Below are 47,701 nucleotides of genomic sequence, written 5' to 3'. Positions count from 1 at the left end.
ACTCAACGGCGTCGACCCGTACGCCTACCTTGCCGACGTCATCACCCGCATCGTCGCAGGCCATCCGCAAAGCCAGCTCGACGACCTGCTGCCCTGGGCCTATGCCACCGCGCCACTCAAGGCCGTGGCCTGAGAACAGCGGTTACGGTTTAGCTGGCTAACGCCGATCTCGGCAACCTGGTTCGGCTGGCTTTTCGTGCTGGCGATGCTGCCGGGCTTCGTCCAGATTTTGGCCGGTTCGCATGCCGCTTGCCGTGCGCTGGACACTGATGAAGCGCGAACTCAGCTCCCGCTACATTGCCGGCATCACGTGCGTCTTTTGGTCGTGTCGAGGGCTTGTCTCGGAAGATCGCTGTCGGGGTGGCAGCGATCGGTAGTGGGGTCAGTTTGAAATTTGAGGGCTGGAAATCAAAGGCGCACAGACCAATCCGGCGCATCCGCCGCCAGAAACAGATAGATGCAGACCAAAAGCAGCACCGCCAGTACGATCCAGATTGTGAGCTTCGTTTTGTTCATAGGCGGTAGGTAAGCAAGCAGCGCCAGAAGCGCAATTCACGTGGTTGTGGGTTTGGTAGCGGCCAAGGAACCCTTGTCGCTTGCCGTGAGGGCAACCTGGAAGGGAAATCGATAATGATTGATGATGTAGGCAAGCCGCCGACCGATGGCAGTGGCCTGATGGCCTGCCGTCTGGCCAGAAAACCGGGATCACCGAAGATCAGGCCCGCGCGTTGTCTGGATTAAAAGGATGCCTGGGAGGCCCTTGTCACCTTCGACCGTACTGACGTGAATCTCGGTCGGCACTAGGGCAGAGCCTATGTCGGACGGCGCATGATAACATATCTCCCCCAAGTGAGCGACAATCGGGCACCAAGGCTACGAGTTCAAGCGGACTGAAGGCTACTGGCGGCGGGAAACGACAAGCGCCGAATTTCAAACTGAGACACCGCCCTCGATTTATGTGGGTGGATTTATTGAACTCGCACGAGCATACTGTCCCCAGCGTTCCTATAAGTAGGAATAGGCCGATGCGGCTCCATGCAAGAAGCGTCCCGGTCGAATACTATATCCTGAGGATCACCGCCGCCAGGCGGCCGGGTGAAAGCCAAGTGGTTGGCTACCTCGCCGACCGGCCGATTTTTTCGCCTGTCATGGACTCTTTCGGCGATCGCTATGACTATGTCGGGCTCGCGCCGCGCCTCGATGATGGCCGCTTCGATATCGGAGCGCTTTCTCCCGGTGAATGGATCGTCGAGCCAGGATTGATTTACACATCAGAGAACGGGGCGCGTTGAACCAATGACCGACGCAACGTCGAACCCACGAACGGACATCCCGTTGTTACCCGATGCTGATCCATTTTCGGACTCGGCCCTGTTGGAGGGTCCGGCTCTGGGGCGCTACGTTGCTTCGTTTGCAATGACCGCTGTCGCGGCGGCGGTGGCTGTCGGTGTCGACAGCCAGGTGGCGATCCCGAACATCTCCCTTGTGTTTGTGGTGCCGGTGGTCATGGCAGCCATTGGCTTGGGCTTAGGCCCCTCCCTCTGTTCGGCGATACTCGGTGCCCTTGCCTACAATTTCTTTCTGACGGAGCCACGCTACACGCTGATCGTCGACGACCCTGCGAACGTCTGGGCCATTGGGCTGCTTTTCTTCGTCGGACTGGTCGTCAGTGGCGTTGCGTTCACCTCCCATCGCAGGGCAGCCGAGGCGGCGCTCTTAAGAAGGCAGGTAACAGTGCTCCAAGACTATAGCCGCGACGTCGTGGCCGCCGACAATCCGAAAGCGAACATCTCGATTACGACCCGTGCTCTTGCGGCGCTCTTCCAAGTCCCGGCCGTGGTCATTCTTGTTGCGGAAGGAAAAGTGGTTTTCGTCGAGAGGGATGGCGACATAGAGCCCCAGGAGGCAGAAATCGAAGTGGCACTGTCATCATTGGCCACCGGACGCTTTTCGCCCGCCGGTGTCTACCCGGCGTTGGCCTCGCGCTTTGACTTTTGGCCAGTTGAAATCGCGCGGGGCCAAGGCGCAGTCATTGGGCTAGCCTTCCGTCGTCATGAACGTCCATCCGCGCCTTCCACGTTGGTCGACATGGTTGGCCGTCTTTTGTGGATGGCCCTCGAACGTCATCGGCTCGCGGACTGAAGCGCCATGCCGGAGCCTTCTCGCTGGCCGTCATCTGGGGTGTTTTCGATTGAACCTTGGTTTCGCCGTCGCCGTCGCGGCGGCATGAATTATGTCACGCAGGCCCCGGTTTTTTGAACCGTTGCAGCCAAAGTGCAACGACGGCTCAGTGAGCCGCGTCCGCCATCTCCGCCCGCCGCCGCCTTATGGCCTCGGCGATGAAGACGCGCGACAGTGCGTGATACAGCGGCTCGTGCGAAATCATGCGCGCGGTGCCGTAGCCCAGCATCGAGGCGCACATCAGTGCTATTACATTGTCGTGATTGCCTGTCATCTCGAGGATGATCACGAAGGCAGTCATCGGCGCCTGAACCACGCCAGCGAAATAGCCCGCCATGCCAAGCAAGGCCGCAATGCCAGTGCTGGCGCCGAACATGAGCCCGAGTGAACTGCCGACGCCGGCGCCTACTGCCAGCGACGGCGCGAAAATGCCACCGGGAATGCCCGAAATCATCGACAGCAGACCTGATGTCAACTTTGCTGCAAAGAAGAACCATGGCAGCGGGGTTCCCTCCACGGCACTACGTGCTTGGGCATAGCCGGTGCCGAAGGTCAGCCCGCCTGAGGCAACGCCGATCACCGCGACCAGCAGCCCGCAGACCGCCGCCACAATCAACACTCGCCGCAACGGCTGATGCGCGCTCCAGCGGCGAATCCGCCGTGTCGCCTTCAACGCCAGCAAGGAGAACAGCGCGCCAAAACCGCCGCCGACAACGCCGCAGAGAAGCACCAGCGGCCAGTCGGCCGCAAACGAAATCGTCTCCTTCGAGACTCCGAAATAGGTGTAGTTGCCGAGCACGCTGAGTGACGCGAGACCGGCCAGGATGACGGCCGTAAGCACCAACCCGTTGGTGCGCGCTTCGTAGGTGCGGCCCATCTCTTCGATGGCGAAGACGATGCCAGCGAGTGGCGTGTTGAAGGCGGCCGCAATGCCGGCCGCCGAACCGGCGAGGATCAGGCCGCGAGCCTGCGCCATGCCGCCCCAGCGGGCCACCTGGAGCATCAAGGACGCCCCGACCTGCACGGTCGGGCCCTCACGGCCGATAGAGGCGCCGCAAAACAGGCCGACGATGGTCAGCGCGATCTTTCCAACGATCAGTCTAAGCGACAGAATATGGCTGCGGTCCTCATCATCGCGCAGGTGCCTGGCGGCAATGGCCTGCGGAATGCCGCTGCCTTGCGAACCGGGAAAGAAAGCGGAGGCAAGCCACGCGCACAACACGAAACCGAGTGGCGTAATGGCGAGAGGCAGGAAACGGCGCCAACCGCCACCATCGCCGGTGATCTGATGAAACAGGCCTTGCGCCTTGTCAGCCAGAACCGCGAACAGGACGCTGATCAGGCCAATGGCAATGGCGCCTGCCCAGAACACCAGGCGTGGCTGCCAGACGCGTCGCGAACCCCACATCGCACGCGAACGCCGTAGCATGGGATATTTTCGCGATTTGCCAGCCATGTCAGCTCCAATAATGGGAGAGCCCTAGCATAGCGACTTTGCGGATCAAATGCGCTCATTCGCCCCGGCCTTGTCTAAATCGTTGCGCTGCTGTCGTACGAGCGGCAACCCAATTCTCGTGCCCCCGGCATAGCCGGACGCTGAACGATTTGCTGACATTGCGCCACGACTCGCATCGCCATGGACAAACTGCATGTGGCAATCTGGGTCCTGTTGACAGCGATTGTGGCAGTCGGGATCTATCTCTGGTTCTTCTCGACGCCGAAGCGCGGCTTGAACGTCAGGATTCAAAGGTCATATTCAATCGCCAGCGGTGTTCGTCGACCGCCGGATGTCTGTGCCTAGGAACTTGCTTAGAAGTCCCTCGGCACCGCAGGTCGCTTCGCCGGAGCGTTTCCATCTGCTGTCAAAATCCGCCATACCCCGCCGATAGTATCCGACAAGGGGATCAGTTTGATCAAGGCGTTCGTATTTGTTGGCCTGGCGCAGGTACTCAACGGGATTTGTCACCCACAGGCTGCGGCACTTGGCTAACGCGGCCGACTGGGAGCCAAATTGAAAGGCGTTATATTGTTCGATGGTTGTAACCTGGGTCCCGGCTACCAACCAACATGAGATGGCGACTACTGCTTCGCGGACCATGACCGAAACCTTTCCGACACATAGATAGGGCGGCGCGCCAACGCCTGCCAACCCGTAATCTTGTCCGATTGCATGAGGCCATATGTTCGAAATCCAATTTCGGTGCTGGCAAGGTGTCGCGAGCCCTTCTGGGACGGCGGCAGGCACTCGTCAGTTACGCCCCCAAGGGCTCCGCCCCGCTTGAACGTTGCAGGCCGGCGCATCATCGTTCCCAAAAAAAATGGCGGTTATGGTGGAATAGTTTCCGGCTGGCATCAGTAATCTGAGTACGAGCGTGGACTACGACGTGGCGGCCACCGGCCGCTCTTGGGAGCGCCAGCATAGTACTGACGATTTGCGCCGGCGTCAGCGCTTGCATTCGGGAGGAGCGCGCTCCCATTAGGCCCAGCGGTTATTCCCTGTCCGTGACCGCTGGGCCGTTCCACCTCGCGAGGACGCCGGAAATGGCCCAGGCCACGCCAACGAGCACTGCAGGTCAGTGCCTCGGCTCAGTGATTGTCCATCACGCATTATTGCGGAAGGGAACAATTTCGTGATCGAAGATCGTCGTATCAGAATTGCCCAACTCGCGCCACAAAACGGGTAGTCCATTCCAGCGTGCGAAACGCCACCAAGGCTTTGTACCACAACGATTAATTCCAACCTCAAGCGGGAGGCATCCATGATTCCTGCAGGCATTCGTGCGCCTTTTTCAAACCCGATGACGATCCTCGCCATAGCCCTGATTGCGGTCAGTCTCGTCGCCGCCGCGCCGGAGGCGCATGCACAGAGCGCGGCCGCGGGTGCCGCCAGCCAGGCGCCGACCGGCTTATGGCTGACCACGCCTTATCCGGAATTCTCGGCCCAGGCCGGCAAGGATGTGAGCGTGCCTTTAAGTCTGGCCAACCGGGGACTACCGCCCCAACGCGTCGAACTCGGAGTCGACGGGCTGCCCGACGGATGGAAGTGGGAGATCGACGGCGGCGGCAAACCAGTCACCGCCGCAATCGCGGGATCGGACGGCACGGTCGGCCTGACGCTGAAATTGACTCCGAAGGGAGGTGACGTCGGCAAGGCTCTGAACTTTGCAGTGTCCGGCAAGGCAGGCAGCGAAGTGTTGAAACTGCCGATGGAGATGACGCTTGCCAAAACCGAGCCGGCGAAGCTGACGCTGGAACCCAAGCTTCCCGCACTGCGCGGCACGGCCAAATCAGCCTTCGATTTCCAGGTCGACATCAAGAACGAAGGCCAGGTGGATTCGACCGTCAACCTGCTCTCGAAGGCGCCGTCCGGCTTCCAGGTTACCTTCAAGCAGGGCTACGGGTCGCAGGAACTGACCAGCCTGCCGTTGAAGGCCGGGGAATCAAAAACACTCTCCATCAGCGTCCAGCCGCCGGACAACGCCGAGGCCGGTCAGTATCCCGTGGACGTCGCCGCCAGCGGCGATAATGTCAGCGCCGACACCAAGCTGCTGCTTGATATCACCGGCAGGCCATCCGTTTCTCTGTCAGGTCCCCAGGGCAGGCTTTCCGGCGACGCCACGGCGGGCCAGGAGCGCACCTTCACCTTCACGCTGTCGAACAACGGCTCGGCGCCGGCTCGCGACGTGAAGCTGACGGCGAGCCCGCCCTCAGGCTGGAAGGTGACCTTCAACCCTGAAAAAGTCGACGAGATCGCGCCAAGCGGGACATCCGATGTCGGCGTCTCGATGACGCCTTCGACACAAGCTATCGCGGGCGACTACATGGTCTCGGTCCATGCGAATGGCGATGGCGCGTCCGACAGTGCGAATTTCCGGGTCACGGTGCGCACATCGACGCTGTGGGGGGTCACCGGCCTCGGTGTCATCGGCGCTTCCGCGTTGATGCTTGCCTTCGCCGTTACGCGGTATGGACGGCGATGAGCCCGGTCATAGAGGCGCGCGGCCTGATCAAGCGCTACGGTCGGTTTCCGGCGGTTGACGGCATCGACCTCACGGTCGAGAAAGGCGAGGTCTTCGGACTGCTTGGCCCGAATGGGTCGGGGAAGACCACGACGATCCTCCTGCTTCTCGGCCTCACCGAACCGACAGCGGGCTCGATCCGCGTTCTGGGCCTCGACCCGCTGCGCCAGCCGCTGTCTGTCAAGCGGCGGGTCGGCTACCTGCCGGACCAGATCGGCTTCTACGATCACCTGACCGCACACGAAAATCTTGTCTATTCGGCGCGGCTCGGTGGCCTCGTTTCCGACGAGGCGAACAGGCGCATCGGCAGGTCTTTGGAGCGGGTCCGGCTTGCCGATGTTGCGAACCGCCGCGTCGCCACCTTCTCGCGGGGCATGCGCCAGCGGCTGGGGCTTGCCGAAGTGCTGGTCAAACAGGCCGAGATCGCCATTCTAGACGAGCCGACATCGGGCCTCGATCCGCAGTCGACTCAGGAACTGCTGGATCTGATCCGCGAACTCGCGGGCGAAGGCGTGACGTTCGTGCTTTCCTCGCACCTGCTGGCGATGATGCAGACGATCTGCAGCCGGGTAGCACTTTTCCGCAAGGGCCGCATCGGCCTTATCGGCAGGGTTGAAGACCTCACCTCGGACGTCCTCGGCGGCTCACATAGCGTCGAGGTCGAGGCTGAAAGGGCCGATTTAAAAAAGGTGCTCGCCGGCGCACCGCACGTATCCGGCCTGACGCCGTTGGGGGCGGGACGCTGGCGCATCGATGCCGACGCGGATGTCAGGGCCGACATTGCCCGGCGCATCGTCGGCGCGGGCGGCGCGCTTCATTCCATGACCATCCGCCAGTCGACGCTCGACGAGGTCTATGTCCGCTTTTTCGAGGGAGAGAACCATGACGTCGCAGCGTGAAGGGTCGCCGTTTGCCGGCCTGTCCACAATCGCGCTTAAGGAAGCAGCCGATCATATGAACAGCATCCGCATCCATCTGGTGATGCTTCTGGTTCTGCTCACGGCGATCGGCTCTGTCTATGCCGCAATCGGTCAGATAAAGGCTACGCTAGGCGAGGACCAGTTCCTGTTCCTGCGCCTGTTCACCACGGCGCAGCAGCCGCTGCCGTCCTTCGTCTCCTTTCTCGGCTTCCTCGTGCCGCTCGTGGCGATCGCGTTGGGCTTCGACGCCATCAACGGCGAATACAGTCGCCGCACGCTGTCGCGCATCCTGTCGCAGCCGATATACCGTGACGCGCTTCTTACCGGCAAATTCCTGGGCGGGCTGCTGGTCATCGCCATCTGTCTGCTGGCCTTGTGGCTGCTGGTCACCGGCCTTGGCATGCTTCTGCTGGGGCTGCCGCCGAGCGGCGAGGAGATCGCCCGTGGCCTTGCCTTCCTGTTCGCGTCCTTCGTCTATGCCGGCGTCTGGCTGGCGGTGGCCATGGCCTTCTCGACGATCGTCAAATCGCCGGCGACATCGGCGCTGTGCGCACTCACCGCATGGCTGCTGTTCACCGTGTTCTGGCCGATGCTGGCGCCGCTGATCGCCGGCGCGCTCGCGCCGATCGACCCTCTCGATCCGATGACCGCGGTTCATCAGATCGATCTCCAGCAGGCCATTGCCCGCATCTCGCCCAACACGCTCTACGGGGAGACCACGCTTGCGCTGCTCAATCCGGCAACGCGCTCGCTCGGCCTGCTGTTCACCGACCAGTTGAGCGGGGCACTGATGGGAGCGCCCCTGCCCTTCTCGCTGAGCGTGGCCCTGATCTGGCCGCAGCTCGCCGGCATGATCGCGGCTCTTCTGGTGTTGTTCACCATCGCCTACGTGTCGTTCCAGCGACAAGAAATACGGGCGTAAGCGGTGTCGCTTGCCGCCCAAACAGATGTCGGACGCGCGAGTATCGCGCAAGAGAATTCAGCCCCCGGCGTGATGCAACTGGATGTTCCGCGACTGGGAGGCCAATCCGGTGCCAGGGCACGCCGGCTGGCGCTTTCCGCAATCGTTTTTACAGCCTTGACCCTTCTTGTTCTGGCATTCGGCAGCACGATCCAGGGCATCGACTATCACGCCCTCGTGCACGCGTTCAGCCATTTCCCGGCTGCAGCGGTTGGCTGGTCGATCCTTGCAACGGCGGTTAGTTTCGCGGCCGTCATCGGGCGCGACATCTGTGCGGTGTATTATGTCGGCGCCCGCAAACTCCGTCTGGCACCCGTGGTGGCCGGATTTTGCGGAACCGCTCTCGGCAACGCCGTTGGATTTGGCACTTTCACGGGCGCTGCTGTCCGATACCGCATCTACCGCGCTGCCGGGATTCGGTCCGACGATATTGCCCGCCTCCTGTTGTTCGTCGCTGGCGGATTCGGCCTCGGCCTTGCCGGCTTCGGGGGCTTGACCACCCTGATCGAAGCGGGGCCGGTCTCCCATCTTTTGGAGTGGCCGACAACCCTTTTGCAAGTCGCGGCTGCAAGTGCACTCTCCGGCTCGATCATACTGCTGTTGTTTGGCTTGCGCGGACCGGTCCGCATCGGCGGCTTTTGTCTTGCCCCACCCAGCAAGGCGATTGCCGCCATGCAGCTTGGACTGACCGGTATCCGGCTCTTCGCAGCCGCGACCGCCCTGTGGGTACTGCTGCCACCGGGATCAATCGATTTCCTCAGCTTTGCCGCGATTTTCTCCGCTGCCACGGCTTTGGGCGTGGTCAGCAGCTTGCCAGGTGGTATTGGGATATTTGAGGCGGCAGTCTTCTGGGCCTTTGCGGGACATGCCTCCGTCGACCAGATCGCCGCGGCACTGCTGGCATATCGAGGGATATACTTCGCGATGCCGGTGGTGCTCTCTGCGGCTCTGCTCGCAATATTCGAGGCCCGGCTTGCAATTGCAACGAAGAACCCCGCCGCGGGCGATCCTCTCATCGAGGCTGCAGCGCGTCTCACACCGCGCTTCATGGGGGTCATCGCGTTTGCGACCGGAGTGATGCTTCTCGTGTCCGGGGCAACGCCGATTTTCGGACACAGGCTGGCCATCCTCTCGATGCGACTGCCTCTGTGGGTGGTGGAAACCTCTCATTTCATGGGCAGCCTGTCAGGCGTTGTATTTCTTTTTGTCGCCCGCGGATTGTTCGAGCGACGTGACGGCGCCTGGTGGCTTGCGCTGTTGATGGCCATAGCGAGCCTCGGTTTGTCGCTGTCTAAAGGACTTGCCTATGGCGAGGCAGGATTCCTCGCCATTTTGATCTGCCTCCTGCTCGCCACCAAGCGTCAGTTCGACCGGCCAGCGTCGATGCTGGACCAGCCCTTCACCCTGGGATGGGTMGCTGCCGCAGGCCTGATCGTCCTGGCGACAAGCGCAATCTTCTTTGTTGCGTTTCGGAATGCCGATTACACAGCACGCGATCTGTGGTGGCAGTTCGAGTTCGACGCGCAAGCTCCCAGGGCGCTGCGTGCCTTGCTCGGCGCGGCCGTTCTTGCCGTCGCAATCGGCCTTTGGCAGTTGCTTCGCCCACCAAAGGGTCTCGCGACGCGCCCGGACCTGATGGCACTTGGGCAGGCCTCTCAGATCATTCGTGAGCAGGACAGGAGCCAGGCAATGCTAGCCCTCATGGGTGACAAGAGCCTGATGTTCTCCGAAACGGGAGACTCGTTCATAATGTATGGAAAGCGCGGCCGCAGCTGGATTGCGCTTTTCGACCCCGTAGGTCCAGTCAAGGAATGGCCGAAGCTCATCAAGGGCTTCGTCGCACTGGCCGCCGGTCATGGGGGCCGCGCCGCGTTCTACCAGATCCGCCCCGAAAACCTGCCGTTCTACCTGGACGCGGGCTTGTCGGTCATGAAACTTGGCGAGGAGGCATGCGTGGACCTTGCGGCCTTCGAACTGAGAGGCGGGGCGAGTGCTCACCTTCGCTATGCGCTTAAACGAGGCGAGCGCGAAGGATTGACGTTCGACCTGGTGCCGCCTCACCAGACTGCCCGGATCATGGATGCCCTGACCGACGTTTCGGTCGAGTGGCTGCGTTCGCGCAAGACCAGGGAAAAAGGCTTCTCGATCGCTGCCTTCGAGCCGGCCTATCTAGGCTGTCAGTGGATCGCCGTCGTCCGCCAGGGTGATGTACCCGTCGCTTTCGCGACCGTCATGACGACGGACACCCTTCAGGACGCTTCGGTTGGCCTGATGCGGCACACGGGTATGGCATCGCCCTACGCCATGGAATTCCTGTTCACAAAATTGATCCTTCAGCTCAAGGACATGCGCTACCGCAGTTTGAGCCTCGGCATGGCTCCGCTGAGCGGTGTGCTGGCAGCTCCGCTATCGTCGCGATGGCACAGGCTGGGTGAAATGATCTGGCGATATGGCACGCGCCTCTACAATTTCCAGGGCCTGAGAGCTTTCAAAAACAAGTTCAATCCAGCGTGGGAGCCACGCTACCTGGCGGCTTCGGGTACGTTGAGCCCATTTGTCATCCTCGCGGATGCCACCGCACTGATCGGTGGCCGGTTCAAGGGTTTAGGAGCACGAACGCAGAATGAATAGGCTAGCCTTTCTCCTGTCAGCAGCAGTTGCAATCCTGGCGGCGACACCATCACTGGCGATCGAGGGTGGCCGCTATGGGGATGTCCACCTTGTGGTGCCGGTCGGCCAGATCCAGGGATACGTCGTCTTGTTTTCGGATCCAAGCGGATGGAGCGACGCGAACCAGGCGGCGCTGGCGGCACTTGGGAGGCAGGGGGCGCTCGCGGTGGGCGTGGACACCAAAACCTATCTGGCCAGGCTCTCGGCAGAAAAGGAGCCCTGCCATAACCTCGTCGGCGATGTGGAGATACTGAGCCGCCGGCTGCAGCGTGAGCACAGTGGCCTGCAGTACCATTTTCCCATCCTGGCTGGCGTCGGTGCCGGCGGAACACTTGCAGGGGCCATTCTGGCGCAGGCTCCCGTCAACACGGTGGCTGGGGCGGTCTCGGTGGATCCGAGTGTGGTTCTTCCCAGCGAGCGCCCGCTTTGCGCGGGCGCGCCCTCGTCTCCTCGGGTCGGCGGTTTCGCGTACGGGCCGTCAAAGACCTTGCAGGGGTTTTGGAGCCTTGGTTTCACAGCAGCCGAGCCGAAACAAGCGCGCGCTTATTTTGCCTCGCTCCAAAGCGCTGACATGCCGATGAGCATTCAGTCTGTCCCCGGGATCGCGAGCGATGCAGCGACCTCTCTTGTGCAGCCGCATTTCAAAGCGGGCGACACTAGTGGTCTCTCGGCGCTCCCCTTGATCGAACTGCCAGCGCCAAACCCGAACGGGCTGATGGCGATCGTGCTGTCAGGCGATGGCGGCTGGCGCGACTTGGACAAGACAATCGCCGAAGAGCTGCAATCACGTGGGGTATCCGTAGTTGGTTGGGACAGCGTCCGCTATTTCTGGGAGAAGAAGACGCCGGAACAAACAGCAGCGGACCTGACCGCAGTCATTCAGACGTATGGCGAAAAATGGCACGCCAAAAGCGTCGCCCTGGTCGGTTACTCGTTTGGCGCCGACGTGCTGCCTTTCGTCTACAACGACCTCGCCACGAGCATCAAACAACGTATCGCGCAAATCTCACTGCTTGGGTTCGCGAATGCGGCCGACTGGGAGATTCAGGTCGCAGGGTGGCTTGGCGCCGCGCCCAGCTCGGAGGCCGTTCCGGTCGCAACAGCGATCGAGCAGGTGCCTACAAAGTTGGTCCAGTGTTTCTACGGTGATGAGGAGACAGACACATTCTGCAACACGCTCTCCGCGAGAGGTGTCGAGGTGATCAAGACAGCCGGCGGCCATCATTTTGATGGCAACTATGCCCGTTTGGCCGAGCAGATCCTGGATGGCTTCAACAGGAGGGTCGCCGCCAAGATGTAGCGCTCATTGACAGCGCACGGTCTGGAGTCCGACGCAGCCATGCTGCAAACGCGGTCACGGCATGATGACAGCAGCTTTGTTGCTGTTCAGATTCGAGCAAAGGAAGTCGCTGACCATTTGGCTTTGGCCAGGACTGGAACTTCTGACCATGCAAGCAATGATCAGCGCGATATCATCTCAAGGGGTGCCTCGGTAGATTATTCGCCAACATTACTAAAAGTTCATGCAATGGAAATGACATCGTAATGTGCGCTTCTCTATTCTTATCATCACGACGCCCATCGGGGCGAAATTCTAGAAAGAGGACACGAAATCATGAAAACTTTCACCAGTGGATCTTCCAGCACGCACAAGCGAATCATGGCTACGGCTGCGTCCTTGGCTATCGCCGGGGCGATCGGCTTCGGGGCCTACGGCACCGGCACAACACCCGTTCTGGCCGATGCCGTGCGCGTTCAAACAGCGCAGATGCCGGGCTTCGCCGATCTCGTTGAACGAGTCACGCCCGCGGTCGTCAGCGTCAAGGTCAAGGCCAAGGTCCAGTCGACAGCCGACGATGGCTCTGACGCTCAGAACGGTTTCGATAACTTGCCAGACAATCCGCAGTTGCGCCGCTTCTTCAAGGAATTCCGCGGCTTTGGCGACCAGGGCGGTCAGTTCGGCATGCGCCGTTTCGATCACCGGGACCACAACCACGACCGGCCGCGTCCGGTGGCGCAGGGCTCCGGCTTCTTCATCTCCGATGACGGCTATCTCGTCACCAACAATCACGTCGTCTCGGAAGGCTCGGACTTCACTGTGGTGACCAATGACGGCAAGGAGTTCGACGCCAAACTGGTCGGCACCGACCCGCGTACCGACCTCGCCGTTCTGAAGGTCGACGGCGGCGGCAACAAGTTCACCTATGTCGACTTCGCCGACGACTCCAAGGTCCGTATCGGCGACTGGGTCGTGGCCGTCGGCAATCCGTTCGGTCTCGGCGGCACCGTTACCGCCGGCATCGTCTCGGCGCGCGGCCGTGACATCGGCGCGGGTCCGTATGACGATTTCATCCAGATCGACGCTCCGGTCAATCGGGGCAATTCGGGTGGCCCGACCTTCGACCTCAACGGTCAGGTGGTCGGCATCAACACCGCGATCTTCTCGCCTTCGGGCGGCAGCGTCGGCATCGCCTTCGACATTCCGGCCTCGACCGCCAAGCAGGTCGTCGCGGATCTGATGAAGAGCGGCGCCGTGCAGCGCGGCTGGCTCGGCGTCGAGATCCAGCCCGTCACCTCCGATATCGCTGAATCACTCGGGTTAAAGTCCGACAAGGGCGCGCTGGTCTCCAGCGCCCAGGACGCCAGTCCCGGCAAGAAGGCAGGCATCACCGCCGGTGACGTCATCACCCAGGTCGACGGCAAGAATGTTGCTTCGCCCAAGGAACTGGCCCGCATGATCGGCGCCTATTCGCCTGGCAAGTCTGTGGACGTTACTCTCTGGCGCGACGGCAAGAGCCAGACGGTCAAGGTCGATCTCGGCAAACTGCCTGCCAGCGACAAGCAGGCATCAGTCGACCAGCAGCCCACGGCTCCGTCAAAGCCCGATACACTGGCCGCGCTCGGCCTCACCGTCACCAAGTCCGAAAACGGCAAGGGGCTGGTGGTGACCGATGTCGATCCCGACAGCGATGCCGCCGACCGCGGCATTCAGGCTGGCGACGTCATCACCGCAGTCAACTCGACCGAGGTCAACAGCAGCGGTGACGCCAACAAGGCGATGGCCGATGCGGTGGAGTCCGGCCGCAAGGCGGTGCTGATGCAGATCACCCGCGACGACAATAACCGCTTCGTCGCATTGCCCGTCGCCAAGGGCTGACCCTCTCTCGACCTTCCCCGCGGTGTTTCAGACATCCTCAAGCCGCCGCGGGGAAGCATGATCTGCGGAAGTGGGGATGCTCGCGCGACGCGGACCGATCGAGGGCATCAGATGCGATCCACATGAAGGGCGCGAAGATCTATCTGCGGTAAAGTTCTCTTTTGCCATTTTACGTCCTCGACGCTCTCCGCCGCGTTCACGCACGCGTGGAGCCGCTATGTCTGTCAGAGTGCGCCTTTCCCCTCGGATTTCCGAACTTCTGCTTGAGTGACGGGCAACTGAATCCGAGTTTTTGCGTTGAGAACCATGGATGAGTTAGCCCCGGCAGCAAGTGCGAAACGCGAAAGTAAGACGCGCTATACGCGTGACAGGGATCTCCTGTCCGGAAGCGAGCCTTACGTGGTTGAGTGTTTCGCACGACAAAGCGGGATTACACCCGCTCAGGTGCATGCCCTGATGAGACGGTATGGGAGCCGGCGTTCTGTGCTTGAGGCTGCCGTGAGACAGATCGGAAGTGGCAAGCTCCGCAAACCCTGAACTGGAAGCCTTAGAGTGCTGCTTTTGAAACGCCTTCAGGCCAGGTTGTGAGCAGTTGAACGAGCGCCCGGAAAACCGAGCCGAACCCGAATGTCATGAAATCGGCGGGCGCACTGAGTTAGACGCTGCTGCTCCCCAGCCAAAGACGAGACCTATCCGACATGAGCCTTGAGATTGCGATCGGACCGCCGCGATTGGCAATCAACGAGGGTCTCAGCTTCTTGGTTACAGGTCAGGATGGTCAGATTATATGGCCAACACACCAAGGTTTATATGCCCGCGATACGCGGCTTGTGTCGAGTTGGCAGCTCTATGCGAACGGAGAGCCTTGGGATCTGCTTAACTCCGGGAATATTGCTCACTTCGCCGCCAAGATTTATCTCGTGAATCGGCGTTTCGCGACCGAAACTGGTCTGGTCGAGGCCGGCGATCTCGGGCTGATTGTCGGTCGCGCCTTGGGTCACGGGGGCCTTCACGAGGATTTCGACCTGGTGAACCACGGGTCCGAGGCGGTGCGGTTCAATCTCGAGGTTGGCATCCGTTGTGACTTCGCCGACCTCTTCGAAGTCAAGGCTGACGCCGTGGTTCGCCGAGGTCGGATCACCACGCAGTGGACACCTCGAAGCACGCGCCTTCGGACGTCCTATGTTAATCAGGATTTCAGGCGGGCTATCACAATCACGGTGCACAGAACGCCCACAAACCCTGTCTATGCCAACGGAAGGATTTCCTTCGACATCAGGCTCGAACCCGGAGCGACCTGGCATGCTTGCCTTCTCTACGACTTTGAACAGGGCCAGAAGACGTCGCGCGCTCCGCGCGCTTGCGTCGACAAATGCCTCAGTTCGAAAACCGCAAAGCGGATCTCTGGATGGCGCAAGACTGCATGCAAACTCAGCACCCCGAACAGCGAATTCCAACAGCTCTATGATCAGGCGATTGAAGATATGGCGGCACTTCGCCTGCCGATCGAAGGTACGGACGAACTTGAATATGTCCCGGCTGCCGGCCTGCCCTGGTTCATAGGGCTGTTCGGTCGCGACAGCCTGATTGTCTCGCTCCAGAATGCCTTGGTCTATCCTGATTTCGCGCGGGGTGCTTTGGATGTTCTCGGTCGGTTTCAGGCCACTTCACGTGACGACTATCGGGATGCGGAGCCTGGAAAGATCATGCACGAGCTTCGTACCGGCGAACTCGCGCATTTCAATCTCATTCCCCATACGCCCTACTATGGCACTGCCGATGCAACGCCCCTCTATTTGATCGTGCTTCACGACGCCTGGCGCCGTACAGGCGATGCCGGTTTGATAGAACGGCACATGCATACCGCCGAGAAGTGCCTTGGCTGGATCGACCACCATGGCGATCGTGACGGTGACGGTTTCCAGGAATATGAGACCCGCTCGAAGGCGGGCTACGAGAACCAGGGTTGGAAGGACGCCGACGATGCCGTCGTCAATCCCGACGGCACATGGGTCAAGGGACCAAAGGCTCTTTGCGAGCTGCAGGGCTATGTCTACGACGCCTGGCAGCGCATGGCTGAAATCTACGTTGCAAGGGGCGAAAACAATCGTGCCGGGCAACTTAGGGCCAAGGCCAGAAGATTGTTCGATCGCTTCAATGAGGTGTTCTGGGATGAGGCTTCCGGCTTCTATGCGTTCGCGTTGGATGGCAACAAGAAGCCGGTTCTGAGCGCTACGTCCAATCCTGGTCATTGTCTGTGGTCCGGCATCGTCCCGCCCGACCGTGCCACAAGGGTGGTGCGCCGGCTGATGATGCCTGACATGTGGAGTGGCTGGGGTATTCGGACGCTTTCGGCCGATCATCCGGCATACAATCCGAACTCCTATCAGAAAGGCTCCGTCTGGCCGCACGACAACGGTCTGATTGCCCTGGGCTTCCGGCGCTATGGTTTCTTTGAAGAAGCTGCTCGTATCGCCGGCGATGTCAGCGGCGCGGCAAGCTACTTCATGCAACATCGCATGCCTGAACTGTATGCCGGATCGGCGCGGACGCCTACGACATTTCCGGTGCAATACAAGAAAGCGAACGTGCCGCAGGCCTGGGCGGCTGGATCCTGTTTCAGCTTTCTGCAGGCGATCATCGGTTTTCAGCCGAATGCCCTGGATGGAAAGCTATACATCGATCCAAAGCTGCCGGACTGGATGCCTGACCTTGCCTTGAAGAATCTGCGCGTCGGCGAGAACGACCTCGATATTCACTTCTGGCGGGTCGGCGCGGCGACCCATTGGACCGTCAGCAGAGGCGAAGCCTGCCTGGTGGAAGAGCGAAGCTGCGCGACAGGCCCCAGCTTGCAGTGATTGCCACAAGACGACGAAATCTCCTTCGAGGCCTCACGCAATTCGCCTGGCATCACAGGACGCCGGCCGAGAAACTAGCGAACGATCGAAGGTCGAGGTTCTGTTTGAGGCCTCGCACTGCTTGGCCCGGCAGAACGTTCGCTTGGAAGAAACGGCTGGCGAATGAGCGGCTTTCGGGGTCGGTCAGCGCATATTCGCAGAGCAAGTCGCTTCTCCCCCTCTAGAAGCATTGCCGATTCGAATGCGACACCTTTCGCTCGATCTCGCACATCGACTGTTTCGGCGGGATTTTGATCAACACGCTGGCAACCGCGGCTACGCAGATGACAATGCCGACGACCCCGACTATTGCTTCGATCTGATTGCCTTTCTTGTCGTGTCCGACCAATAGCCGCGCGAATAGGGAACCGAGATAGGCAATGGCGACGATCGTGATTGCTCCTAGAGTTGCCATGCGATTTTTTCATACCCACCGAAAAGCACGCCTGAGCTCCTTCACACCGTTCGATTCGTACCAACGTCCGTGAGCGATGATGATCCGCTCGGGCGCCCAGGCGATCATCTGCCGAACGGCCTTTCTCAAAGTCTGGTAAGAGCGGAAGAAGCTCCACTGCATGTCGATCGGGGCCTTGCCATCAGGATCAACAGAGCCCCCGAGGCGAACAAGCAGTCGAAAAAGGCGGCTTCGGATGCGCCTCAGTTCGAAGTTCTCGATGAGATCGGTCAGGATCAATGTCCGCGACAGGCGGTGAAAGAAGACAGCTTCCGTCAGCACATCTCCCGTGACGACGAGAAGACTGATCTCGTCTGGCCAGGGTGACTCCCTGTCTATCAACAATCGATCGACAGGGACCTGCCGCTTGGCCCGTTTTTGAAGGCCAGGCACGGCAAACACCGTGGCTTCGGGCAATTGGGCCTTCCAGTCCGGTACCCACCAATAGTGCAGAGAATTCGGCGCTACGAGAAAACGCACCGGTCCCAAAGCCTCCAGCGCCGCGTGAAGTTCAGTCGAGTATTCGACGGGTGAGTGGAGGACCAATGCTCCGTTGCTTAGCCTGACCACCGTCATGCGCGTGGTGAACGGCAGCTTGAGGCCGACCCGGCTCAGAATGATTTCCGGACCGTCGACGATCCAGATGTCGGATGCCACCGGTTTGAGGACATTTAGCGGCGCATAAGGTTCCAGCCTGGATTCCTGACGATGATCGCTGCTCGTCATGTCATCGCCCCAGATGTCTCGGCGTTTGAGGTATTGCCAATGAGTTCTTGCCGGAGCATTTCGCGCAGGTGCTCGGCGGCAAAGCGCTTATGCCTATGGCTATCTTGAGCGGTCGTGGCGACGAATATGCCACGAGGCTCATTGGCGGATTTCTCGGACCCAACGACTTCCCCATCGTTGAGCCGGCCGCAAAGTCGAACACCACGCTTCGAAGGCAGCGACCTCGCCTCGGCCCGAACCCGGATTATGACGCCCCGCTCGGGATGGACCCCAATCACCAGCATCCCCTTCTCAACTCCACGATTTTATGTCATGGCATGATATAATCAATCGTGACCAAAAGGCCAGCCAATTTGACAAACGTCCATTCGTCGCCAGCCGCACACCATCGAGGTCCGATGGCGATAACGCGGGTCCGTGCAGCCGAACCCAATGACAAAAGAGTGATAATGCCCACACCAGCAAGTCAGGAATTCCAGTCGTGAAAATCGAGACTTCACCTGCCGTGGAAGGTTCGACTTCCGACATGGCCGGCGATGAGCAAAGCCGTCGCCTTAGCCTGCTCTCTCTCTCGCTCCTGGCGCTGGGTCTCGGCATCGTCACCGGATTGGGCGCGGTCATTTTTCGTGACCTGATAGGGGTCCTGCATAACCTGTTCTTCAATGGCACGTTAGCGGTCGCCTACGATGCCAACGTCTTCACAGCGCCGAGCCGATGGGGACCGCTGGTCATCCTGGCGCCTGTGGTCGGCGCGATCATCGTCACCTTTCTCGTTTCCAATTTCGCCCCTGAAGCCAAGGGCCATGGCGTGCCCGAGGTGATGGATGCGATCTATTACAAGGAAGGCAGGATCCGGCCGATCGTAGCCCTGGTGAAATCACTGGCATCCGCCGTCGCCATCGGCTCCGGATCCTCGGTCGGGCGCGAGGGCCCCATCATTCAGATCGGCTCGGCGCTAGGCTCAACGCTTGGCCAGATCATAAGCATGCCGATCGGCCAGCGCATTGCCATGGTCGCTTCCGGCGCCGGCGCCGGAATCGCCGCCACCTTCAACACGCCCATCGGCGGTGTGATGTTCGCCATAGAACTGATGATGCCTGAAGTCAGCGTCAGCACCTTTCTGCCGGTTGCGATCGCGACCGGCACCGCGACATTCGTCGGGCGCTGGTTCTTCGGCCAGCAGCCGGCCTTTCTCGTGCCTCCTCTGGAGGCCCTTCCCGCCGACGCCAACGCGATCGTGCTACTGGTGCTCTATGCCGCTCTCGGCGGCCTCATGGGCGTGGCGGCAGCGGGCTTCATCCACGGCCTGCATCTGGCGGAGGATTGGTTCGATAAGATCCCAGGGCGCTACACACGTCACATAGTAGGCATGCTGGCACTCGGCGTGCTGATTTACGTCCTCTTCGTCACGCTTGGCCAATATTATGTCGACGGCGTTGGCTACGCCACGATCGAAAGTATCCTCACCGGCCACACCTCAGCGCTGTGGCTACTGGCGCTGCTGTTCGTCTGCAAGGTCGCGGCGACGTCGACCAGCCTGGGCTCGGGATCTTCCGGTGGCATCTTCTCGCCGTCGCTCTTCATGGGCGCAACTCTTGGCGGTGGTTTTGCAGCTCTATTGCAGGCGATCGGCATCCCCGTTCCGGTCAGCATCCCCGCCTTCGCCATGGTGGGCATGGGCGCCATGGTCGGCGGCGGTACCGGTGCCGTCATGACTGCCGTCACCATGACCTTCGAGATGACACGCGAATACGATATCGTCATGCCGATGATTTTGGCCGTCGCCACGAGCGTCGGAGTGCGGCGGCTCTTGTCGCGCGAAAACATCTATACGCTCAAGCTGTTGCGGCGCGGCCGCGCCATTCCCAAAGCGCTGCACGCCAACATGTTCCTGGTGCGCCACGCCCGCGAAGTGATGGACCCCGACATCATGGTGCTGGCGGCCGAACAGAGTTTCGATGATTTCCTGCGTGAGCACGAGGCGGAGGGACGGCTTCGCCATGTGGTTGTCACCAAAGGTGACCAGATCTTCGGTGTTCTGCGTGTCAATACCGGCCTTCGGCGCGGTCTGGAGACTACGCATACCGGCATAACCCTGGGCGAGATCGCCAACAGGGACTTCACCATCGTCGGTGATGACATGGTAGCCTCCGATGTCATTGAGCGCATTTGGCGAAAGAACGCCTTCATGGCCGTTGTCGTGCGCGGACGCGGTATCCCACGAGCCGACGMCGTCGTTGGTGTGATCACCAGGGAGCACGTCGCCAATTCGGTGGCCGACGGCATCAGGATCTATCCACGATGACAATCGGAACGACCGGCGCGAGCTCCGGTGGGTCGGCACCGTCGAAGGATCGGTGCGGGCGGGCAGGAAGGGACGATCCATGAACCACCAACCACCTCCCGGTGACGAGGCGGCACCGGCAACAGAGGAAAATTACTGGGAAACCGCCGAATGGGGACCGTGGCCGAAGCGCAAGAACAATTTCCTTGCCGCTGGCTTGGCCTGTGTCGTCGCCGTCGTGCTGGTCACGGCGGTGACACTGGTGATGGTCATCCACTATGACGGCAATGCCTTGACCTCCTTCGTGGCCAATCTGGGGAATTGATGCCATGCTCGGCGTTACCATGGTGATTTCCCGAAGGCGCGTCATCGGCTTCATCGGCGCCGGCCTTGGGCTCGCTGCGGTAGACGGCTGTAGGAGCGAGACCCAATGGCACGGCACGGATGTCACGGGTACATCGCCTGCTCTTTCCCTGGCGATGACCCGTACACAGGATGGGAAGGAAACGACTGCGGTCGACTTTCGCGGCAAGGTGGTAATGCTTTACCTGGGCTATACTTTCTGCCCAGACATCTGTCCCACAACGCTCGCCGACATCAGTGAGATCCTGACACGCCTGGGCGCCGACGCGGCGCATGTCGCGGTTCTGTTCGTCACCGTCGACCCGGACCGGGACACGCTGCCGGTGCTGGCGGATTACGTGCGGAATTTCGCGCCGCAAATCGTCGGATTGCGCGGCACATCCGACCAGCTTGGCGCGCTCGCGCGGCGTTATCGGCTGGCCTATTCGGTGACGCCCGAAAGCAACGGCCATCCATACGCGGTCACTCACAGCTCCGCGATCTATGTCTTTGACGGTTCGGGTGCCGCACGTCTTCTTCTGTCATCGCTGAGCACAGCAAGTCCCGATCTGGCCGGCATCACCGCCGACCTCAAGCGACTTGTCTCCGAAACCAGTGCCGCCTGAGCTATCATCGACCCGGCTTCGGCTGGACTACCTGCCTGTTGCACCGCGAACCAGAAAATCCGCTGAAACGGTACCGCCGTCCCCGAATTTCAACGTGACCGGGATTGAGCCCCCGACCTTCATGTCCGGCGCCAGCGACGTACACATCAAGTGATAGCCTCCTGGCGCGAAGCTGACACTGCCACGCGCTGGAACGGGGACGGATTTGATCATGACCATCTGGTCGGTACCGCCCTGACTGATGCTTTGGTGCAGCATCAGCGTTCCGCAGGCAGGGGAAAACGCCCCGATGATCTGGTTTACATGGTCGCTGCTGTTGGAAAGAGTGAAGAAGCCAGCGGCTGGACGTGACGGGATCACCATTCGGATCCAGGGGTTTTTCAGCGTCACGCCTTGTTCGGCGGCCGATGCGGCGGTCGCACATGCAAGCACGACAGCTCCGATCGTCAGGGCCCGTCGGAAAAGTCTAGCGTCCTGTCCAGCGGCTCGAAAGCGCGGCAAGCGAAGCGGCATTCGTGTCTTCTTCCCTGATCGAATCTTCATGAAGCCGGAGCGCGTTGAGCACGATGACCATGCCCACCACGCTCATCATGGCCGGCGGGATCCAGACGATGAGGCCGCCGATGTGCTGATCGTTGAGGGCACCCATCGACGGGAATATGCGTCCGCATAAATTGTAATAGGGATACAGGTCGCGCGACGAGAGGCTGATGATCGCGCCCATTACGATTTGCGGAAACATCACGCCGACTGAGAGTGCCATCCGCGTACCGTAGGAGACACGAGCCGGAGGCTTCGGGCGAGGATCGAGCACCAGCGACCAGAACAGAATGCCGTCCAGCACCATGGTCCAATTCATCACGGCGTAAAGCCGGGGATCGAGCATCGCCCGGAAATGGACGGGTGGAATGAGCCAGAAGGCGAAGGTGCCAGAGAAGATCAGCGCGGCGAGCAGCGGCTGCTGCAGGACGCGCAACGCAGCGGAAACAGGTCGGGCTTCGATGGCCCGCCTCAGAGGCATGGGCATGCCCCGGCCGATTGTCTTGCCCGCACCGCCCAGCGCGATCAGGAAGGGCCCAAGATGGTGCATGACCACATGCTGGATGCGGTTGAGGAAGAACATATGCTGCGACCAGTATTCGAAATGGGTCTGCAGCACCGCGTAGATTGAGGCGATCCCGATCAGAAATACAATGCCGCGCCAGACCGGCAGCAGCTCTCCAAGCCACAGGCCGCGGGCGAACCAAAGCAGTGCCAGAGACGCCGCCAGATAGTCCGGAGCGGAGAAATCCCACGGCGCCCAAGCGGGCAGCGACGAAAGATGGTCGGTCGACAACCAGAACAGAACCACACCCAAACAACCTATCGCGGCATATAGGGCACACCATCGCGACACCCTCGTCATCCGAGGTGCAAACCCTTCCCGCTGCCAGGTCCGTTCCATGACAGGAACCTCTAAGACAAGAGGCGGGATCGATCAAAGCGCGAAAGGACGCGGGAGGATTGATCACGAGATTTTCATATGAAGGTCCGTCTGAAGGTGCGTGTTGAATCGCCACGCCATCGACGCCCGCGACGACATCGATTTCACCGGATACCCCTACGGCAAATTATGCGACCCTGGCCTCGCGCCGAGGCTTGCTTTGCGACAAACACCACCAATGGCGATCTGTCTTTCCATAACGTGCTGTCGGCAACGTGCGGTCCGTGATCATAACACTTCCCCGGGATAAGCCCCCCACAGGGCGAACTGCTTGACGAAACCGACCATTGAATTATGCGCCACTCTGCACCATTGCCCGTCACACCGCAGCAATTTCACAGTAACGTCAGGTTCGAGCCAGGCAGTGAGCGGGCTGTCTGCAACAGGGCTCGTGTGAAGTGCGACATTGCCCCTGCTCCAAGGGGCCGTGACAGCGGTCCTCTGCCCCGACAGGAGGGGGCCGTAAATCCAGCCGCTCGTTCCCTCCCAATCCCTTACGCGGCGCCAATTGCCAAACGCCTGATAGATCTCAAGAGGGATGCCCTTTCGGACGAATACCCATTCAATATCATATTGAACGCCTGGCCCGACCCGAAGATTGGCGCGTGGGGCCTTTAGCGAGACGAAGCGAGGCATTGGAAAGCTCCTCGCCTCGGCTCGCTGGTGGGTCGTGCTTGCTGTTGCGAGAAGCAACACGGCGGCGAGACCGCAACGGAGCAACGAACCTATCAGAAGGAAGCGATGGAGGCCGACCTCACGCAATGTTGACCGGACGAAGGATCTCATGGCGACCGCAGGGGCTCATTGCCGGATGTCTGAATGATGGGCTGTCTAAATTGTGTGAACATCTATTAACGAATTGTAAGCGGGACGTTTCTCAACCGCTGCATCGCCACCCTTCAGCCAATCAGCGTTTGTTCTGGCAATCAGATTGAATAGTCAGCGATATAGGGCAACTGCGGTGGCGCTTTGCTCGTTGAGCGAACGTGCAGCTCACGACTTCAAGCCTACGCATGCATACGGGCGCATGCTTACCGTCATGGTCGACGGCCATAGCAGAAAACCCGTCTCGATGTGCTTCGGCCGTGACCCTCAGTACTCCAATACGACGGCTAGCGAGGGAAGGCCAACCTTGCGCTGGGTTTTGCCAGATGGCACCCGCCGCCACCGATTTCAGAACACAATAACGTGAAGCTTATCTAGCGGGCATGCGGAACTCGATGGGAGACATCTGGTTGTCCTCATAGTCCCGTTCGCCTGCCCGCGAGGGCTAGAAACGAGGCCAAGCAACAACAACAGGAGAACTCTTATGATCCGTACTCTTTTGGCGACAACGGCACTGGCCCTTGTCTCTGTTTCCACCTTCGCCTATGCGGCCCAGACAGCCACTACCCAGCAAACTCAGAAAATGTCTGGCCACTTGGCCTCCAATATCATCGGCAAAAAGGTTTACAATGGCACCGCCGACAATGCCGACAATGTCGGCTCTGTCGATGACCTCTTGATAGGTAACAATGGCGCCGTTGACTCGGTTATCGTCAGCGTCGGAGGCTTCCTCGGGATAGGGGAAAAGGACGTGGCGATTCCGTACAACACGGTCAAATGGGCCGCAAAGAGCAATGAGCGCTGGCTCGTCATCAATGCCAATGCCGATGACCTTAAGGCGAAACCGAGCTTTGACCGAAAGTCCTACGACATGGCCCCGGAAAATAGCGCTTCGGCCACGGACAACAACGATATGGCGGCAGCGCCGGCGGCCAGTTCTGCGTCGGAGACAACGGCTGCGATTGGCTCGCACGATAAGGCGTTAATGACACCTGTTGATCCAGGCAAAATCCGAACCCAGGAACTTGTTGGCACAACTGTGTATGGCGCCAACGATGCCAATGTCGGCGAGATCGGGGACGTGGTCCTGACCAAGGACGGCAAGGTCGATGCGGTCATCGTGGATGTCGGCGGTTTCCTTGGAATGGGTGAAAAGGAAGTGGCCGTAGGAATGAATAAACTGTCATTCATGACTGACAAGAATGGCAACAAGTACCTCTACACCAATTTCACCAAGGACCAGCTCAAGGCTCAGCCCGCGTACGATAAAAGCACCTGGGCGGAGAACCGTGACAACCAACGCATGGTCACGCAGTAGGTAGTCAGAGGATCACTCGATATCGAGTGGTCCTCCTTGGCCGCACCGCAAAACGGCGTCCGCCGAGGACTTCGGGTAGCGGCGAAGGGTTCTGCCATTGCAGCCCTGTCGCTACCCATACATTGGCCGGCGCGCGTACGCCGAGAGCGCGCCGTCACGGGTCATCCCGACAATCGCCATGAGGCGTCGGCACGGCTCACTGCACCCGATCATCTAACGACGAGATCGTGCAATGAGCAATTATCGAGATGCTCCGCGCCAGGTGTCGCGGCCGTGTTTCGGCAGGACGGTGTCGCGGGTGGTCGGCATCTGCATGCGCAAGGGTTCACGAACCGCCCGACGTTCGGTAACATCCAGATGCTGCACCTATGCCTCGCAGGAACCGGCTTCCGGGTGAGCGTCATCACTTGGCGTTGGCGTCGCTGCGGACCTGCGCGTGGGCCAGCAGGGCAAATATGCCGGCGCCGCCTATAAGGTTGCCGAGGATTGCCGGAATGAGAGACCGGGCGATCAATGATGCGTCGCCGTTGCCGCTGAAGATCAGCAGGAATACTTCGTCCGACCCAACGATCGAATGGCTGAAACCCGCCACCGCAACCAGATATGTTACTGCAGTGACGAGCAGGACGGATTGCTCGCGTGCGCTCGGTAACATCCAGGCAAGAACGGCGATCAGGAAGCCAGCAGGGACGGCGTTCACGAATGTAGCGCCAGGCCCAAGCGTCATCACCTTCGAGGCGATCGCAATGGCTCCGGCACGAAGCGCATCGTCGCCAAGCAGGCCTAACGCCATCGCTGCGGCAGCGATTGCGGTACCTGCGAGATTGGCGGCGATAACCAGCCCCCATAGCCTCAGTGTCAGTTTGAGTGCCCGCAGCGAAGGCCGTGTCGCCAGCGGCAACATCGCCGTGATCGTGCTTTCGGTGAACAATTGCATCCGTCCAAGGATCACGATCAGAAACCCTATGGGATACCCGAGGGCTATGACCAAAGGGCTCCAGGTCGCGCTCGGCAGATGTGCGTAGAGTACACCTTCGAACAACAGCGACGCATTGATGGCAATGCCCGCCGCCAAGCCTGACCAGAGCAGCGCTGCCGCCGGCCGATCGAGTTCGGCCTCCCCTTCGTGACGCACGGTTCGATGCAGATCGGTCGCATCGGCCGCTGCCAATTCCTCGCTCTTGCCCTTATTTGCCTTGGAAACCATGGGGCGATCGCTATGCTCAAAACAGTGGATTGGCAAGTGATTGAGCCACGCCTGCACGTCGGCACAGATCACAACGAATATGGGCGTTTCACACGCACGAGCCAGGCTTGCGAGGAGGGCGGAAATGACGCGGTCGATCGGCATTCGGCTGCTGAGCGTATCGGCGCTTGCGGCCTTGAGTGGTTGCGACGCGATCAGGCTGGGCGCGCTTCACGCCGCGGGGCCGGTCGCCGAATCTCAGCGGCATCTCTATTTCGTGCTGGCCATCGTCCTGGTCTTCGTCGCTGGGCCGGTGCTGGTGCTGACGCCGCTGATTGCCTGGCACTACCGCCTGTCCAACAAGCGGAACGCCTTTCCCGCGGCGACGCACCTCGCGCGCTAAGCGGTGGTGAACCCCAAGCGCACCCCGAGTTCTCGAGCCCGCAACAAAGGAGATCAGCTGGAATAGTTTCGTGTGGGGTTCAGTATATGGCCCATGAAAGCGAGCTTCGACGCAGACCCGGCGGCGTATTTCCGACAGTCCTCGGTTTGCGCTTGTTGCATGCGCGAACGAAAAATCGATTTGCGGTGAATGACTGACATCTTGTGCCTTGCACGGAGCAACCGCCTCCTGCCGCCAACCACGACAGCAGGAACGCAAGACGCCATGATCCTGTTCGAGGAAGTGCAGCCTCGGGCACTTCCTCACGGCCCGGCATTTCCGGTGGGGTTGGTGCCGGGGCGGCGGTTTCTCAAACATTTGCGGCAACTGGGCTCCACTGACCCCAACTCGCCGGAGACTGGCCCGGCTAGAGGATCGCGGCCCGAGGTCGCGAACTTCCAATGACCCTATCGAGGCCGGCTACTGAGCCTTGCAGGTTCTGACGGGCACGTGGGGCCGATGTGATGGCGCTGTTGAGCAGAAAGGAAACCGATGACCATCAAAGCAACTGGTCTGACCGTCGCGTCTCTGGCACTTTCCGTCACTTGTGGGCAGGCCGCACCCACCCTCCTCTCTCAGCATGGCGCATGGGGCGTCTATTCCTATAGCTCTGAGACAAAAAGGTGCTTTGTCCTGAGTGTCCCGGTTTCCAGACTGCCGCAGGATGTCGATCATGGCGACAATTTTGTCATTGTCTCGCAGCTGCCGGAAGCCTCGCAGCCTGAAGCTGTTATGGGGTATCGGCTCAAGCCGGGTTCGGACATCGATGTGGTAATTGCTGACCAGCGTTTCTCCATGTTTACCCAAGACAACAAAGCTTGGTTGCAGAACGCCCGTGAGGACCGATCTATGGTTAGTGCCATGCGGGCAGCAAGCAAAATGAAGCTGTCCGCCACCTCCTGGAGAGGCACGGACACCCATTATGTCTATTCCCTGATGGGGCTTACAGCTGCCTTGAAGGCAAGCGGGGCCTGCAAGTAGAACGGCGAGCTGCGCACTCCATGTCCCTCGACATGAAGCGCCATCTCTTGCTCGCAGGCTGGCTTATCAGTTGTTCAATGCCTCGCGATAGCGCACAGAGCATATCCGAATTTGCGAGGCGCATCGGCTGCTGCGGACCTCCGACACCGACGACTATGACGCCATTGGTCTCTACGATGATATGTGTGCGGTACACCGCCCTACCGAGACGAAATAAATCTCCTGCCAGCATCATTCAGACGAATTTGCGTTTCCGAGGAGGACGAACTATCGCGAGATGGCAGAGGCGAACGAAATGACTGGGCGCAACAGCGATTTATGACAATGTAAATGGCAAGATACGTGACAGTGCTGGCGCTTATTCTATTTCAATCAACCAGAACATGTGCTGCTCTAGCGGCCTCAACGAAAATCTCCCTGGCGACATCAGCTGAAATCCCCCCGCTTACCGCCTGTCTACATGCTCTCAAAGCAGACAGATGTTTTTGGCTTCCTGCATCACGCCAATTGGTGGCTAGGACGTCAGCCGCCTGTTTCGCGTTCAAAAGATTGCGAATATCGCCGCTGATGCCAGAGGTAATTGACACTGGCCTGGAAAACCACGCTTCGTACATGACCGAACCTCGGATGATCCAATTTTGTTAAACGCATGCACCGATGAGCTGTTGCAACAACAGTCATCACTGTTGCGTGAAAGGATAGGTGTGCAAGGCCAACGGCTTTCATCGCTTGCGCAGGCGGGCCACAAGACCACGAAAGCCAAACGGCAACCAGATCGTTTGAATGTCGATGTGGTCCGAACCGAATGCGCTCTTGCGCAGGAAAACCTCCAACCCCTTTCGATCAAATATTTGCTGGGTCTCAGGACCAATGAACTGCAACCTCTTCATTGCAGTGCAATCGGTGGCATAGATCGACATCATTCCCCCCGGACGGAGAACTCTGTGGGCCTCAGCCAGGACGGGTCCGTCCGGCGACCAGAAATAGATGACGTTGACAGCCAGAATCTTGTCAACAGAAGCGCTTTCCAGAAGTAGCTGCTCGCAATTTCCGTGGATCAGTTTCAGTTTTCCATTCTCAACGGCGGCTCGATTTCGAGCTCGGGCCTGACGCCACATGGTCGGCGACCAATCGACCCCGGTGATCGTGCCGCTGCGCGCCAGCTTCGCCATTTTCTTGAGCGCCCAGCCTGGCCCGAATCCGATTTCGAGCACGTCATCGTGAGCTGGATGTCCAACAGTTTTACAGCATGCCTGTTGGGCAGATGATTTATCAGGCCCATCAGGGCTCCAGTTACATGCCCACACAGACCCGCAGGCATCGAAAACTGATGCGCTATAAAGTCGTACAGGCCGAGCGTTGCGATGCCGTCGGCGACCTCGCCTTTTTGTCTATTTCCTGGAGAGGGACGGAGTCGCTGGCCAGATGCGTCAGCAAAGGCAAGGCCACCGCTGGGGCTCGCTTGGCCGCCTGAGATGATTGGTATCTCGAGCACTTCCTGGTCCGTTTCGTCGAGCATGCACGGGTCCTTGTTTTCAGGTAGTCGCGTGGGTGACTTCGTGCATCGACTGGCGATGGAGCGCCTCAAGGCGAGGCGTGGCAGGCTCCCGCCTACGTCGTCGGTTACGAGCCCGCGACAATCAGCTTCGCCGCCTCGGCCGATAGCGCCGGACTGTGCAATGCCGCAGGGAGATCGCTCGGCTCATGGACACTGGGTGGCCTTTCGGGCGTCGGGCAAACGGGATGGGCAGTTCGAGATTGCGGGACACAAACCTGGCATTGGCAAACGCGCCTCGAAGATCCGACCCTCGTTGCGAATGAAGGATCCCTGCTTCATCAGATAACAAATGGCTCGGCCCCCATCTGGAGACAGTGGCATCCTACGGTCTCCTCAATCCCCTGCTGGATATATGTCATGTCATGACATATATCTTGAGCGATGGAAAGAGCCCGGAGACTGGCCTTTTTGCCCCGTATCAACTTCCGGCGGATGTGCCGTTTGCAAACTGGAAGAGGTCGGGCCGCAGGTCGCGTGGTGCACGACGGTTTTGCCGAAGGTGATCCGCCATGTAGTCAGGAGCAATGGAGATGCGGATCGAGACACTGACGCAACAACAATGCATCGACGTTGTGTCGGTGCAACGCTTGGCGCGACTGGCCTGTGCAAATAACGGGCAGCCCTACGTGGTTCCGATCTACTACGCGTTTGAGGGTCATTACCTCTATAGCTTTTCCTTGACCGGTCAAAAAATCGACTGGATGCGGAACAATCCGATGGTTTGCGTGGAAGTAAACGAGCCCGGCGGCAAGCGTGAATGGAGAAGCGTCATCATAAAGGGCGTCTTCGAGGAATTGCCTGATCTGCCGCGCTTTGAACGGGAACGAGGTCATGCCTGGTCGCTRATCAGCCGTCATGCAAACTGGTGGGAGCCAGGCGACCTCAAACCTGTATCCCAGGGTGCAGCGATCGTACCCCGACACGTTTTCTACCGCATTCAGATCAAGACAATGACAGGGCGGCAGGCCGTTGAGGACGCGATCTGACACCGGGAGACCCGCCTGGGAGTGAGGGCTGACACTCAAATACGCGCTGTCGGTATGCTCTTCTAAATGGGAAAAACATGAGAGAGTTTGTCAGAACCGCTATCATCATTACCTTGCTAGCCATCACCGTCGTCGTGCTGTTGCTGGCACCAAAAGGCTTTCAGTTCGGTCCCGCGGATCCGATTGTGAGTTCGAGTGCTTCCGGCTCGCTTCGGGGAGGCACGGTGCACGCAATTTCGACCGCAAGGTTGGTATGAAGCTGCCCGATCGCCAGTAGGCCAGCTTGTTTCTCCCAAACCAAGCGAAACCCACAATCTCTCGCAATGCCGATTTCTAGGCATTGCGCTTGTCGAGAAAATCCGCTCGGGCTGGAATAGATTCCGACCCGTCTCGGTATATTGCGCATGAGGGTGAAGGACGACGCCAAACCTCCAACCCATTGCCCGTTTGGACGATCACCGACGTGCGGTGTCCATTTGCAAAGGGTGTCGACGCAGCATGTCTGGAAGGCTCCGCCGCGAAAGCACTACGGAGCTGTCTGTTGCAATCTGAAGCAAGGCGCGTAGCCGAAAGGATGAACAATGGAAGATAATCGAACCGTGTCGCAACGCTGGGATGACTATAGGCCGTCCAAGACACTCTGGTTCTGGTCCCTGGCCGGAGCCGCGATATTGACCATTATCGTCGGCTTCACAGCCGGCGGCTGGACGACCGGCGGAACCGCGTTGCAAATGGCGCAGACCTCCGCACGAGACGCGCGCGCCGAACTGGTCTCAAATCTGTGTGTCGAAAAGTTCGTCAGTGCGGCCGATGCGAGCCAGAACCTGGCCAAGCTGAAGGAAACCTCGTCCTACCAGCGCGACAGCTTTATCACCGATGGAGGGTGGATCAATCTTGCCGGTATGAAAAACAAAGCGCCCGGTGCCGCAGATTTGTGCGCAGATAAGCTGGCCGCGATGGACGCGATCCCTGTGCGCAATGTTTCTCCTGCCCAGACCAGCGGCTGAGATACGAGATCGGCTATTCCGTGGGAGTCGCCTTCGTTACTGACCCTGGCAACTCGTTACTGTCCCTGGCAACTCGAGGGGTTCGATGACCGCCGGATAGGAATCGTCCCCTGCGAACGGCTTTAACGACGACACATCGCTAACCGACCGTATTGCGGTCGTCGTCGGCGAAGCGAGAGGCGATGCTCGATCAATACCTACAGCCGGGACCCAACGATGGTCTTCAGTTGGTATCGTTGACCCATAGATGCCGGTATTTTTCATAGACCGCTTGTGTTGGCGCAGGGAAGCTTGGATCGGCAAACGAACCAACCCCGACAGCCATCAGGTGCGGCTTGCGCTGAGGTTCCCAAAAAACCGTCGAGCCGCAGTCAGGACAAAAGTGAAATCTTACAGGAAAGCCGCTATCGGACTGGCGTAAATAGCACTTGCTGGAGCCTTCCACTCGAACATCTTGCCGGTCAAAAAAAGCAGCAACACCGTAGGTGCTGCCGGTTCGCTTCTGACAAGCAAGGCAGTGACACAATGATACTTTTCTCGGCTCGCCGGCGCAGGTCACGCTCAGACTTCCGCATGCACAGCTCGCTAGTCTCGCCATGGCGGCACCTTCTGTTCAGCCGATCAGTATTCCTGTTGGCCGGCCCGGGAACAAGGGTCTCAGGTCAACGCGCCATCCTCAAATTATCATTTCGTGGGCTCCATTGTCTTCGCCCTGTGTTTCGACATGACCACTTCGGGTCCCTTCTGTTCTCCTCAGCGTTTGGCGATTATGTTCTTTGCGAACACGAACCATAAAGCGCATGATTTCGACGACTAGATATCTGACAGACCTAACCCGGGTCTTTCGGGACTAGCAGCGGCTGATTAAGCAGCGTCGAGATAGCGGTGATTATCTGAGGCAGGAAGAACGGTTTTTGAATCATGATGCTTTCAGGGACCCCGTCTGCGCTCCAATGGATCGCGCTATCGCCGCTCATGTAGACAACTGGAATGACAGGCTTGGAATTCCGCAAATGCCTCGCGACATCCCAACCGCTCTGACCAGCGCCTAGGCGGATGTCGGTGATGAGGCCTTTGAACCTGTCTGGAGCGGCGTCGAAAGCCACAATCGCCTGTGCCGCATTTGGGAACGACAACACTTCAAAGCCAGCCTCTTCCAACGCCGATTCAACGTCGAGTCGGATTAGGGCCTCATCTTCTACGAGCATAATTGCCCCGACAATCATTTGTTAATGCCCCGCAAGTTGCGCACTACTAAGCGCACAACCCGGTATTAGTTCCCTCCAATTGATTGTCGGAAACGTACGACGATACCCGCAGTCTGTACCCTTATGGGGTGGTCCAGCGTGTAACCGAAGGGGCACAGAACTCAGTCAGCCCCCTTATGAGCAGTCAGGAGTTTCCCTTCCTCCAAAGCAGCAAGCCTGAAGCACCTCCTGACCTCCTGCGGTGTCGCTTGGTCAGCCAGGCAGGCCATGCAGACGCGCACCGCCAGGTTCCATTTAGGTCCGCGCTTGGTCCACATGAGGAGCTGCTCAGAGGCAGCTTCGACGCTGTTGACATCGTAAGCCATGCCGACGATTTCGCCACTGACACGGACCGGAGGGGAGAACCAATGAAGAGCCATCAAATGTTTATCTGAGGGAGGACAGGTGATCTGTCCCAAGGTTGCGCAATATGGACCGCTTAAAATGGGGGCGGCCCAAAAATGGTTCGACAGTCGGCTGGAAAAATTTGGAAGGCATCGTGGCGCTCGCAAATGGGAGCGCCAAGGAGAGATGAATTGTCTCTGCAACGGGCTCGCCCATGAAACGCTTTGGCTGAATGTTGTGTTCCGGGGCCTCGAAGTCCCCCTTAGCTCGGGAATCCGGCCCCGCCATCTAAGCCTCCTCCTTCTTTGCTTTGGCAAAGCCGCGATCCGTTGCGATAAACCGTTMCAGCATTGGCGCGATCAGGCGCGATGGATTTGCAGATGGCTGCCCGGCTTCGCGCCCAAGGATTTCTGCGTATTTCACCAAATCGCGATGCAGGGGCGCCGGCAGTTCAACCGTGACCTTGACCGGCTTATCGTCGACGATCGTTGCAAGCTTCAATTTGGCCATGTCAACCTCCGTATGGTTCAAGGGCGAGGTCGTGGGTGACGAGGACACGAACGGGAAACCCAGGTCGGATCGTCAGCGTCGGCGCGATAGCGAGCTGCCGTTGAACGACCTGCTGGCCTACCTGGCTGACGCTATCGGAAGCCCCGCTCCGCAGAGCACGCATGATGTCGCTGTCTTGGTCGGAAGAACCGGCCTGCGCGCCGACGCTCAGAACGGTCGACAACGCCGCAGCCTTGAACAGCTCGCCCCAGTGATAGTCGACTTCGTCCTCCAGGCCGGCATAGCCCTGAGCATCCGCGCCAGGCTGACGCTCCAAAACGATGGAACGTCCGTTGGGAAAGATCAGCCTGTTCCAGACAAGCAGCACGCGACTCTGACCCTGGCCAATTCCGTTATCGTACTGCCCGATAATACGAGTGCCTTGCGGGATGAGCAGCGAGCGGCCGGTGGGACTGTCATAGACATTTTCGGTTACCTGAGCGCTGATCTGGCCGGGCAAGTCCGATCGGATCCCGGTAATAAGCGCGGCCGGAATGACGGCACCGGCCTGAAGCACATAAGGTGACGTCGGCGGCATGACGTGATCTGGCGCGACTGTCCGCCGGTCGGCGGCGGCGGACAGGAAGGAAAGCTGGCGATCCCCGGCATTCGGCTGACTGACGTGACTGCCAAGGTCATTGGCGGCAGAGAAGGACGCTTCGGCGGTCCTTGCCTCTCCTTGCCCCGTCTGGAAGAACACACGCGAAGTTCTGGCCGCCTCCTCTTCGGCCCGCCGGCGCTGTTCCGTCTCATCGACCATGGGTGTCGCGATCGCAGGCGTCACGACGGGCTGTCCCTTGTTCTGGGCGTCAAGGATCGGCCGGCCAAGATCGCCAGGCAGCGGCGGCCCGAGAACAGGGCCGGTATAGTCGCGCGGCAGGCTGGCCAGTCCGTCGGCGGGCTGCCTGTTGGACGTCGAGTACAGCTCGTCGCCATGCCTGCCGGTTTCACTCGTCTGAAGCGCGTAGACCAGCGCGCCGCCGACGCCAAGCGATGCACATAGGCCGATGCCGGCGAGCACCTTGCGTGACAGGCGGGTGACGCGCGGCGGATCGGCGCGAAGCTGCATGGGGGCAGCCGGGATTTCGTTCTCGTTCACGAGTGCTCTCCTCCCCTTTGACGAAATGCGGTCTTTGCGTTCGAGGCCGCGTTGGCGCCTGACATCCACGGACCTCTCCTCGTGGCATCGGCGCGGACAATCCTGACGGTCTGTTGCCGCTTGCCACTGCCAAGCCGCAACTCGGCCGCGCCGAAGAGACGGTCGACAATCAGGACGTTTTGATAGACGCGACTGTTGGTGATTTCAGCCTCGCCGTCCGGACCGATGACAAAAATCGGCGGCATCTCGCCTTGCACGATCCCGCGGGGAAACTCGAGATAGACCCGCCTGCCGTCGTCATAGACGCTGACGGGCCTCCAGGGAGGTGCGTCGCCGGTGAGACCATAGCGGTAGTTGCGTGCGGTGATGGCGGGAATCATGGGTGTCGCGGGGATCGTCCGCGCTTGTCCTGTCGGCGGCGCGGGATAGGCCCATGACACGGCGGGCATGTACGGCTTCTCGCCCGATTGCAACTCGATCATGTAGCTGCGCCGGTCGGTGGTGATGACGAGATTGGTGTTGATGTCGGCGCGCGAAGGCTTGACCAGCACATGGACGCGCCTGGTGACGCCCGCTCCGCTTTCGGTGTCGCCGATGATCCAGCGCGCGGTATCGCCCGCCGCGATCGGACCGTCGCCGGTCAGGCTTTCGCCAGGCTCAAGCGCGATGTCCGTTATCTGTCCTGGAGCGGCATAGACCTGATAAAGGGCTCCTTCACTCCAGGGATAAATCTGAATGGCGTTGTAATAGCCTTCACGACGCGGCAGGACGCGCGCCGCAGCGTTGGCGTTCTCGACGCGTGCGACCGGCGTGCTGCCGGCGACACCGCCGCGGGCCGGGACCCAACCTGGTGGAACGTGCAGCGGCTTTGGCCTTTCATCGAGCGCGGCTGCCGGAGCGGCGGGCAAAGGCGGCACGTAGGCATCATAGGAGATCTGAGGTGGTTTCTGCGGTGTGGCGCAACCGGCGAGTATGGAGCCCGACAGCAACACCACGGCAAGCGCCGACCTTGTCAAAGCCGGAGCGGCGGTGACACACAATGGCAGGTTCATTGGCTCATCTCCCTGGACCAGTTGATGGCATTGACGTAGATGCCGAGCGGATTGGCGCGAAGATGTTCGGCGTCGCTTGGCATCTGCGTCACGATCGTCAGGATCGCGGTCCAGCGCTCGGTGCCGGAAAGCTGGCCGTTTTCGTAGTGATGCTCGATCCAGGCGACACGAAAGGAGCCCGGTGAAGCCCTGATGACCGAAGAAATATCCACCGCGACCTGCTGCTTGCCGACCCTGGAGAAGGGATCGTTGGCGCGAGCGTAATCGTTGAGCGCCGCAGCGCCCTGGTCGGTGGTCCAATCATAGGCGCGCAGCCAGAGCTTTTCCGTGACTAGCCGTTCAAGCAGCGCGACGTCCTGCAGCCACCCACCATCGTCCGGCTGGAACAGATCGCGCAACACTTCACCGCCTGCTGCCGCATAGCTCTCCAGACCGATGAACACTACCCGTTTGTCGGAGGCGCGGACCGTATTCTCAGTCAGCATGCGGCGGATCTGGTACGGCTCTTTCGACCAATTGGTCTTGATCGCCTCCCAGACCTGCTCCTGTCGGGCATGATCGTTGCTGATGGAGAATGCCTCAAGCTGAGCGATCGTCATTCCGTCCTCAGCATAGGCGTCGAGAAGTGCTGGCGAAACGGTTGTCAGCTTGAGCCGCTGCTTGACGACGTTGACCGAGATGAAGAAAGCAGCCGCAATCTCCTCCTCTGTCATGCCCTGGTCGAGCAAATCCTTGAAGGCCCGATATTGATCCAGCGGGTGCAGTGGCGCGCGTTCGATGTTCTCAGCCAGTGACACTTCCGCCGCCAGAATTGCACTGGAAGAATTGCCGACGACACATGGCACCGGCGCTGTTCTGGCAAGCCGCTTCTGCTTAACTAGCATCTCGAGGGCGCGATATCGGCGGCCGCCAGCTGGCACCTCGAACATCCCCGTCTCTTGGCCGTCGGCATCAAACACAGTACGAACGTGCAGGCTCTGGATCAACCCACGGCGAGCGATCGAAGCAGCGAGGTCGTCGATCGAGACGCCTGCCTTGATGCGACGCACATTGGACTGGCCGAGCACTAGCTTGTTGAAAGGGATATCGCGCGAGGACGATAGCGTGATCTTTTGAACGGCAGTGGTCATTGAACTTCTCCGCGACGGGCCGCCGAGAGCCTCTCTCTCAGCCTCGAGCCCGTCACAAGACCCCCTCCAACCCTCTCCCTCTCCTGCCTGCACGATCCGACACACCGTTGATCGACAGCCGAGCGCGCACGGCTGAAGGCATGTCGGCCTGAACCTTGTCACCACATGAATCGATGGTTGAAGCGGATCGACGACGTGCGGCTGGCACCTGATGGCTATGCCGATCGGCGGGACGGCGCATGCGCCGTTCGAGTCAGCGAAGGGTCATGCCGCGCATCTGTCGTTGCCTGCGTCCAGCCCGACGGATGCTTCGGCGTCCGCCGGCAGGTGGCCGAGAAGCCAGTCGGCCGCCTTGCTGGCTTGGCTGGCGGCACGGACGATGGCGCGATTGTCCTCGCGCAGAACCTCCAGCCATGAGCCGATATAATCCGCATGCCGAACCGTGGGGACGATGCCCAGGGCTGCGCAGCAGAAGGCCGCGTTGATTTCCGCCACGAGTTCCTCGAACGCGTATTTCCTGGAGGCGGTAGAGCCGGAGAATTTGCGATCCAGGCGTGAACTGTGACCAGTTGCATGTCCGAGCTCATGCAAGGCTGTCCGATGCCAATTGATCGGCTCGAAGTAAGCTTGGGGCGGAGGCACCTGGATATAATCGTGGGCAGGCACATAGAACGCCCTGTCGCCGGCAATACGAAAGTCTATACCGGTGGCCTTGATCAGCGCCTCGACACGCGGTTCGATCGGGGTAGCCGCCGGCAGCGCAGCCGAAGCTGCGACTTCATCCGGGAGCCCCTCACATTGCTGGATGTTGAAAACCGTGAAGCGCTTGAGGAATGGGATGACTTGAGCTTCCTCGCCTGTCTCGCGAGCGCGCTTCTTCTCGTGATCCGGGACAAAACGATCGGCATAAACGACCGTTGTCCCGCGCTCGCCTCTACGGACATTCCCGCCGAGTGCGAACGCCTGTCGATAGGTTATCCAATTCTGTGTCGGGAACCCGCGTTCAACGACAGCGCCCCAGAGGATAAGCACGTTGATACCGCTATACGCGCGATGCGTGCTGGCATTCTTCGGCAGGGAAAGCGATGCGTTTGCGGCGGAAGTCCCCCATGGCTGAACCCAGGGAAAACGACCCGCTTCCAGCTCTGCAATTATCTTGCCGGTGATCTCGTCGTAGAGGTTCGAACGGTCGGCGGCGGCATGGGTTCGATTGGTCGGGACAGACATCGCGGTTCTCCGCGACGGGCGCCGAAGGACTCTCCTTCCGCTTTCAACCCGTCGGGCAATACCCGCCCCATCCTCTAACTCTCCGTCGGGAGAGCCCCTGCTCTCCCGACCAAATGAAAAACGGCGTACAAAGCGGAAGCACCGAAATGTCCGTCATTGCGACCAAGTCAGTTCGGTGCTGGAGCAGGTTCGTGGCCCTGAGACCGGTTCAACAGGGCGGCCGAAGGAGCATCAGCATAGCGCCGCCCCCAGGCGGGATGCGGGACCGACCGCCCCCGGCGAAGGGCGCCGGATCGAAAACGATTGGTGTCGGTGCGTCCGTAAAATATGACACTTTTCGAAGAGGGGCGCACCGTTTTTACCGCGCCGACGCAGTGTCTTCCGACGGTCAATTTCCAGTACGCCCACTCGCCGATCAATCAGCAAACCATCCTATTTATGCGCCCTGACCGCAATTCACCGCACAGTTTGGTCGGGTCCCTTCCGGCAGTGGCTTATACAATCCAGATCTCGATCTCTGAATGGAAGCCCGCGCACAAGGACGGGCGCATGCGGCAGCGAGATCATGAAAAGCGACAGCCTCTCCTACCCTCCTCGGGGTCTCTCACGCGAAGAAGCCGCCCGATATGTTGGCGTCGGTATAACCAAATTCGACCAGATGGTTTCTGACCGCCGCATGCCTAAGCCGAAGAAAGTTGACGGCCGGGTGATTTGGGACCGGCTCAAACTCGAAGCAGCGTTTGCCGAACTACCTGGAGACGATGATGAGAATATCGTCGACTTCCTGTTGCAAGGGAATCATCGCGGGAGATAGATTCATTCTGCCATGACTGACAAATATCCTGGCCTCTCCTCCTACACCGATCGCCACGGAAAACTCCGGTGGCGCTATCGGACAAAGGAGCGTGTGGTCAGCTTGCCGGCCCCCAATCAGCCGGGGTTCAAGGACGCATACCAGGCAGCGGTCGAGGGCCGGAAAGTCCCCAGGGCTCCGGTCGTCCGCATGCCTGGAGCCGCCCTGCCCGGCACGTTTGGAGCGGCCTTTCAACGGCTGAAGATCTCAGTCAAGTGGCTGGCCCTTGACGGAGCCAGCAAGCGCAAGAACATGCGGTTGATTGAAGAATTTCTGGAACTGCGGGTGGTCGCAGATCACCCACTTATCTGGCGCGACGTACCGGTCAAGAACCTTAGACGTATCCATGTCGAAGAGCTTCTTGGACGCTTCATTGCCACGCCCCATAAGGCCAAGCATCTGTTGGTGGGCATACGCAAGCTCGTCTATATCGCTCTTCGGCAAGACTGGATCGAAATCGATCCCACAGCTGCGGTCGAGTGGCGACCCGCTTATGCCGGTTGGAAGGCCTGGTCGCGCGAAGCGATGGCACAATTCGAGAATCGTTGGCCGCTCGGCACTGCGGCGCGCACGTGCTACGGGCTGGCACTTTGGCTCGGCAACCGCCGCAGCGACGTCGCCGGACTGCGCTGGGATCAGATGGTCACTCGTTGTGTGTTCATTGATGGCGTCGAGAGTCACTTCGATGGCTTTGATATCGTTCAGGCCAAGAACAAGGGACGAACCGGCGGCAAACGGCTTTTTGTGCCGATTACACCGATGCTGTCTGAGATTTTAGATGCGGCCGACAGGCGCGGCGAGACGGTCCTGGTCAACGGCTATGGTGAGCCGTTCTCCGCAAAATCGCTGACTGGAATGATGGCGCATTGGTGTAAGCTTGCCGGTCTGCCGAAGGGGCTGACACTGCATGGGCTAAGGAAGTCGCTCGGCGTTTATCTGGCGGAGGCTGAGGCCTCGACCAGACAGTTGATGGACGTGCTTGGGCACGACGATATTGATCATGCCGAACTCTATTCGCGCGAGGCATCGCAGGTTCGCCTGGCGGTGCAAGGGATGGATCGAGTCGTGCGGCTGGTCACGCGCAAGCCGATGCTTGGCGAACCTGTTGGCGAACCTCGTGGCGAACCACCCCATAACTCATTGATAAATAACGATAATGGTGGGCCCGGAGGGACTCGAACCCCCAACCAAGCGGTTATGAGCCGCCGGCTCTAACCATTGAGCTACAGGCCCCACGCCGGCTGGATTAATGTTTTTCGCCTTCCGGCACAAGGCTTTCCCGACCGGCTTTCGCGGATCGCCCAAATCAACCCATAATCGCGCTCTACGCGACCTCTGCGACTGGATCGCAGACCAAGGAGATTTTCATGACCAGACATCTTTTGCCCCTCGCGCTCGCCGCTGCAATCGCCTTTCCGGCGATGGCTGGAGCCGCCGATTCGCCGACGCCCGCCCGCATTGTTGTTTCGGGTGAAGGCGAAGCGACCACCCCTCCCGATCTGGCGTTGTTGTCGCTCAGCGTGATGCGCGAAGCCAAGACGGCGCGCGCCGCGCTCGACGCCAACAACGACGCCATGGCCGCCGTGATCGCGGCGATGAAAGCCGCCGGCATCAAGGACCGCGACCTGCAGACGGCGGGCATCCAGATCAACCCGCGCTACAACTACACCAACAAGCCCGACGGCAGCCAGGAGGCAGAGCTCGTCGCCTACCAGGTGACCAACACGCTTGCGGTGCGCGTGCGCGACATCGACAAGACGGGTGAGATCCTCGACAAGGCCGTGTCGCTCGGCGTCAACCAGGGCGGCGGCATCTCCTTCACCAACGACAATCCGGCGGCAACCATCGACGCAGCCCGCAAGAAAGCGGTGGCCAACGCGATCGCCAAGGCCAAGACGCTTGCCGAAGCCGCCGGCGTCAGCATCGGTCGGGTGCTTGAAATCTCCGACCAGAACATCGCCCCGCCGCCAATGGCGATCAATGCCAAGGCCTTCGATGCAGCCGCGGGCGCGGCGGTGCCGACGCAGGCCGGCGAGAACGCCTACAATGTTCAGGTAACCGTCACGTTCGAGCTGAAATAGGCCGTTCGGATGCGTGGTCGGGCTCTCCCCGGCCACGCCAACGGCAAAATGCCGCGCATGAAAAACCCCGCGGGATTGCTCCCGCGGGGTTTTTTCGAGCCGCACCCGTCCGATGGGACAGGGGCTCCGCTAGTCCGGACGGACCCCGCAGGGGTCATGTCCCCAGGCTAACCCTCGCAGAGGGTTATGCCACGCTAACCCTCGCGGAGGGTCAGCCTGCAGCCTCAGCGATAGATGACCGGGCAACCGCGCTCGTTGGCGAACACGATAACGACGCGGTCGCCATCCTGACGGCCCACGACCTTGACCACGCGGCGGTTGGCGTCGACGATGCGGGCGCGATAGAGGCCCATGCGCTCGGCCTTGTCCAAGGCGCGATCCGGCGAACAGCCGCGGCGCCAGCCGTCACGGCGCTCATCGCGGCGATGCCGATAGCCGTCGTCGCCGGCGTAGACGCCGAAGCGCGGATCCTGGTTGTTGCCGAATCCGAGATAGAGGCTGTCGGCATGGGCAGGAATGGCCGTCAGCGCGCCGAGGCCGACCAGGGCCGAGAGGGCTGCCGTTTTCACCGTGTTGAACATGGTCTTTTCTCCTTGTTGCGGGCTTGCACCCGTCCTCTTGAAAGCGATGATGCGAGAATGCGCCAGCCTGCCTGAACTGTTTACGAACCCGCCGTTCATCTGCGGTTCATGTGGCGGAAAAAGGAAATCCTCGCCAGGTTTCGAACAATGCGCGCCCAAAATAGTCTTGCCCGGGTTCCTTGTTCGGAGCCGTGCGGACACGGACCTCAAGGCTCGTCGTCGAGCATATAGTCAAAATAATCTTCAGGCTCGGCCAGATCGGTCTCACTGGCCTTGACCCGGCCGCGCATCGAGATGCCGGCCTCGTGCACGGTTTCGGCACTGCCCGACACCAGCCGGTGCCACCAATAGAGGTCGCGGCCCTCGGCCACCAGCCGGTAGGCGCAGGTGCTTGGCAGCCAGCTGATGGTGCGCACATTCTGCGGCGTCAGCCCGACGCAATCGGGAACGCGCGCCAGCCGGTTGGCATAGTCGGCGCAGCGGCAGGTCTGCGCGTCGAACAGTCGGCAGCCGACACTGGTCCAGTAAATCTCGCCGGTGTCCTCGTCCTCGAGCTTCGACAGGCAGCATTTGCCGCAGCCATCGCACAGCGATTCCCACTCGGCTGGGCTCATCTGCTCCAGCGTCTTCGTTTTCCAGAACGGCGTTTCCATTTTGGGGATGTGGCCCCGTGGGCCGCCGAGGTCAAGCGTGGCAAAGGTTGAAATGCGGCTGCAACCCGGCCGAATGACACGAAGTTGCCTTCAAAAGGCCGGCCAATCGCCTCGTACGGCTTCTATCCCAGCCAAACTGGAACCAATCGGGCCAAGATCGGTTTCGGCAAGGATGGGACCCCACAAGGAGAGTTTTCGATGAAACGCCAACCATGGATTCTGGCAGGCACCGCACTTGGCCTGCTGATGGCGTCCGCGCCATTGGGCGCGTTCCCGCTTCAGGGAGGTGCCGCGTTCGGCCCCATGCAAGGCGGTGGAACGCCGCTGATCCTGGCGCAGGACGCCCCTGCCGACGCGGCACAGCCGACCGACCAGGAGCAGCCGCGCAAGAAGAAGCGAGACCAGCAGCAACAGACCGAACAGGCGCCGGCAGAGCAGGCAGCCCCGGCAGCCGAGCAACCCGCTCCGGCGGCCGATGAGCAGCAGCCGCGCAAGAAGAAGCACGAGCAGCAGGCCGAACAGGCACCAGCGGAGCAGGCAGCCCCGGCAGCCGAGCAACCCGCCCCGGCAGCCGAGGAGCAGCAGCCGCGCAAGAAGAAGCACGAGCAACAGCAGCAGACCGAGCAGGCGCCTGCCGAGCAGGCGGCACCCGCCGAAGAGCAGCAGCCGCGCAAGAAGAAGCGTGACCAGCAGCAACAGACCGAACAGGCGCCGGCCGAACAAGCTCCAGCTGGCCAGGCAGAGCCCGCCAACGACAACCAGCCGACCAAGCCCGGCAGGAAACACAAGCAGGACCAGCAGAAGCCCGCCGAGCAGGTCCCGGCAGTGACGCCGGAAGCCGCGCCGACGCCGAAGGAAGCTCCTGCCGGCGAAGCAACGACGCCCAAGGTTGAACCGGCTCCGGCCGGCGAACAACCGGCCCAGGGCCAGCAGCCCCAGACAAAGAAGCACGGCAAGAAGCCAGCGGGCGAACAGCCTGCCAATGGCGAGCAGCCGGCGACCGGCGAACAGCCTGCCATTGGCGAGAAGCCGGCGACAGGCGAACAGCAGACCGGCAAACAGCCCACGACGGGTGAGCAACCGGCCAACGGCCAGAAGCCCGCAACCGGTGAACAGCCCGCCAATGGCAACACGGCCGCGCCTGTCCAGGGCGAAACCCCCGTGCAGGGCGAAGCGCCTGCCGACAAGAACGCTGCCCCCATCCTCGACAGCCAGAAGGATGCCGCACGCAAGGCCGGCGGCCGCAAACCTGGCGACAAGGCCGGCCAGAACGACCAGCAGCAGAATGGTGGCCAGAACGCCCAGCAAGGCGGCGACCAGAGCCAGAAGCCGGTGGTCGCTCCCGTCGACCAGGGTCCGCCTCCAGCCGACGACAAGGCAGCCCAGCAGGAGATCAAGACCGAAAAGCTCGTTCCGGTGACGGAGGAAAAGGGCAAGCGCCTCGACCGGGCGCCTGACGAGAACATCCGCGACCGCCGTCGTCCCAAGGGCGTCGACGTTCTCAAGGAGATCGGCGACCGCGTGATCATTCAGCTCGGCGGCCAGACGATCGTGCAGAGCAATGACGGTCCGCGCATGAACCGCGGCRCCAAGGATGTCTATTACGAGGATCTGTCGCAAGGCCGTACCCGTGAGACGGTCCAGCGCGACAACGGCGTCCAGATCGTCACCATCCGCAACCGTTACGGCGATGTCATCCAGCGTTCGCGCATCACGCCGGACGGGCGCGAATATGTGCTGAGCTATGTCGACGAGCGGGACTATCAGGATGAGGGCGACTGGCGCGATCCCGGCGACGACCTGCCGCCGATGCGGCTCAACATTCCGCGCCGGCAGTACATCCTCGATTCCGAGGACGTCGAAAGCGATGACGACTACTACACCTTCCTCGACCAGCCGCCGGTGGAGAGGGTCCAGCGTCTCTATTCGATCGACGAGGTCAAGCGTTCGGCCCGCGTGCGCGACATCGCACGCCGCGTCGACCTCGACACGCTGAACTTCGAATTCGGCTCCTCCTCGATCTCTGACACCGAGGTGCAGAAGCTCGAGGGCGTCGCCAGCGCCATTGAGAAACTGCTGAAGAAGAACCCGGCAGAGACCTTCCTGATCGAAGGCCACACCGACGCCGTCGGCACGCCGGAAGCGAACCTTGCTCTGTCGGACCGCCGCGCCGAAGCGGTCGCCGAAGCGCTGACCAATGCCTTCGGCATCCCGCCGGAGAACCTGACGACGCAGGGCTATGGCGAGGAGTATCTGAAGGTCAACACCCCGGCGCCCAACCGCGAGAACCGGCGTGTCGCCATCCGCCGCATCACCTCGCTGGTGGCACCGGTCGCCAGCAACAAATAGGTCATGATTTCAAAACCATGACCCGGTTTGCGGATTCAAGGCTAGAAGCACCCATCCCCGGCTCGATCGGGGATGGGAAAGCCTCAGATCCGGGGTCCCGGCTCAAGAAGATTTGTACCGGCATCAGAACCGGTTCATTGAATCGCAAGCACATACACCCCAGATTCAGGGCTGGGCGTTCCCTGCCCCGTCCCGACTCCAGCGGGACGCATTGAGCCCCGCCGGCCCTCTCCGGCGGGGTTTTTTGCTATCTTGCAAAAAGCGCCGGCCTGGCCGAAATACGGCCTGACATCGACCAGAGCAAATTCCAGGAAAAGTGTGTGCGGTTTTCCGTCCGGAATTGCGTCAAGACAAAGAGGTAGAGCAGTTCGCCGTTTCCGTGAAACGGTGAAATGATCTAGGCAACAACCGGAACCATTCATGAAGCGTCTCGAACTCGCCATCGAATCGATCATCCTTGCCTCGCGCTGGCTGCTGGTCGCCTTCTATATCGGGCTGGGTCTGGCATTGGCCGTCTATGCCCTGTCCTTCGGCAAGAAGCTCTACGAGTTCATCACCACGGTGTTCCTGCTCGGCGACACCGACACCATCCTGAAGATGCTCGGCCTGATCGATGCCGCCCTGGTCGCCTCGCTGGTGGTGATGGTCATCATCTCGGGCTACGAGAACTTCGTCAGCCGCTTCGACGACCAGGATGGCGGCGGCGTGCACTGGCTGGGCACGATCGATGTCGGTTCGCTCAAGGTCAAGGTCGCCTCGACCATCGTCGCCATCTCCTCCATCCACCTCTTGCAGGTGTTCCTCAACTCGTCCTCCTATTCGACCGACCAGTTGATGTGGCTGACCATCATCCACCTCGCCTTCGTCGTCTCGGCGCTGATGCTGGCCTATATCGACAGGCTGATGGGTCTGAGCAAAGGCAAGAAGGACGAGATAGGCTGAGACTCGACAAAGACGAGCCGAAGCCTCCCAGACTTCGTCATCCTGGGGCGGAGCAGCCGCGCAGCGGCGTCGCGAAGCGATGCCTGTTGGAGCCAATCTCGAAGTGATGTGCCCTGCGTCGAAGAGCTAGTAGATGCTCTTGATCTTGCTGTCCGTGCGCGCAAACACCTCGTCCGGCACGAAGAAGTCGCCGGCCAGCGGTCCGGTCGCGCCCGGCGCATAGACCGAAAAGTCGCTGACGCCCTCGGCGCGCAGCACCTCCTCGTCGATGTAGAAATTGCCCGATGCCTCGCGCGACGGCCGCATGAAAATGGCATGCGCGGCATCGGCCATGATGTCGGGCGACCGGCTCATCGCTGCCACCGTCGCGCCGCCCAGAAGATTGCGCACCGCCGCCGTGTCGATGGTCGAGATCGGCCACAGCGAATTGACCGCGATGCCGTCCTTGGCGAACTCCGCGCTCATGCCCAGCGTGCACATCGACATGCCGAACTTGGCCATGGTGTAGGCGACATGGTTCTTGAACCACTTGGCCTTCATGTCGAGCGGCGGCGCCAGATTCAGGATGTGAGGATTGTCGGCTAACTTGAGGTGCGGAATGCACATTTTGGACACCAGGAAGGTGCCGCGCGTGTTGATCTGATGCATCAGATCGTAGCGCTTCATGTCGGTCTCCAGCGTGCCGGTGAGCTGGATGGCGCTGGCATTGTTGACGCAGATATCGATGCCGCCGAATTTCTCCACCGTCCTTGCGACAGCCTCGGCCACCTGCGCCTCCTCGCGGATGTCGCACAGCACGGGCAGCGCCTTGCCGCCGGCCTGCTCGATTTCCTCGGCAGCGGAGTAGATCGTGCCCGGCAGCCTCGGATGCGGCTCGGCGGTCTTGGCGGCGATCGTCACATTGGCGCCGTCGCGCGCCGCCCGCAGCGCGATCGCCAGCCCGATGCCGCGCGACCCGCCGGAGATGAACAGTGTCTTTCCCTTGAGCGACATTCCTTGCGCCTCCCTTGCAACATGGCAGGCGCGAACCTTTGCGCGGCGGGCGACCACAGCGCAAGGCCCGAGACGCATCGGTGTGGGTTACGCAGCGGACGCTAAACCAGCACCAGCCCCTGCCTCATCGCAATGGCGATGGCATCCGTGCGGTTGGCGGCCCCGAGCTTGATCAGGATCGCGGCGACGTGGAATTTCGCCGTGTGCACGGAGATGTTGAGCCGCCGCGCGATCACCTTGTTGGGCGCGCCTTCGGCCAGCAGCGCCAGCACTTCCGCCTCGCGCGGCGACAGCGCCGGCCGGGCGGCGTGCTCGTCCAGGACGTCATCCTCGAACGGCTCGCTTTCGCCCGTATGGAAATCCTCATGGCGTCCACGGTCGCCCTCGCCTGTGACGCGATAGCCGGCCGCCGCCAGCCGCGCCGCCGCGGCGATCAGCAGGTCGTCCGCACCCGTGGGCATGATCGCAAACACCTCGCCGGCGGGCCGCTCGCCGGCGGCGCGTCCCGACAGCAGCACGCGCGGCATGGAGGCCGGTACGGCACCCCCGCTCCTGTCGTCGACGACAGCGACATCGGCCCGGCCGCCGCCGGCCACCACCGGCAGCAGGTCGTCGCTGGCGGCAAAAGTGGCGGCCAGGCGCTCGGCGCGCGCGGCATCGCCAAGCGCAATCAGCACCACCAGCCGCCGCGAAGGGGCACTGTTGCTCAGGATCCGGTCGCCGGCGAGCGTTTCCATCAATCCTCTCAGCTCAGCGGCTTTTCGCCGATGGTCAATGTCACGTCGCGCTGTTCGCCGCCACGCACGACTCCAAGCGTCACGGAAGCGCCGGCGCTGTCGGGCCCGAGCCTGCGGATCAGGTCGCGCGGCCCATGCACGGCCTCGCCGTTCCACGCCACGATGATGTCGCCCAGCGACAGGCCGGCGGCCTTGGCCGGACCGGCGTCGTCGAGGCTCATCACCATCGCGCCATGGGCGTCGCGGTCACGCACCGGATGCAGGCCGGCGCCGAGATAGCCGCGCGCGACATGGCCCTTTTCGCGCAATGTCGCCACCGCCCGTTCGATCGTCTCATAGGGCATGACCAGCGCACGGCCGCGCGGCCCGAACAACAGCATGCCGATCAGCGCGCCCTTGGCGTCCAGCACCGGGCCGCCCTCGAAACGGCCGCCCGCGCCGACGGCCAGATGGATGCGCCGGTCGATCGTGCCGCCGCGCATCGAGCGCCAGGCCGACCCGACTTCGCCGACCGAGCCCGACACGGCCAGCGCCGAGCCCTGGCTGTTGCCGATGGCGATGGCGATATTGCCAGGCCGAACGGCATCGGCCCTGGCAAGGACAGGCGCGCCGGCCGCATCCGCGGGCTTCAGCAGGGCCACGCCCGTCGACGGATCGCGGCCGATAAGCTCCGCTTTCACCGTGTCGCCCGAAGCCAGCGTCAGCTCGATCTCCTCGCCGGCCTCGACCGCCTCCTCGGCGGTGACGAAATAGCCATCGCTCCAGTGGAAGGCGCTTGCCGTGCGGTGGTGATGCGTGGCGAAGCTGGCGGTCGCGGGTGCCGCCGCGGCGGCAAGGTCG

At 60.8% G+C, this 47,701-nt stretch carries 44 protein-coding genes, 1 tRNA gene and 3 pseudogenes (1 of these 48 cut by a window edge); 23 read left to right on the top strand and 25 right to left on the bottom strand.

What is annotated here, in order from left to right:
• The 3 genes from AC1DPX_RS25630 to AC1DPX_RS25620 form a co-directional block, all read left to right on the top strand.
• Positions 1-133, top strand: a 133-nt coding sequence (locus AC1DPX_RS25630; RefSeq protein ID WP_477238855.1) for a transposase domain-containing protein, incomplete at its 5' end; no start/stop codon positions are given.
• 892 nt (positions 134-1,025) lie between these two features.
• Positions 1,026-1,292, top strand: a complete 267-nt coding sequence (locus tag AC1DPX_RS25625; RefSeq protein ID WP_477240092.1) for a hypothetical protein — start codon at positions 1,026-1,028, stop codon at positions 1,290-1,292.
• A gap of 4 nt (positions 1,293-1,296) precedes the next feature.
• Positions 1,297-2,142 (top strand): DUF4118 domain-containing protein, encoded by an 846-nt coding sequence (locus AC1DPX_RS25620; RefSeq protein ID WP_477240091.1) that lies wholly within the window; start codon positions 1,297-1,299, stop codon positions 2,140-2,142.
• A gap of 145 nt (positions 2,143-2,287) precedes the next feature.
• Here the strand turns inward: AC1DPX_RS25620 and AC1DPX_RS25615 are convergent, their stop codons facing one another.
• Both AC1DPX_RS25615 and AC1DPX_RS25610 read right to left on the bottom strand, forming a co-directional pair.
• On the bottom strand, positions 2,288-3,637 hold the full coding sequence (locus tag AC1DPX_RS25615) for a chloride channel protein (RefSeq protein WP_477240090.1): 1,350 nt from the start codon (positions 3,635-3,637) through the stop codon (positions 2,288-2,290).
• Positions 3,638-3,937: 300 nt separating this feature from the next.
• On the bottom strand, positions 3,938-4,279 hold the full coding sequence (locus AC1DPX_RS25610; protein ID WP_477240089.1) for a hypothetical protein: 342 nt from the start codon (positions 4,277-4,279) through the stop codon (positions 3,938-3,940).
• 661 nt (positions 4,280-4,940) lie between these two features.
• Here AC1DPX_RS25610 and AC1DPX_RS25605 point away from each other — a divergent pair.
• The 7 genes from AC1DPX_RS25605 to AC1DPX_RS25575 all read left to right on the top strand — a co-directional run bounded on the left by AC1DPX_RS25605 (position 4,941) and on the right by AC1DPX_RS25575 (position 16,766).
• Positions 4,941-6,161, top strand: a complete 1,221-nt coding sequence (locus AC1DPX_RS25605) for a COG1470 family protein (protein ID WP_477240088.1) — start codon at positions 4,941-4,943, stop codon at positions 6,159-6,161.
• Positions 6,158-7,099: an ABC transporter ATP-binding protein gene (locus AC1DPX_RS25600; protein ID WP_477240087.1), complete on the top strand. Its 942-nt coding sequence runs from the start codon at positions 6,158-6,160 to the stop codon at positions 7,097-7,099. Before AC1DPX_RS25605 ends, AC1DPX_RS25600 begins: the two co-directional genes overlap by 4 nt.
• Positions 7,083-8,042 carry an ABC transporter permease gene (locus tag AC1DPX_RS25595; RefSeq protein ID WP_477240086.1) on the top strand — a complete coding sequence of 320 codons (960 nt, stop codon included), beginning with the start codon at positions 7,083-7,085 and terminating at the stop codon, positions 8,040-8,042. Before AC1DPX_RS25600 ends, AC1DPX_RS25595 begins: the two co-directional genes overlap by 17 nt.
• 3 nt (positions 8,043-8,045) lie before the next feature.
• The gene (gene mprF / locus AC1DPX_RS25590; protein ID WP_477240085.1) at positions 8,046-10,712 is read left to right on the top strand and encodes a bifunctional lysylphosphatidylglycerol flippase/synthetase MprF; all 2,667 of its coding nucleotides are present in this window, start codon (positions 8,046-8,048) and stop codon (positions 10,710-10,712) included.
• Positions 10,705-12,051: a virulence factor family protein gene (locus AC1DPX_RS25585; protein ID WP_477240084.1), complete on the top strand. Its 1,347-nt coding sequence runs from the start codon at positions 10,705-10,707 to the stop codon at positions 12,049-12,051. Before mprF ends, AC1DPX_RS25585 begins: the two co-directional genes overlap by 8 nt.
• Positions 12,052-12,366: 315 nt before the next feature.
• Positions 12,367-13,908 carry a Do family serine endopeptidase gene (locus AC1DPX_RS25580; RefSeq protein WP_477240083.1) on the top strand — a complete coding sequence of 514 codons (1,542 nt, stop codon included), beginning with the start codon at positions 12,367-12,369 and terminating at the stop codon, positions 13,906-13,908.
• A gap of 698 nt (positions 13,909-14,606) precedes the next feature.
• A complete protein-coding gene (locus AC1DPX_RS25575) occupies positions 14,607-16,766 on the top strand; it encodes an amylo-alpha-1,6-glucosidase (RefSeq protein ID WP_477240082.1) in 2,160 nt (719 codons plus the stop codon).
• Positions 16,767-16,986: 220 nt separating this feature from the next.
• Here the strand turns inward: AC1DPX_RS25575 and AC1DPX_RS25570 are convergent, their stop codons facing one another.
• Complete coding sequence (locus tag AC1DPX_RS25570; protein WP_477240081.1) at positions 16,987-17,220, bottom strand: hypothetical protein; 234 nt, start codon at positions 17,218-17,220, stop codon at positions 16,987-16,989.
• 9 nt (positions 17,221-17,229) lie between these two features.
• Positions 17,230-17,985, bottom strand: a complete 756-nt coding sequence (locus tag AC1DPX_RS25565; protein WP_477240080.1) for a DUF4336 domain-containing protein — start codon at positions 17,983-17,985, stop codon at positions 17,230-17,232.
• A gap of 481 nt (positions 17,986-18,466) precedes the next feature.
• Between AC1DPX_RS25565 and AC1DPX_RS25560 the strand changes: the two genes are divergently transcribed.
• The 3 genes from AC1DPX_RS25560 (at position 18,467) to AC1DPX_RS25550 (ending at position 21,237) form a co-directional block, all read left to right on the top strand.
• Positions 18,467-20,290, top strand: coding sequence for a chloride channel protein (locus tag AC1DPX_RS25560; RefSeq protein WP_477240079.1), 1,824 nt, complete (start codon positions 18,467-18,469; stop codon positions 20,288-20,290).
• Between the two features lie 79 nt (positions 20,291-20,369).
• Positions 20,370-20,594, top strand: coding sequence for a hypothetical protein (locus tag AC1DPX_RS25555; protein WP_477240078.1), 225 nt, complete (start codon positions 20,370-20,372; stop codon positions 20,592-20,594).
• A 4-nt stretch (positions 20,595-20,598) separates the two neighbouring features.
• Positions 20,599-21,237 carry an SCO family protein gene (locus AC1DPX_RS25550; protein WP_477240077.1) on the top strand — a complete coding sequence of 213 codons (639 nt, stop codon included), beginning with the start codon at positions 20,599-20,601 and terminating at the stop codon, positions 21,235-21,237.
• Positions 21,238-21,264: 27 nt separating this feature from the next.
• Here the strand turns inward: AC1DPX_RS25550 and AC1DPX_RS25545 are convergent, their stop codons facing one another.
• From AC1DPX_RS25545 to AC1DPX_RS25535, 3 genes are all read right to left on the bottom strand, one after another.
• On the bottom strand, positions 21,265-21,669 hold the full coding sequence (locus tag AC1DPX_RS25545) for a copper chaperone PCu(A)C (protein WP_477240076.1): 405 nt from the start codon (positions 21,667-21,669) through the stop codon (positions 21,265-21,267).
• A gap of 34 nt (positions 21,670-21,703) precedes the next feature.
• Entirely contained in the window at positions 21,704-22,588 is an 885-nt protein-coding gene (locus AC1DPX_RS25540) for a cytochrome c oxidase assembly protein (protein WP_477240105.1), read from the bottom strand.
• A 360-nt stretch (positions 22,589-22,948) separates the two neighbouring features.
• Positions 22,949-23,356 carry an SH3 domain-containing protein gene (locus AC1DPX_RS25535; RefSeq protein WP_477240075.1) on the bottom strand — a complete coding sequence of 136 codons (408 nt, stop codon included), beginning with the start codon at positions 23,354-23,356 and terminating at the stop codon, positions 22,949-22,951.
• A gap of 673 nt (positions 23,357-24,029) precedes the next feature.
• Between AC1DPX_RS25535 and AC1DPX_RS25530 the strand changes: the two genes are divergently transcribed.
• Positions 24,030-24,863: a PRC-barrel domain-containing protein gene (locus AC1DPX_RS25530; RefSeq protein WP_477240074.1), complete on the top strand. Its 834-nt coding sequence runs from the start codon at positions 24,030-24,032 to the stop codon at positions 24,861-24,863.
• Between the two features lie 403 nt (positions 24,864-25,266).
• Here the strand turns inward: AC1DPX_RS25530 and AC1DPX_RS25525 are convergent, their stop codons facing one another.
• Complete coding sequence (locus tag AC1DPX_RS25525; protein ID WP_477240073.1) at positions 25,267-26,214, bottom strand: formate/nitrite transporter family protein; 948 nt, start codon at positions 26,212-26,214, stop codon at positions 25,267-25,269.
• Between AC1DPX_RS25525 and AC1DPX_RS25520 the strand changes: the two genes are divergently transcribed.
• Positions 26,195-26,452, top strand: a complete 258-nt coding sequence (locus tag AC1DPX_RS25520; protein WP_477240072.1) for a hypothetical protein — start codon at positions 26,195-26,197, stop codon at positions 26,450-26,452. The two genes, AC1DPX_RS25525 and AC1DPX_RS25520, sit on opposite strands and share 20 nt — an antisense overlap.
• 531 nt (positions 26,453-26,983) lie before the next feature.
• On the top strand, positions 26,984-27,472 hold the full coding sequence (locus AC1DPX_RS25515) for an invasion associated locus B family protein (RefSeq protein WP_477240071.1): 489 nt from the start codon (positions 26,984-26,986) through the stop codon (positions 27,470-27,472).
• Positions 27,473-27,840: 368 nt separating this feature from the next.
• Here the strand turns inward: AC1DPX_RS25515 and AC1DPX_RS25510 are convergent, their stop codons facing one another.
• Positions 27,841-28,086: a DUF982 domain-containing protein gene (locus AC1DPX_RS25510; protein ID WP_477240070.1), complete on the bottom strand. Its 246-nt coding sequence runs from the start codon at positions 28,084-28,086 to the stop codon at positions 27,841-27,843.
• Between the two features lie 108 nt (positions 28,087-28,194).
• Positions 28,195-28,779 carry a class I SAM-dependent methyltransferase gene (locus AC1DPX_RS25505; protein ID WP_477240069.1) on the bottom strand — a complete coding sequence of 195 codons (585 nt, stop codon included), beginning with the start codon at positions 28,777-28,779 and terminating at the stop codon, positions 28,195-28,197.
• Positions 28,780-29,560: 781 nt separating this feature from the next.
• Between AC1DPX_RS25505 and AC1DPX_RS25500 the strand changes: the two genes are divergently transcribed.
• The gene (locus tag AC1DPX_RS25500; RefSeq protein ID WP_477240068.1) at positions 29,561-30,016 is read left to right on the top strand and encodes a pyridoxamine 5'-phosphate oxidase family protein; all 456 of its coding nucleotides are present in this window, start codon (positions 29,561-29,563) and stop codon (positions 30,014-30,016) included.
• A gap of 671 nt (positions 30,017-30,687) precedes the next feature.
• Positions 30,688-31,023 carry a hypothetical protein gene (locus tag AC1DPX_RS25495; protein WP_477240067.1) on the top strand — a complete coding sequence of 112 codons (336 nt, stop codon included), beginning with the start codon at positions 30,688-30,690 and terminating at the stop codon, positions 31,021-31,023.
• A 223-nt stretch (positions 31,024-31,246) separates the two neighbouring features.
• Here the strand turns inward: AC1DPX_RS25495 and AC1DPX_RS25490 are convergent, their stop codons facing one another.
• From AC1DPX_RS25490 to AC1DPX_RS25455, 8 genes and pseudogenes are all read right to left on the bottom strand, one after another.
• On the bottom strand, positions 31,247-31,621 hold the full coding sequence (locus tag AC1DPX_RS25490) for a GFA family protein (RefSeq protein ID WP_477240066.1): 375 nt from the start codon (positions 31,619-31,621) through the stop codon (positions 31,247-31,249).
• Between the two features lie 232 nt (positions 31,622-31,853).
• A complete protein-coding gene (locus AC1DPX_RS25485) occupies positions 31,854-32,249 on the bottom strand; it encodes a response regulator (RefSeq protein ID WP_477240065.1) in 396 nt (131 codons plus the stop codon).
• Positions 32,250-32,903: 654 nt separating this feature from the next.
• Complete coding sequence (locus tag AC1DPX_RS25480; protein WP_477240064.1) at positions 32,904-33,125, bottom strand: DUF2274 domain-containing protein; 222 nt, start codon at positions 33,123-33,125, stop codon at positions 32,904-32,906.
• A gap of 1 nt (position 33,126) precedes the next feature.
• A complete protein-coding gene (locus AC1DPX_RS25475; protein WP_477240104.1) occupies positions 33,127-34,233 on the bottom strand; it encodes a TraB/TrbI/VirB10 family type IV secretion system protein in 1,107 nt (368 codons plus the stop codon).
• 26 nt (positions 34,234-34,259) lie between these two features.
• Entirely contained in the window at positions 34,260-35,315 is a 1,056-nt protein-coding gene (gene trbG, locus AC1DPX_RS25470; protein WP_477240063.1) for a P-type conjugative transfer protein TrbG, read from the bottom strand.
• Positions 35,312-35,590, bottom strand: a pseudogene (gene trbF / locus AC1DPX_RS25465) (conjugal transfer protein TrbF); the annotation flags it as partial. The pseudogene trbF and the gene trbG, both read right to left, overlap by 4 nt.
• A gap of 42 nt (positions 35,591-35,632) precedes the next feature.
• A pseudogene (locus tag AC1DPX_RS25460) lies at positions 35,633-36,445 on the bottom strand (ParB/RepB/Spo0J family partition protein); the annotation flags it as partial.
• 264 nt (positions 36,446-36,709) lie between these two features.
• On the bottom strand, positions 36,710-37,672 hold the full coding sequence (locus tag AC1DPX_RS25455; RefSeq protein WP_477240062.1) for an ArdC family protein: 963 nt from the start codon (positions 37,670-37,672) through the stop codon (positions 36,710-36,712).
• Positions 37,673-38,237: 565 nt separating this feature from the next.
• On the opposite strand from AC1DPX_RS25455, the gene AC1DPX_RS25450 reads away from it, so the two are divergent.
• Positions 38,238-38,486, top strand: a complete 249-nt coding sequence (locus tag AC1DPX_RS25450) for a hypothetical protein (RefSeq protein WP_477240061.1) — start codon at positions 38,238-38,240, stop codon at positions 38,484-38,486.
• Positions 38,487-38,732: 246 nt separating this feature from the next.
• Here the strand turns inward: AC1DPX_RS25450 and AC1DPX_RS25445 are convergent, their stop codons facing one another.
• Positions 38,733-39,206: a hypothetical protein gene (locus AC1DPX_RS25445; RefSeq protein ID WP_477240060.1), complete on the bottom strand. Its 474-nt coding sequence runs from the start codon at positions 39,204-39,206 to the stop codon at positions 38,733-38,735.
• On the opposite strand from AC1DPX_RS25445, the pseudogene AC1DPX_RS25440 reads away from it, so the two are divergent.
• A pseudogene (locus tag AC1DPX_RS25440) lies at positions 39,108-39,491 on the top strand (tyrosine-type recombinase/integrase); the annotation flags it as partial. The gene AC1DPX_RS25445 and the pseudogene AC1DPX_RS25440 overlap by 99 nt on opposite strands.
• Positions 39,492-39,682: 191 nt before the next feature.
• Here AC1DPX_RS25440 and AC1DPX_RS25435 read toward each other — a convergent pair.
• A tRNA-Ile gene (locus tag AC1DPX_RS25435) sits at positions 39,683-39,758 on the bottom strand.
• A 134-nt stretch (positions 39,759-39,892) separates the two neighbouring features.
• Here AC1DPX_RS25435 and AC1DPX_RS25430 point away from each other — a divergent pair.
• Positions 39,893-40,606: an SIMPL domain-containing protein gene (locus AC1DPX_RS25430; RefSeq protein WP_202358421.1), complete on the top strand. Its 714-nt coding sequence runs from the start codon at positions 39,893-39,895 to the stop codon at positions 40,604-40,606.
• Positions 40,607-40,830: 224 nt separating this feature from the next.
• On the opposite strand, the gene AC1DPX_RS25425 is transcribed toward AC1DPX_RS25430, so the two are convergent.
• A complete protein-coding gene (locus AC1DPX_RS25425) occupies positions 40,831-41,187 on the bottom strand; it encodes a hypothetical protein (protein WP_477240059.1) in 357 nt (118 codons plus the stop codon).
• Positions 41,188-41,393: 206 nt separating this feature from the next.
• The gene (locus AC1DPX_RS25420) at positions 41,394-41,840 is read right to left on the bottom strand and encodes a YcgN family cysteine cluster protein (protein ID WP_202358419.1); all 447 of its coding nucleotides are present in this window, start codon (positions 41,838-41,840) and stop codon (positions 41,394-41,396) included.
• 198 nt (positions 41,841-42,038) lie between these two features.
• Here AC1DPX_RS25420 and AC1DPX_RS25415 point away from each other — a divergent pair, with 198 nt between their 5' ends.
• Both AC1DPX_RS25415 and AC1DPX_RS25410 read left to right on the top strand, forming a co-directional pair.
• Positions 42,039-44,189, top strand: a complete 2,151-nt coding sequence (locus tag AC1DPX_RS25415) for an OmpA family protein (RefSeq protein ID WP_477240058.1) — start codon at positions 42,039-42,041, stop codon at positions 44,187-44,189.
• 420 nt (positions 44,190-44,609) lie between these two features.
• The gene (locus tag AC1DPX_RS25410) at positions 44,610-45,131 is read left to right on the top strand and encodes a TIGR00645 family protein (RefSeq protein ID WP_202358417.1); all 522 of its coding nucleotides are present in this window, start codon (positions 44,610-44,612) and stop codon (positions 45,129-45,131) included.
• Between the two features lie 126 nt (positions 45,132-45,257).
• Here the strand turns inward: AC1DPX_RS25410 and AC1DPX_RS25405 are convergent, their stop codons facing one another.
• From AC1DPX_RS25405 to AC1DPX_RS25395, 3 genes are all read right to left on the bottom strand, one after another.
• Entirely contained in the window at positions 45,258-46,124 is an 867-nt protein-coding gene (locus tag AC1DPX_RS25405) for an SDR family oxidoreductase (protein ID WP_477240057.1), read from the bottom strand.
• 101 nt (positions 46,125-46,225) lie between these two features.
• Positions 46,226-46,861 (bottom strand): helix-turn-helix transcriptional regulator, encoded by a 636-nt coding sequence (locus tag AC1DPX_RS25400; protein WP_477240056.1) that lies wholly within the window; start codon positions 46,859-46,861, stop codon positions 46,226-46,228.
• A gap of 8 nt (positions 46,862-46,869) precedes the next feature.
• A protein-coding gene (locus AC1DPX_RS25395; protein WP_477240055.1) for a S1C family serine protease crosses the window boundary here: on the bottom strand, positions 46,870-47,701 show its 3' portion. It continues 41 nt past the right edge of the window; the window shows 832 of its 873 coding nt (coding positions 42-873); the start codon falls outside the window, past its right edge — the gene reads right to left on this strand; it ends in the stop codon at positions 46,870-46,872.

It is taken from the genome of Mesorhizobium sp. 01N446 (assembly GCF_056399285.1).
Note: the sequence above shows the minus strand (reverse complement) of the source record. Positions and strands in the feature narration are given on the sequence as shown.

Coding starts and splice junctions, on each gene's coding strand:
- AC1DPX_RS25625 (WP_477240092.1), top strand. CDS start 1,026: ATGCGGCTCCATGCAAGAAGCGTCCCGGTCGAATACTATATCCTGAGG.
- AC1DPX_RS25620 (WP_477240091.1), top strand. CDS start 1,297: ATGACCGACGCAACGTCGAACCCACGAACGGACATCCCGTTGTTACCC.
- AC1DPX_RS25615 (WP_477240090.1), bottom strand. CDS start 3,637: ATGGCTGGCAAATCGCGAAAATATCCCATGCTACGGCGTTCGCGTGCG.
- AC1DPX_RS25610 (WP_477240089.1), bottom strand. CDS start 4,279: ATGGTCCGCGAAGCAGTAGTCGCCATCTCATGTTGGTTGGTAGCCGGG.
- AC1DPX_RS25605 (WP_477240088.1), top strand. CDS start 4,941: ATGATTCCTGCAGGCATTCGTGCGCCTTTTTCAAACCCGATGACGATC.
- AC1DPX_RS25600 (WP_477240087.1), top strand. CDS start 6,158: ATGAGCCCGGTCATAGAGGCGCGCGGCCTGATCAAGCGCTACGGTCGG.
- AC1DPX_RS25595 (WP_477240086.1), top strand. CDS start 7,083: ATGACGTCGCAGCGTGAAGGGTCGCCGTTTGCCGGCCTGTCCACAATC.
- AC1DPX_RS25585 (WP_477240084.1), top strand. CDS start 10,705: ATGAATAGGCTAGCCTTTCTCCTGTCAGCAGCAGTTGCAATCCTGGCG.
- AC1DPX_RS25580 (WP_477240083.1), top strand. CDS start 12,367: ATGAAAACTTTCACCAGTGGATCTTCCAGCACGCACAAGCGAATCATG.
- AC1DPX_RS25575 (WP_477240082.1), top strand. CDS start 14,607: ATGAGCCTTGAGATTGCGATCGGACCGCCGCGATTGGCAATCAACGAG.
- AC1DPX_RS25570 (WP_477240081.1), bottom strand. CDS start 17,220: ATGGCAACTCTAGGAGCAATCACGATCGTCGCCATTGCCTATCTCGGT.
- AC1DPX_RS25565 (WP_477240080.1), bottom strand. CDS start 17,985: ATGACGAGCAGCGATCATCGTCAGGAATCCAGGCTGGAACCTTATGCG.
- AC1DPX_RS25555 (WP_477240078.1), top strand. CDS start 20,370: ATGAACCACCAACCACCTCCCGGTGACGAGGCGGCACCGGCAACAGAG.
- AC1DPX_RS25550 (WP_477240077.1), top strand. CDS start 20,599: ATGCTCGGCGTTACCATGGTGATTTCCCGAAGGCGCGTCATCGGCTTC.
- AC1DPX_RS25535 (WP_477240075.1), bottom strand. CDS start 23,356: ATGCCTCGCTTCGTCTCGCTAAAGGCCCCACGCGCCAATCTTCGGGTC.
- AC1DPX_RS25530 (WP_477240074.1), top strand. CDS start 24,030: ATGATCCGTACTCTTTTGGCGACAACGGCACTGGCCCTTGTCTCTGTT.
- AC1DPX_RS25520 (WP_477240072.1), top strand. CDS start 26,195: ATGACGCGGTCGATCGGCATTCGGCTGCTGAGCGTATCGGCGCTTGCG.
- AC1DPX_RS25525 (WP_477240073.1), bottom strand. CDS start 26,214: ATGCCGATCGACCGCGTCATTTCCGCCCTCCTCGCAAGCCTGGCTCGT.
- AC1DPX_RS25515 (WP_477240071.1), top strand. CDS start 26,984: ATGACCATCAAAGCAACTGGTCTGACCGTCGCGTCTCTGGCACTTTCC.
- AC1DPX_RS25510 (WP_477240070.1), bottom strand. CDS start 28,086: ATGTACGAAGCGTGGTTTTCCAGGCCAGTGTCAATTACCTCTGGCATC.
- AC1DPX_RS25490 (WP_477240066.1), bottom strand. CDS start 31,621: ATGGCGAGACTAGCGAGCTGTGCATGCGGAAGTCTGAGCGTGACCTGC.
- AC1DPX_RS25485 (WP_477240065.1), bottom strand. CDS start 32,249: ATGATTGTCGGGGCAATTATGCTCGTAGAAGATGAGGCCCTAATCCGA.
- AC1DPX_RS25475 (WP_477240104.1), bottom strand. CDS start 34,233: ATGCAGCTTCGCGCCGATCCGCCGCGCGTCACCCGCCTGTCACGCAAG.
- trbG (WP_477240063.1), bottom strand. CDS start 35,315: ATGAACCTGCCATTGTGTGTCACCGCCGCTCCGGCTTTGACAAGGTCG.
- AC1DPX_RS25455 (WP_477240062.1), bottom strand. CDS start 37,672: ATGTCTGTCCCGACCAATCGAACCCATGCCGCCGCCGACCGTTCGAAC.
- AC1DPX_RS25450 (WP_477240061.1), top strand. CDS start 38,238: ATGAAAAGCGACAGCCTCTCCTACCCTCCTCGGGGTCTCTCACGCGAA.
- AC1DPX_RS25430 (WP_202358421.1), top strand. CDS start 39,893: ATGACCAGACATCTTTTGCCCCTCGCGCTCGCCGCTGCAATCGCCTTT.
- AC1DPX_RS25425 (WP_477240059.1), bottom strand. CDS start 41,187: ATGTTCAACACGGTGAAAACGGCAGCCCTCTCGGCCCTGGTCGGCCTC.
- AC1DPX_RS25420 (WP_202358419.1), bottom strand. CDS start 41,840: ATGGAAACGCCGTTCTGGAAAACGAAGACGCTGGAGCAGATGAGCCCA.
- AC1DPX_RS25410 (WP_202358417.1), top strand. CDS start 44,610: ATGAAGCGTCTCGAACTCGCCATCGAATCGATCATCCTTGCCTCGCGC.
- AC1DPX_RS25405 (WP_477240057.1), bottom strand. CDS start 46,124: ATGTCGCTCAAGGGAAAGACACTGTTCATCTCCGGCGGGTCGCGCGGC.
- AC1DPX_RS25400 (WP_477240056.1), bottom strand. CDS start 46,861: ATGGAAACGCTCGCCGGCGACCGGATCCTGAGCAACAGTGCCCCTTCG.